General features: G+C 60.9%; 51 protein-coding genes (2 of these 51 cut by a window edge). 29 read left to right on the top strand and 22 right to left on the bottom strand.

Annotated features, from left to right (window positions below; all coding sequences use genetic code 11):
- The 3 genes in view from BMY36_RS03090 to BMY36_RS03080 are tightly spaced (at most 23 nt apart) and all read left to right on the top strand, a layout consistent with a single transcriptional unit that may run on beyond the window.
- Positions 1–1,083, top strand: the 3' portion of a protein-coding gene (locus BMY36_RS03090; protein WP_050517989.1) for a TolC family protein. 294 nt of this gene lie to the left of the window's left edge; only the last 1,083 of its 1,377 coding nucleotides appear in the window; the start codon falls outside the window, past its left edge; the stop codon is at positions 1,081–1,083.
- A gap of 23 nt (positions 1,084–1,106) precedes the next feature.
- Positions 1,107–3,296, top strand: a complete 2,190-nt coding sequence (locus BMY36_RS03085) for an ATP-binding cassette domain-containing protein (protein WP_050518080.1) — start codon at positions 1,107–1,109, stop codon at positions 3,294–3,296.
- Entirely contained in the window at positions 3,293–4,468 is a 1,176-nt protein-coding gene (locus BMY36_RS03080) for an HlyD family type I secretion periplasmic adaptor subunit (protein ID WP_050517990.1), read from the top strand. The genes BMY36_RS03085 and BMY36_RS03080 overlap by 4 nt, the downstream gene beginning before the upstream one ends.
- 45 nt (positions 4,469–4,513) lie before the next feature.
- On the opposite strand, the gene BMY36_RS03075 is transcribed toward BMY36_RS03080, so the two are convergent.
- From BMY36_RS03075 to BMY36_RS03060, 4 genes are all read right to left on the bottom strand, one after another.
- Positions 4,514–5,887: an MATE family efflux transporter gene (locus tag BMY36_RS03075; RefSeq protein ID WP_050517991.1), complete on the bottom strand. Its 1,374-nt coding sequence runs from the start codon at positions 5,885–5,887 to the stop codon at positions 4,514–4,516.
- A 76-nt stretch (positions 5,888–5,963) separates the two neighbouring features.
- Positions 5,964–6,719, bottom strand: a complete 756-nt coding sequence (locus BMY36_RS03070; protein ID WP_050517992.1) for a metallophosphoesterase — start codon at positions 6,717–6,719, stop codon at positions 5,964–5,966.
- Positions 6,720–6,844: 125 nt separating this feature from the next.
- Positions 6,845–8,440 carry a phosphoglycerate dehydrogenase gene (serA, locus tag BMY36_RS03065; protein ID WP_050517993.1) on the bottom strand — a complete coding sequence of 532 codons (1,596 nt, stop codon included), beginning with the start codon at positions 8,438–8,440 and terminating at the stop codon, positions 6,845–6,847.
- A gap of 99 nt (positions 8,441–8,539) precedes the next feature.
- Entirely contained in the window at positions 8,540–9,682 is a 1,143-nt protein-coding gene (locus tag BMY36_RS03060) for a phosphoserine transaminase (RefSeq protein ID WP_050517994.1), read from the bottom strand.
- Positions 9,683–9,833: 151 nt separating this feature from the next.
- Between BMY36_RS03060 and serB the strand changes: the two genes are divergently transcribed.
- Both serB and BMY36_RS03050 read left to right on the top strand, forming a co-directional pair.
- Entirely contained in the window at positions 9,834–10,712 is an 879-nt protein-coding gene (gene serB, locus BMY36_RS03055) for a phosphoserine phosphatase SerB (protein ID WP_050517995.1), read from the top strand.
- Complete coding sequence (locus tag BMY36_RS03050; protein WP_050517996.1) at positions 10,705–11,463, top strand: TSUP family transporter; 759 nt, start codon at positions 10,705–10,707, stop codon at positions 11,461–11,463. The genes serB and BMY36_RS03050 overlap by 8 nt, the downstream gene beginning before the upstream one ends.
- Here the strand turns inward: BMY36_RS03050 and zapE are convergent.
- The 4 genes from zapE to BMY36_RS03030 are packed head-to-tail and all read right to left on the bottom strand — an operon-like array spanning position 11,458 to position 15,003.
- Positions 11,458–12,537 (bottom strand): cell division protein ZapE, encoded by a 1,080-nt coding sequence (gene zapE / locus BMY36_RS03045; RefSeq protein ID WP_050517997.1) that lies wholly within the window; start codon positions 12,535–12,537, stop codon positions 11,458–11,460. The genes BMY36_RS03050 and zapE overlap by 6 nt on opposite strands.
- Positions 12,538–12,566: 29 nt before the next feature.
- Positions 12,567–13,811, bottom strand: coding sequence for a fumarylacetoacetase (gene fahA / locus BMY36_RS03040; RefSeq protein WP_050517998.1), 1,245 nt, complete (start codon positions 13,809–13,811; stop codon positions 12,567–12,569).
- Entirely contained in the window at positions 13,808–14,653 is an 846-nt protein-coding gene (locus tag BMY36_RS03035) for an MBL fold metallo-hydrolase (protein ID WP_050517999.1), read from the bottom strand. Before BMY36_RS03035 ends, fahA begins: the two co-directional genes overlap by 4 nt.
- A complete protein-coding gene (locus BMY36_RS03030; RefSeq protein WP_050518000.1) occupies positions 14,650–15,003 on the bottom strand; it encodes a DUF1428 domain-containing protein in 354 nt (117 codons plus the stop codon). The genes BMY36_RS03035 and BMY36_RS03030 overlap by 4 nt, the downstream gene beginning before the upstream one ends.
- Positions 15,004–15,162: 159 nt before the next feature.
- Here BMY36_RS03030 and BMY36_RS19800 point away from each other — a divergent pair, with 159 nt between their 5' ends.
- Both BMY36_RS19800 and BMY36_RS03025 read left to right on the top strand, forming a co-directional pair.
- On the top strand, positions 15,163–15,327 hold the full coding sequence (locus tag BMY36_RS19800) for a hypothetical protein (protein ID WP_156215033.1): 165 nt from the start codon (positions 15,163–15,165) through the stop codon (positions 15,325–15,327).
- A gap of 107 nt (positions 15,328–15,434) precedes the next feature.
- Entirely contained in the window at positions 15,435–16,610 is a 1,176-nt protein-coding gene (locus BMY36_RS03025; protein ID WP_050518001.1) for an acetyl-CoA C-acyltransferase family protein, read from the top strand.
- A 116-nt stretch (positions 16,611–16,726) separates the two neighbouring features.
- Here the strand turns inward: BMY36_RS03025 and pbpC are convergent, their stop codons facing one another.
- The gene (pbpC, locus tag BMY36_RS03020) at positions 16,727–18,703 is read right to left on the bottom strand and encodes a penicillin-binding protein 1C (RefSeq protein ID WP_231579630.1); all 1,977 of its coding nucleotides are present in this window, start codon (positions 18,701–18,703) and stop codon (positions 16,727–16,729) included.
- Positions 18,704–18,762: 59 nt separating this feature from the next.
- Positions 18,763–24,201, bottom strand: a complete 5,439-nt coding sequence (locus tag BMY36_RS03015; RefSeq protein WP_074818400.1) for an alpha-2-macroglobulin family protein — start codon at positions 24,199–24,201, stop codon at positions 18,763–18,765.
- A 157-nt stretch (positions 24,202–24,358) separates the two neighbouring features.
- Between BMY36_RS03015 and BMY36_RS03010 the strand changes: the two genes are divergently transcribed.
- Positions 24,359–26,911, top strand: a complete 2,553-nt coding sequence (locus BMY36_RS03010) for a response regulator (protein ID WP_050518003.1) — start codon at positions 24,359–24,361, stop codon at positions 26,909–26,911.
- Positions 26,912–26,983: 72 nt separating this feature from the next.
- On the opposite strand, the gene BMY36_RS03005 is transcribed toward BMY36_RS03010, so the two are convergent.
- Both BMY36_RS03005 and BMY36_RS20395 read right to left on the bottom strand, forming a co-directional pair.
- On the bottom strand, positions 26,984–29,437 hold the full coding sequence (locus BMY36_RS03005) for a DEAD/DEAH box helicase (RefSeq protein ID WP_050518004.1): 2,454 nt from the start codon (positions 29,435–29,437) through the stop codon (positions 26,984–26,986).
- Positions 29,438–29,797: 360 nt separating this feature from the next.
- Positions 29,798–30,232: a hypothetical protein gene (locus BMY36_RS20395; protein WP_244888652.1), complete on the bottom strand. Its 435-nt coding sequence runs from the start codon at positions 30,230–30,232 to the stop codon at positions 29,798–29,800.
- Between the two features lie 785 nt (positions 30,233–31,017).
- Here BMY36_RS20395 and BMY36_RS02990 point away from each other — a divergent pair.
- Genes BMY36_RS02990 through lpxK form a run of 3 tightly spaced genes read left to right on the top strand, consistent with a single transcriptional unit; the run spans position 31,018 to position 33,473 of the window.
- Entirely contained in the window at positions 31,018–31,272 is a 255-nt protein-coding gene (locus tag BMY36_RS02990) for a DUF4170 domain-containing protein (protein WP_050518006.1), read from the top strand.
- A 9-nt stretch (positions 31,273–31,281) separates the two neighbouring features.
- Positions 31,282–32,481, top strand: a complete 1,200-nt coding sequence (locus BMY36_RS02985; RefSeq protein ID WP_050518007.1) for a 3-deoxy-D-manno-octulosonic acid transferase — start codon at positions 31,282–31,284, stop codon at positions 32,479–32,481.
- Positions 32,481–33,473 (top strand): tetraacyldisaccharide 4'-kinase, encoded by a 993-nt coding sequence (gene lpxK / locus BMY36_RS02980; RefSeq protein WP_050518008.1) that lies wholly within the window; start codon positions 32,481–32,483, stop codon positions 33,471–33,473. Before BMY36_RS02985 ends, lpxK begins: the two co-directional genes overlap by 1 nt.
- Before the next feature lie 47 nt (positions 33,474–33,520).
- Here lpxK and BMY36_RS02975 read toward each other — a convergent pair whose 3' ends face one another.
- Entirely contained in the window at positions 33,521–34,024 is a 504-nt protein-coding gene (locus BMY36_RS02975) for a gluconokinase (protein ID WP_331458111.1), read from the bottom strand.
- Positions 34,021–34,770, bottom strand: coding sequence for an SDR family oxidoreductase (locus BMY36_RS02970; protein WP_217646615.1), 750 nt, complete (start codon positions 34,768–34,770; stop codon positions 34,021–34,023). The genes BMY36_RS02975 and BMY36_RS02970 overlap by 4 nt, the downstream gene beginning before the upstream one ends.
- A gap of 118 nt (positions 34,771–34,888) precedes the next feature.
- Between BMY36_RS02970 and BMY36_RS02965 the strand changes: the two genes are divergently transcribed.
- Entirely contained in the window at positions 34,889–35,959 is a 1,071-nt protein-coding gene (locus BMY36_RS02965; protein WP_050518084.1) for an L-idonate 5-dehydrogenase, read from the top strand.
- 8 nt (positions 35,960–35,967) lie between these two features.
- On the opposite strand, the gene BMY36_RS02960 is transcribed toward BMY36_RS02965, so the two are convergent.
- Complete coding sequence (locus BMY36_RS02960; RefSeq protein ID WP_050518009.1) at positions 35,968–36,387, bottom strand: GlcG/HbpS family heme-binding protein; 420 nt, start codon at positions 36,385–36,387, stop codon at positions 35,968–35,970.
- A 73-nt stretch (positions 36,388–36,460) separates the two neighbouring features.
- On the opposite strand from BMY36_RS02960, the gene BMY36_RS02955 reads away from it, so the two are divergent.
- A complete protein-coding gene (locus BMY36_RS02955) occupies positions 36,461–37,354 on the top strand; it encodes an SMP-30/gluconolactonase/LRE family protein (RefSeq protein ID WP_050518010.1) in 894 nt (297 codons plus the stop codon).
- Complete coding sequence (gene gndA / locus BMY36_RS02950) at positions 37,351–38,763, top strand: NADP-dependent phosphogluconate dehydrogenase (RefSeq protein WP_050518011.1); 1,413 nt, start codon at positions 37,351–37,353, stop codon at positions 38,761–38,763. The genes BMY36_RS02955 and gndA overlap by 4 nt, the downstream gene beginning before the upstream one ends.
- 24 nt (positions 38,764–38,787) lie before the next feature.
- Here gndA and BMY36_RS02945 read toward each other — a convergent pair whose 3' ends face one another.
- The 5 genes from BMY36_RS02945 to BMY36_RS02925 all read right to left on the bottom strand — a co-directional run bounded on the left by BMY36_RS02945 (position 38,788) and on the right by BMY36_RS02925 (position 42,306).
- Positions 38,788–39,702 (bottom strand): dihydrodipicolinate synthase family protein, encoded by a 915-nt coding sequence (locus BMY36_RS02945; RefSeq protein WP_050518012.1) that lies wholly within the window; start codon positions 39,700–39,702, stop codon positions 38,788–38,790.
- A 13-nt stretch (positions 39,703–39,715) separates the two neighbouring features.
- Positions 39,716–40,375 (bottom strand): aspartate/glutamate racemase family protein, encoded by a 660-nt coding sequence (locus BMY36_RS02940; RefSeq protein ID WP_050518013.1) that lies wholly within the window; start codon positions 40,373–40,375, stop codon positions 39,716–39,718.
- 27 nt (positions 40,376–40,402) lie between these two features.
- Complete coding sequence (locus BMY36_RS02935; protein ID WP_050518014.1) at positions 40,403–41,449, bottom strand: YeeE/YedE family protein; 1,047 nt, start codon at positions 41,447–41,449, stop codon at positions 40,403–40,405.
- Between the two features lie 11 nt (positions 41,450–41,460).
- Positions 41,461–41,796 carry an ArsR/SmtB family transcription factor gene (locus BMY36_RS02930; protein ID WP_050518015.1) on the bottom strand — a complete coding sequence of 112 codons (336 nt, stop codon included), beginning with the start codon at positions 41,794–41,796 and terminating at the stop codon, positions 41,461–41,463.
- Positions 41,797–41,916: 120 nt separating this feature from the next.
- Positions 41,917–42,306, bottom strand: a complete 390-nt coding sequence (locus BMY36_RS02925; protein WP_050518016.1) for a thioredoxin fold domain-containing protein — start codon at positions 42,304–42,306, stop codon at positions 41,917–41,919.
- Positions 42,307–42,486: 180 nt separating this feature from the next.
- Here BMY36_RS02925 and BMY36_RS02920 point away from each other — a divergent pair, with 180 nt between their 5' ends.
- The 14 genes from BMY36_RS02920 to BMY36_RS02855 all read left to right on the top strand — a co-directional run bounded on the left by BMY36_RS02920 (position 42,487) and on the right by BMY36_RS02855 (position 54,917).
- Positions 42,487–43,224, top strand: a complete 738-nt coding sequence (locus BMY36_RS02920; RefSeq protein ID WP_050518017.1) for a cytochrome c biogenesis CcdA family protein — start codon at positions 42,487–42,489, stop codon at positions 43,222–43,224.
- Positions 43,225–43,232: 8 nt separating this feature from the next.
- Positions 43,233–43,790: a thioredoxin family protein gene (locus tag BMY36_RS02915; protein WP_050518018.1), complete on the top strand. Its 558-nt coding sequence runs from the start codon at positions 43,233–43,235 to the stop codon at positions 43,788–43,790.
- A 127-nt stretch (positions 43,791–43,917) separates the two neighbouring features.
- Positions 43,918–44,391, top strand: coding sequence for a sulfur oxidation c-type cytochrome SoxX (gene soxX / locus BMY36_RS02910; RefSeq protein WP_414811664.1), 474 nt, complete (start codon positions 43,918–43,920; stop codon positions 44,389–44,391).
- 26 nt (positions 44,392–44,417) lie between these two features.
- Entirely contained in the window at positions 44,418–44,837 is a 420-nt protein-coding gene (gene soxY / locus BMY36_RS02905; protein WP_050518019.1) for a thiosulfate oxidation carrier protein SoxY, read from the top strand.
- Between the two features lie 17 nt (positions 44,838–44,854).
- Positions 44,855–45,184 (top strand): thiosulfate oxidation carrier complex protein SoxZ, encoded by a 330-nt coding sequence (gene soxZ / locus BMY36_RS02900; RefSeq protein WP_050518020.1) that lies wholly within the window; start codon positions 44,855–44,857, stop codon positions 45,182–45,184.
- 30 nt (positions 45,185–45,214) lie between these two features.
- The gene (gene soxA, locus BMY36_RS02895) at positions 45,215–46,069 is read left to right on the top strand and encodes a sulfur oxidation c-type cytochrome SoxA (RefSeq protein ID WP_050518021.1); all 855 of its coding nucleotides are present in this window, start codon (positions 45,215–45,217) and stop codon (positions 46,067–46,069) included.
- A 138-nt stretch (positions 46,070–46,207) separates the two neighbouring features.
- Entirely contained in the window at positions 46,208–47,899 is a 1,692-nt protein-coding gene (soxB, locus tag BMY36_RS02890; RefSeq protein ID WP_050518086.1) for a thiosulfohydrolase SoxB, read from the top strand.
- Positions 47,900–47,926: 27 nt separating this feature from the next.
- Positions 47,927–49,192 carry a sulfite dehydrogenase gene (gene soxC / locus BMY36_RS02885; RefSeq protein ID WP_050518022.1) on the top strand — a complete coding sequence of 422 codons (1,266 nt, stop codon included), beginning with the start codon at positions 47,927–47,929 and terminating at the stop codon, positions 49,190–49,192.
- Positions 49,176–50,225 (top strand): c-type cytochrome, encoded by a 1,050-nt coding sequence (locus tag BMY36_RS02880; RefSeq protein WP_050518023.1) that lies wholly within the window; start codon positions 49,176–49,178, stop codon positions 50,223–50,225. Before soxC ends, BMY36_RS02880 begins: the two co-directional genes overlap by 17 nt.
- Position 50,226: 1 nt before the next feature.
- The gene (locus BMY36_RS02875) at positions 50,227–50,946 is read left to right on the top strand and encodes a c-type cytochrome (RefSeq protein ID WP_050518024.1); all 720 of its coding nucleotides are present in this window, start codon (positions 50,227–50,229) and stop codon (positions 50,944–50,946) included.
- Between the two features lie 22 nt (positions 50,947–50,968).
- On the top strand, positions 50,969–52,225 hold the full coding sequence (locus BMY36_RS02870) for an FCSD flavin-binding domain-containing protein (RefSeq protein ID WP_050518025.1): 1,257 nt from the start codon (positions 50,969–50,971) through the stop codon (positions 52,223–52,225).
- 50 nt (positions 52,226–52,275) lie between these two features.
- Positions 52,276–53,166 carry an MBL fold metallo-hydrolase gene (locus tag BMY36_RS02865; protein WP_082224713.1) on the top strand — a complete coding sequence of 297 codons (891 nt, stop codon included), beginning with the start codon at positions 52,276–52,278 and terminating at the stop codon, positions 53,164–53,166.
- The gene (locus BMY36_RS02860) at positions 53,167–54,117 is read left to right on the top strand and encodes an MBL fold metallo-hydrolase (protein WP_050518027.1); all 951 of its coding nucleotides are present in this window, start codon (positions 53,167–53,169) and stop codon (positions 54,115–54,117) included. It begins immediately after the preceding gene.
- The gene (locus tag BMY36_RS02855; protein WP_050518028.1) at positions 54,114–54,917 is read left to right on the top strand and encodes an inositol monophosphatase family protein; all 804 of its coding nucleotides are present in this window, start codon (positions 54,114–54,116) and stop codon (positions 54,915–54,917) included. Before BMY36_RS02860 ends, BMY36_RS02855 begins: the two co-directional genes overlap by 4 nt.
- Here BMY36_RS02855 and BMY36_RS02850 read toward each other — a convergent pair.
- A complete protein-coding gene (locus tag BMY36_RS02850) occupies positions 54,896–55,231 on the bottom strand; it encodes a putative antibiotic biosynthesis monooxygenase (RefSeq protein WP_050518029.1) in 336 nt (111 codons plus the stop codon). The genes BMY36_RS02855 and BMY36_RS02850 overlap by 22 nt on opposite strands.
- Before the next feature lie 185 nt (positions 55,232–55,416).
- On the opposite strand from BMY36_RS02850, the gene BMY36_RS02845 reads away from it, so the two are divergent.
- Positions 55,417–57,444 (top strand): Hint domain-containing protein, encoded by a 2,028-nt coding sequence (locus BMY36_RS02845; RefSeq protein ID WP_139193916.1) that lies wholly within the window; start codon positions 55,417–55,419, stop codon positions 57,442–57,444.
- Positions 57,445–57,529: 85 nt separating this feature from the next.
- Here BMY36_RS02845 and BMY36_RS02840 read toward each other — a convergent pair whose 3' ends face one another.
- Positions 57,530–57,671 carry the final stretch of an ABC transporter ATP-binding protein gene (locus BMY36_RS02840; RefSeq protein ID WP_050518031.1) on the bottom strand. The gene runs 926 nt beyond the window's last position, so only the last 142 of its 1,068 coding nucleotides appear in the window; its start codon lies off the right edge, out of view — the gene reads right to left on this strand; it ends in the stop codon at positions 57,530–57,532.

Here is a 57,671-nt window from a genome sequence, read left to right as displayed (position 1 = left end):
GCAAGCGCGGTTTTGACCGCGAACAAAGGGCCAGCGGCGGCGGAACTGCGCGTCGCGCGGCTGAAGGCGGAAGCCAAATCCAAAAACTGGCTGCCCTCCATCGGGCCCTCCCTCAGCTTGACCTCGCTTGGCACGCTGGCGGCGTCGATGCTGGTTGAACAGGTCTTGTTCGACAATGGCAAACGCAAGGCAGAACGCGCCCATGCCGCCGCAGATGTGGAAATCGCCGCTGTGGGCCTGTCGGATGAAATGAACAGCCGCGTTTACGAAGGGCTGACCTATTACATCAACGCCGAACGCGCCAAGGCACAGGCAGGGGTGGCGACAAAAGGTTTGGCGCAGTTACAAGACTATGGTCGCATCATGGGTCTGCGCGTGTCGGGCGGGTTGTCGGACAGGTCCGAAGAACGGGTGATCCAAGCAAAAATCGCGGAAATGCAATCGGCCCTGATGGCAGATCGTGACGCCGCAACCACCGCCTTGGCCGAATTGAACGCGATGGTGCAAGTGCCCATCACGGGCCTGTCGGGTCTGGGCAATCTGTCCGCACCTACGGGCAACATGGATCCGCTATCGGTGCTGAAATCCAGCGCCGAAGGCAGGCGCACCGTGGCCGAAGCAAAGATGGCCCGCGCAGGCCTTTTGCCGGGTCTAACAGCCAGCGGAAACCTTGGATCTGGCGGGCTGACCGGGGGCCTTAGCATTGATACCGACAACGGTATCGGCTTTGGCATGGGGGCCAGCCTTGCCGCGCTGAAGGCCAGCGAACAGGTCGCGGCCCAACGCACAGATAGTGCCCGCGACGATGCCACCCGCAAGATCGTGGCACTGGACCGCGAAATCGCCACGTTAAAAGCGCGCGAGACGCAAGGCGCTAGCGTGCTGGAACAGACCGCAGGCAGCCTAAAGATGTTTACCGAACAATATAAATTTGGTAGACGTTCGTTGACGGAATTGGTCGATATGTTCGAAACCTTTACCCGTATGGAGCGGGAACAGGCTTCGCTGAAATATGACATAGCGATACTGGGCCTTCAGACCGCAAGAGTTCGCGGGGTATTGGTTGACGGGGTTAGAATGTGAACGACCGGGTGGTCGCCTTTGATATGAATGCCGACAGAAGCAACGCTTCTGCCGCGACATCTACACGGCCCACCCCATCACAACGTCCCCACCGCCCCCGCCACACCAACCGCGCCATGACCCGCGCACAACTCGCCTCGGTTTACGCCGGGCTGTTGGGGGCGGAAATTTCGGCACCCGACCTTTTGGAACATATCCAGATCGCCGCCGGCAGTGGCAAACTGGGGCTGGATGAACTGGCCGCCGCCCTGCGCGGTGTGGGCCTGTCTGCCAAGGTTGAAAAAGCGCCAAAATCAACCGAAGGTGTCTGGCCCGCGCTCGCCTTGATGAGTTCGGAACAAGTCGTGCTGGTTTTGGGCCAAACGGCGGATGTGGTGGAGGTGTATGACACCACCTGCCCCGACAACCGGGCCGAGGTGGCGCTGGATGATTTCACATCCGTGTTCACGGGCAAAATTCTGCGTGCCCGCACCACAATGGCCGATCTGGAAACCCGCCACAGTGACAAAGGGGCCGCCGCCCATTGGTTTTGGGGCGAATTTCCGCATTACCGCCGCCAATTGTTCGAAGTGGCCGCAGGATCGGCGGTGGCAAACCTTCTCGCCGTGGCCGTGGCGCTATTCTCGCTTCAGGTTTACGACCGCGTCATCCCGCATAAATCCGAACCGACCCTTTGGGTGCTGGCCCTTGGCGCACTGATCGCTGTTGTGCTGGAGGGGATTTTGAAAATGGCCCGTTCTGGCCTGATGGACGTGACGGGTCGGCGTATTGAATTGACCGTGCAGGCCCGCCTGATGCACCGTCTGCTCGGCATGAAACAATCGCCCGGCACCCGCAACCCCAGCCAAGTGTTCGGGGCCATGCGCGAATTTTCATCCGTGCGCGAATTTTTCACCGCATCGACCATTGGCACAATGGCCGATATTCCCTTTATCCTCATCTTCCTTTTGCTCGTCGCCTCCATCGGTGGCAATTTGGTCTGGATTTTGGTGGTCGGCGGCATCCTAATGGTCGCGCCGGGTTTCATGTTCCAAAAGAAAATGATCGCGCTGACGGAATCCACCCAAGGGGCCAGTATGCGCGCATCGCGGCTGCTGTATGAGGCGGTTTATGAACAAGAAACCGTCAGCACCCAGCGCGGTGAAGATCGGGTAAAGCGGCTTTGGCAGGAACTTGTCACGCTGTCGGCGGTCAAATCATCCGAACAACGGCACCTTTCATCGGCGCTCACCTATTGGGCGCAAGGTGTGCAGCAGGCCACCTATATTCTGGCCGTGGTCGCGGGCGCATACCTTGTGTTTTCCGGCGATTTCACCATGGGCACGATCATCGCGATCGGCATCCTGACAGGCCGCACGCTTGGCCCTCTGGCCCAACTGTCCGCCACCCTTGCGCGCTGGTCCAACACCAAAGCCGCCCTGACCGGCCTCGACGCCATCGCCGCCGCCCCCCAAGCAGAGGAGGATGGCCGCAAATACCTACGCCGCGAACGCTTGGGCGGCACCTATGAACTGCGCAACCTTGAATTCAAATATGATGAAACATCATCGGCCACCGTTGAAATTCAAGGCTGCAAAATCCCCGCAGGCCAACACGTCGCGGTCCTTGGCACCAACGGATCCGGCAAATCCACTTTGCTGCGCGTGCTGGCCGGGCTTTATGAACCCACTGCCGGGCGCATCCTGCTGGATAACGTCGATATGGGCCAGATTCACCCGCGCGATCTGCGCCGTGGCATCGGCTATCTGGGCCAAGAGGTGCGGCTGTTTTCCGGCACCATCCGCGACAACCTGAATATGAACCAGCTGGAACGCGACGATGACCGCCTGTTTGCCGCCCTCGACTTTGCAGGCATCGGCCAGTTCATCCGCAACCACCCCCGCGGCCTCGACATCGTGATCCGCGAGCTGGGCGAAGGGCTGTCTGTCGGCCAACGCCAATCCTTGGGCTGGGCGCGCCTGTGGCTGCAAGACCCGCAAATCGTGCTGCTGGATGAACCCACCGCCGCCCTTGACCAAACGCTGGAGGCGACGCTGGTCAGCCGCCTAACAACGTGGCTGGATGGGCGCACCGCCATCATCGCCACCCACCGCGTGCCCATTTTGCAACTGACCACCCGCACGCTGATCATGCAAAACGGCAAACTGGCCGTTGATGGCCCGCGTGATGCCGTGCTGGCCCATCTGAACAAGGCGCAAGGGGGGGCAAAATGACCACCTTTGACCACGGGCTAGAGGAAAAGGCAGAACGCCCCGGTCGCATGATCTGGATTATCTTTGGCGTGGTTGTGGTGTTCATCATCTGGGCTGCCTTTGCATGGGTCGATGAAATCGTGCGCGCCCAAGGGTTGGTCGTCTCCTCCTCTCGCCCGCAAATCATCCAAAACCTTGAAGGGGGCATCCTCGCCGAACTCGACGTGGCCGAAGGCGACACGGTCGAAAGCGGCCAAACCCTCGCCCGGCTTTACGGCACCCAATATCAGGCCCGCGTCGATGAGTTGCGCGACCAGATCGCCAGCTTTGAAATTCGCCGTGCGCGGCTAGAGGCGGAAATGGCCGGGATGCTGGAATTTGACCCCCCCGCCGATCTGGCCGCCCGCCTGCCCGATATCGTCGCCTCCGAAGGGGCGCTGCTGGCCGCCCGCCAATCCGATTTCATCGCGCGGCGCGATGGTGCCAAACAGGTCATGATCCAAGCGGAAAAGGAACTTGAACTGCTGGAAAACATGTACAACCAAGAAATCGCCCCGCTGATCGAGGTGACAAAGGCCCGCAAAAGTTTCCGTGACACCGAAAACCGCTATTCCGAAACCACCACGCAAATGGAATTGGACCGCGCAAAGGAATATTCGGACACGCTGAAAGAACTCACCTCATTGCGCCAAAACCTGCGCGGCGCTGCCGATCAATTGGACCGCACCATCCTAACCGCCCCCATGCGCGGCGTGGTCAACAAACTGTCGATCACCACCATCGGCGGCGTCGTCCGCCCGGGTGAGGAGATTTTGCAAATCGTACCGCTGGATGGCGAGATGTTTATCGAGGCCAAGGTCCTCCCCCGCAACATCGCGTCTGTCCGGCAGGGCCAAGCGGCCACAATCAAACTTTCTGCTTATGATTACACCATATACGGCTCTTTGCAGGGTGAGGTGGTTTTGGTATCTGCCGATACGTTCAAGGATGAACGGTCCCGCAACCCTGACGGCGACCCGCATTTTAGGGTCACCCTGCGTGTCGATCTTAAACACCTCACCGACCGTCAAGCGCGGATGGAGGTGCGCCCGGGTATGCAAGCCGAGGTGGAGCTGCAAACAGGCGGCAAAACCATCCTGACCTACCTCACCAAACCGCTTTACAAATCGCGTGAGGCGCTGCGCGAACGCTGAAAACCCCAGCAGCGCAGCTTGAGGTTACAGCAGCGCAGCCCTAAATTACCGCACCCACAACCCGCCAATCACGTCACGCGCCACCTTTTGCGCCACCCACATGGCCAGCACCCAGCCCGAAATCACGGCGACAGCAACACCAAACCATACGCCCCACACATCGAACTCCCACACCCGCACGAATAAAAACACGAACAGCGCCACCGCAATCCCTTGACGGTACACCCCAATCCACAACGTCCAAATCGGCTTTTGCAACGCTTGCAAGAATGAATTGATGGAAAACAGCATCATGTAAAACGGCAGCACAAACCCGTCGACATGCAGGTAACTTACCCCCACGCGGATCACCTCTGGGTCGCTTGTAAACAGCCCCATCGCCCATTCCGCGCCAAACCACAGCACCGGGCAGGCGACCAACATCATCAAAAACCCCAGTTTCCAGCAGTAAAACACCGCTTCGCGCACCCGCGCGTGGTCATTCGCGCCAAAATTTTGCGCCGCAATCGGCAACAGCGCCCCCGTCATCCCCAGCACGGGCAGCAGCATAATCTGCTCCACCCGCAGGGCGATGCCATAGGCTGCGACCGCCGACCCGCCAAATTCCTTCAGGTAATATTGAATGACAAACCCGGTCATAAACATCACTGCAATCGACAGGCTGGTTGGCAACATCTGCCGCAACACCACGCGATAAACCTCAACGTCGGGTACAAAATCCGCCAAACGCAGACCCTGCATAATCTTGCGCCCAAACAATTGGTACAAAATATACAGCATCACCCCGGTCTGGCTGACCACTGTGGAAAAGGCGATGCCGTTAAACCCCATCCCCGGAACCACGCCCGGTATCCCGAAAATGAACAAGGGGTTCAGGCCCACATTGGCAAAAAACGCGACCACCAACGCGCGCTGCAATGATTTGGTATCGCCTCGCGCCTGCAACACCCCGTTACCGCCGTAAGCCAGCAAAAACCCCGGCAGCGCCAAAATCAACCACATGAAATAGCTGATGCCCGCATCGCGGTATTCCCCCGGTTCGGACACCAAAGTGATCAACGCAGGCCCCAGCCAAACGGCGATCACCATCAGCGCAGCGGTCAACAACACACCCAAACCAATGCCTTGCACCGCCAGCAGCCGTGCGCGCCCCTCATCCCGGCCGCCCTTGGCCTTGCCCACCAAGGCACCCATCGCGGCCCCAAGGCCAAAGCCCACCGCCATATTGATGAAAAACGCCTGAAACCCCACCGCTAGCCCGGCCTGCGCCTGCGTGGAAATCATTCCCGCGAAATAGACATCAACCACATTATACAGCGTAGAAAACAACATCCCAATCGCGGCAGGCACTGCCAAAGCTTTGAAATGACTGCCAATCGTACCGGTTGTCAGATCCCGGTCCAGTGATGCGCCCGCCATATTCAACCCCTTTGCGGCCCCAAAACAGGGACAAGGCCGCAAGATAGCCGATCAAAAGGGGAAATCCAACGGCCCCTTAACGGATGGCCGCATCTGGTGTGACAGGCAGCAAAACGCGCCCCGTATCGGTCAAAACAAACACATCGGCGCCGTCAATCACCACCGCCGTCAATGGCCCGCCATACGCCGCCGAACTGTCAATATTCACGCGGTTGCCGTAATGCACCGCCGCAGACAGCGCCGTGTGCCCATGCACCAACAGCCAAGGATAGGGGCCGCGATAGTCCAAAAACCCGTCACGGATCCACAGCAAATCACCCTCGGCTTGATCGGCCATCGCGATACCGGGGCGCACGCCCGCATGAACGAACATGCGATCTTCATGCGCGAAATAGGCGGGGCGGCTGGTCAGAAAATCACGGTGGGCTTGGGGCACGGCCACCAACGCCTCGGCATGGACAGGGGCAATGGGGCGGTCGCCTGCGTTTTCAACACCATAGGATGCCAGCGTGGCCGCACCCCCGATCTTTGGGTGCAACCACGACAAATCACGGCGCAGGCCGTCGTCATGGGCCAGCGGATCGTCCAAAAACAGGGTGAACAGGTGATCATGGTTGCCTTTCAGCACCACCCAAGGCTGCCCCGCCTGCACGCCCTGCATCAGATAATCCACCACAGCCCGGCAATCCGGCCCCCGGTCCACCAAGTCACCGATATGCACGATGGGGGCACTTGGGGTGCCATGCGCCGCTTTATCGACTGCGATGCGGGCATGGGCAGCGCGCAAAAGGTCGATATGGCCGTGAATGTCGCCGATCGCATAGCTTTGCATCAAAGAGCTTTCTTAATGGAAAAAGGGTGGGGGCCAGCCCCCCGACCTTGCATTGCAAGGGCAATGCAGTTCCCCCCCCCGAGGTATTTTTGCCAAGATGAATAAGACTTTGTTAACCTGTGAGGTCAACCCACGTCGAATTCCAGCGGCTTGACCTGTTGGAACAGGCCCGTCCCTTCCAACAGCTCCACCACCTTTTGCGGCAAACGTTGATCGAGATAGAGGATCGCAATCGCCTCTTTGCCGATGCCCGTGCGGCCAAGGGTAAAGTTGGCGATGTTCACTTCGTTTTTCGCCATGGTCATGCCCAATAGACCGATCATGCCGGGCACATCCTCGTTGGTGGTATAGAGCATGTGATGCCCGATTTCGGCGTCGATGTTGATGCCTTTGATCTGGATAAAGCGCGGCTTGCCATCGCTGAAACAGGTGCCCGCGATGGAGCGTTCGCGTTTGTCCGTCACCACGGTCAGTTTGACAAACGCATCAAACGCGCCCGATTTTCCCTGGCTGGTCGTGGCAATCTGGATGCCGCGTTCCTTGGCAACCACCGGGGCCGACACCATATTCACATCGGGGTTCGTCGCCTTCATAATCCCTGCAATCGCGGCGCAGTTCAGCGCCGCCAGGTTCATATCGGCCACATGCCCATCATACAGCACATTGATCGCCTTGATCGGCTCATCGGTCATCTGGCCCACAAACGCGCCCAGATGTTCGGCCAGTTTAATCCACGGGCCCATCACACTGGCTTCCTCGGCCGTCACGGATGGCATGTTCAGCGCGTTTTGTACGGCCCCTGTCAGCAGAAAATCCGACATTTGTTCGGCCACTTGCAGGGCCACGTTTTCCTGCGCTTCGGATGTCGATGCGCCCAAATGCGGGGTCACAACGACATTGGGCAGGTTGAACAGCGGGCTTTCGGTCGCAGGTTCCACCACGAACACGTCAAACGCCGCCCCTGCCACATGGCCGGATTTCAGCGCATCAGCCAGCGCCGCCTCATCCACCAAACCGCCGCGCGCACAGTTTATGATGCGCACGCCGGGCTTGGTTTTGGCCAAACTGGCCGCGTCAAGGATGTTGCGGGTTTTGTCGGTCAACGGCACATGCAGGGTGATGAAATCGGCGCGGGCCAGCAGCTCGTTCAGCTCCACCTTGGTCACGCCCATTGATTTCGCGCGTTCCTCAGACAAAAAGGGGTCATAGGCGACGACTTTCATGTGCAGGCCCAGCGCGCGGTCGCAAACGATGCCGCCAATGTTGCCCGCACCAATCACGCCCAGCGTTTTGTTGAACAATTCCACACCCATAAAGCGGGATTTTTCCCATTTGCCCGCGTGGGTCGATGCGTTGGCTTCGGGCAATTGCCGCGCCACCGCAAACATCATCGCAATCGCATGTTCGGCCGTGGTGATGGAATTGCCAAACGGCGTGTTCATCACGATCACGCCTTTTTTCGACGCGGCGGGAATATCGACGTTATCAACGCCAATGCCAGCGCGCGCGATCACTTTCAAACGGTCAGTGTTTTCCAACAGCTTGGCCGTGACTTTGGTGGCAGACCGGATGGCAAGGCCATCATAATTGCCAATGATTTCCGCCAGCTTTTCCTTGTCTTTGCCAAGGGTTGGCATGAAATCCACATCAATCCCGCGGTCGCGGAAAATTTGCACGGCGGTTTCAGACAGTTCATCGGATACGAGGACTTTGGGGGCCATGTTGGCGCTCCTATATATAAATTGGATTTGCCGCGCGGTGGGTTTGCACCCACCCTACGGAGTATGGGTAGGGTGGGTGCAAACCCACCGCCCCTTAGATCAAAGGTTGGCAATCTCGGCGTTGAACGCCCAATCCAGCCACGGCATCAACGCGGCCACATCGGCGGTTTCCACCGTCGATCCGCACCAAATCCGCAAGCCCGCAGGCGCATCGCGGTAGGCGCCAATGTCAAAGGCGACGCCCGCCTTTTCCAATCGTTTCGCCACCGCCTTGGCAAACGCATCGCCATCGACAATCCGCGCATCAACAAACTTCAGGCACACCGATGTGGTCGATGCTGTCGCCGGATCAACCGCCAAATTCGCAATCCAATCGCGACTGGCCACAAAATCCGCAACCGCCTTGGCATTGGCATCGGCCCGCGCGACCAACCCCTTCAGGCCGCCAATCGACTGCGCCCATTTCAACGAGACCAGATAATCCTCCACCGCCAGCATCGACGGGGTATTGATCGTCTCGCCCTTGAAAATCCCTTCAATCAGCTTGCCTTTGGACGTCATGCGGAAAATTTTCGGCAGTGGCCACGCGGGGGTATAGGTTTCCAACCGTTCCACCGCGCGCGGCGACAACACGATCACGCCATGCGCCCCTTCACCGCCCAGCACTTTTTGCCAAGAAAACGTCACCACATCCAGCTTGTCCCACGGCAACTCCATCGCGAACGCGGCCGATGTCGCATCACAAATCGTCAACCCCGCGCGGTTTGCCGGGATAGCATTGCCATTGGCCATGCGCACACCCGATGTCGTGCCGTTCCATGTGAACACCACATCCTTGTCAAAATCGACCAGCGCAAAATCCACAATCTCGCCATAAGGGGCCACACGCACGGTGGCATCCAGCTTCAGCTGCTTGACCGCATCGGTCACCCAGCCTTCGCCAAAGCTTTCCCACGCCAGTATTTCCACGCCGCGCGCGCCCAGCAGCGACCACATTGCCATTTCAACAGCGCCCGTGTCGGACCCGGGCACAATGCCAACGCGGTATCCGTCTGGCAGGCCCAAAATCTCCGCCGTCAGCGCAATCGCCTGCGACAGTTTGGCCTTGCCAACGGCAGCACGATGCGAACGGCCCAAAGGCGCGTCAGCCAGCATATCAAGGGAATAATTGGGGATTTTCGCGCAGGGGCCGCTAGAAAAACGCGGATTTGCAGGCCGAACGGCCGGGGTCGTACCAGTCATGTGGTATCCTCACAGATAAATGCCCTTCGTTGGGGAAGGGTGTCCCACTTGCCGCACTACGCCCATCCAAGGGCTGGCGCAAGGGGGATTATTGGCGTAAAGCGCCGCATCATCTGCAAATTGCGACACCTCCCCACGCAGGAAAACACCCATGTTCACAGCCACGCTTTTGACCAACCCCACCACCCCAGTTCTGGACCGCACAAGCGTGGAATCCCTGCGCAACGCGTGGGGTGGCGGCGATGCGCATTGGTTGAACCCGGCGATTGCGGCGGAATTTACCATTCCCGCGATGCCCGCCAACCTGTGGGATGCGTGGGCGGGCCTGCAACCCATGGGCATTGATCTGGTCGTGCAACCCAGCGCGAACCGTCGCAAACGCGTGCTGTTGGCCGATATGGACAGCACGATGATCCAGCAAGAATGTATCGATGAATTGGCGGATGAGGCGGGCGTGGGCGCGCATGTGGCATCCATCACCGCCCGCACGATGAATGGCGAATTGGAGTTTGACGCCGCCCTGCGCGAACGGGTGGCGCTGTTGCGCGGCTTGCCTGCCAGCGTGATCGACAAAGTTCTGGCCAACCGCATCACCCTGATGCCCGGCGGCCCCGCGCTGCTGGCCACGATGAAGGCGAACGGCGCACATGCCGCGCTGGTGTCTGGGGGCTTCACCGCCTTTACACAGCATATCGCATCCGTTCTGGGGTTCGATGAAAACCGCGCCAACACGCTGCATATTGAAAACGGCCACCTGACAGGCACCGTGGCCGACCCCATTTTGGGCCGCCAAGCCAAGGTGGATGCGCTGCACGACATCACCGCCAAACTGGGCATCACCCCCGCCGATGTGATCGCGGTGGGGGACGGCGCCAATGACCTCGGCATGCTCGGCCTCGCAGGCGCAGGCGTGGCCTTGCATGCCAAACCCAGTGTCGCGGCCCAATGCAACATCCGCATCAACCATGGCGATCTGACGGCGCTTTTGTACCTCCAAGGCTACCGGATCGAAGATTTCGCAAGTGTTTGAAGTCACGACCGACATCGCCGCCCTCCTTATCGCCGCCGCTTTCCTTGCGGGGTTTGTGGATGCGATTGCGGGCGGCGGCGGCTTAATCACCCTGCCCGCCCTCCTCCTCGCCGGGGCCACCCCGGTGCAAGCGCTGTCCACCAACAAGCTGCAAGCGGTGTTTGGGGCCGCGACCGCCGCCATCTCCTATGCCCGCGCGGGCCATGTTAACCTGCGCGCGCAGGCCTTCGCCGCCCTAGTTGCCTTCGCCGCAGGCATGACCGGGGCCATGCTCGCCCACCTTATCCCTGCGCAAACATTCCGCCTTGGCCTGCCCATCATCCTGATCGGCATCGCCGCGTTTTTCGCCTTCAAACCCGGCCTCACGGACGCGGACCGCGCCCAGCGCATCACGCCCTTGCATTTCACCGCCTTTGTCGTGCCGCTGGTCGGCACTTATGACGGGTTAATCGGGCCGGGTGCTGGCGCATTTTACATGATCGGTTTTGTGCTGCTGGCAGGCTATGGCGTACTAAAGGCGACCGCGCACACCAAACTCCTCAACCTCGCGTCGAATTTTGGGGGCCTTCTGGTGTTCACCCTGTCCGGCGCGCCGTGGTGGATTACGGGGTTGGCGATGGGCGTGGCCCAAGCGGCTGGCGCTTACCTTGGTGCGAAGCTCGCCATGCGGATTGGCGCACGGCTCATCAAACCGCTGCTGGTCGTCACCTCAACCGCGCTCGCGCTCCGCCTCATCTGGCAAATGCTATAATTTGCCCCAACCTTCGGCTTGCATTTCGCGCAACCTGCTGGCAGTGCGTTCAAATTCAAAACTGCCCGCACCTTCGATATACAACCGTTCCGGCGCGTCGGCCGCCGATGCGACCAGCCGCACCCGCGCCTCATACAGCGCGTCAATCAAGGTCACAAACCGCTTTGCCTCGTTATAGTTGCTGGCGGAAAGCTGCGGAATATCCTCCAGCACCAAAACCCGCACCGCTTGCGCAATTGCCAGATAATCCGCTGGCCCCAGCGGGCGCGCGCACAGCTCCCAAAAGCTCGCGCGCCCCACGCCATTGGCGAAACGCGGCAATTCCACCTCGCGGCCATTCACGGGCAGGCGCAGCACCTCGCCGCCACCCCCGGTCAGGTCCGTCCAAATCGCGTTGATCTTGTCGCGCGCTTTGCCTGCGGGGTGGAAATACACCTGCGCGCCTTCCAATCGGTGCTGGCGGTAATCATTCGGGCTTTCCAAATGCACCACCTGCATTTGGTCGCGCAACTGGTCGATGAACGGCAAAAACAGCGCGCGGTTCAGCCCGTCTTTGTACAAATCCTCGGGCACGCGGTTGGATGTGGTCACCACCACCACACCCGCCGCAAACAGCTTTTCAAACAGCCGCCCCACGATCATCGCGTCCGTAATATCGGTGATCTGCATTTCGTCAAATGCCAGCAGCCGCACCTCGCGGATAATCGCCTCCGCCACGGGTTCCAGCGCATCATCGACGCCTTTTTTGCGGGCGGCGTGCATGCCTTTGTGGATGTCTTGCATGAACGCGTGGAAATGCACGCGGCGTTTGGCGGGGGTGTGGGTGCACGCGATGAACAAATCCATCACCATCGACTTGCCGCGCCCCACGCCACCCCACAGGTACAACCCCTTTGGCACAGGCTCTGCCTTGCGAAACAGCCCTTTCAGCAACCCCGTTTTGCGCGCACCGCGGCTTTCAGCCCACACCCGCAACTCTTCCAGCACGGGCAAAACCCCATGCTGCGCCGGGTCGGCCCGCAGGCTGCCTGCGGTCACTTTAGCATCATAAATCTCGGTCAATGTCTGGCGCATGGCGGCGCTTTACCCCAAGGCCGCGCCCATCACCAGCCCGGCATGTTCACCGCTGGCAAAATCCGCCCCGCACAAGGGCCAAACCCCACACGAAACCCATCGCCCTGCGCATGGCCGCGCAAGGTCATCGTATCGCCATCCTCCACAAAACAGCGCACTTCGCCCGTCTCCAACGTCAACGGTTCCGCCCCACCCCACGACAGCTCCATCAGCGACCCAAACTCGGCCTTTTCCGGCCCCGAAATCGTGCCAGACCCCAGCAAGTCGCCGGGGTTCATGTCACAGCCCCCAACCGCATGATGGGTCAGTTGTTGCGCTGCCGAATAATACAAATGCTTGTAATTGCTGCGCGCAATCGTGCTGGCCCGCGCCGCCCCCATGGGCTGCATCTGCACTTGCAACTGCACATCGTAAAACCCCGGCACAGCTTCTTGCAAATACGGCAACAGCGGCACCTCACGCACGGGCGGCCCACAGCGAAACGGCTCCAACGCGGCGGGGGTCACAATCCACGGGCTAATTGTGGTGCCAAACGCCTTGCCTTGGAATGGCCCCAGCGGTTGCGCCTCCCACGCTTGAATATCGCGCGCGGACCAGTCGTTCAGCAGCACATAGCCAAAGATCATCTCCGCCGCCTCAGCGGTCGTGATCGGCTGGCCAAGAGTGGACCCCGTGCCCACAATCGCGCCCATTTCCAGCTCAATATCCAACCGCTGGCAGGGGCCAAACGCCCCTTGCGGCACCTGCCCCAAGGGTCGGTGAATATCGGTGCCCGACACCACCACGCTTGATGCCCGCCCGTTATACCCAATCGGCATATGCAGCCAATTGGCGGGCAGGCCGGGCGTGCCGCGCAACAACGCCCCCATATTCCGGGCATGATGCGCGCTGGCGAAAAAGTCGGTGTATTCGCCCACCAAAATCGGCATATGCAGCCGCGCCCGCGCCATGGGCACCAGATACGGCTCCACAATGCCGCGCGTTTCCGCCCCTTCACCCAAGAACCCGAACAGCATCACACGCAACCGCGCCCACGCCTCTGGCCCCAGCTCCATCACCTCATTCCAAAACGGCACGTCAAACACCAAATCATCCGACAGGCGCAGCAGCCCCGCCGCCTCCATCGCGGCCAGATCAAGGATCATATCCCCAATCGCCACCCCACAGCGCGGGTCATCCCCGCCAACCGAAAACACCCCGTAAGGCAAGTTGTTCAACGGAAACTCGCCTTCGGCACTGTTCGCCCCTGCCACCCAAGACCGCATCAATGTCACAGTAAAATCTCCATTCCATCCGTACCAACAGCCGCATCCCCGGCAAAGGTCTGCGCCACCTCCGCCAACCAATCGGCAGCCGTAATCTCCGCATCATCCGCAGGCACCAGATGGTTCAAAACCAACCGCCCCACGCCCGCCGCTTGCGCAATCCGCCCCACATCCACCGCCTTGGTGTGCGAGGCAAACAGGTGGTTGCGCAGCTTGTCGCCAAGGCCGGTTTTGGCGATAATCGCCTCCACCCCCGCAGGCAACAACGCCTCATGCACCAGCACATCCGACCCGCGCGCAAACTCCGCCAAAGGCGGGAAATACGCCGTATCGCCGCTAAACGTCACCACACGGGCGCCTTCAAACCTTAACGCAAACGCATCGACAACGGGCGGGTGCGGCACGCGTAACGCGCTCACCCGCAGCGGCCCGTCCAGCACCACGCCCTCACCGTACACCACCACCTGCACCAAATCGCCCAACGGCACGCGGCCTTCATCCGCAACGCGAATGGCGTTGTCGTAGGCCATGGATGCCAAAAACCCCGCCCAATACGCGTCAATTCCCGGCGGGCCGTACACGGTCACAGGCGTCTTCAACCCTGTGGTCCACGCGGTATGAATCAGCGGCCCCAATTCCAAAACATGGTCCGAATGAAGATGCGTGATGAAAATCAAATCCAGCGCGCGCAGGTCCATCCCCGCCTCCACCAAACCCTTGGTCACCCCAATCGCGCAATCCACCACAACCCGCCGCCCGTCCATCTCCAACAGGCTGGCCGTGGGCATCGCACCACCCGCCCGCAACGCAGGCCCGCCCTTGGTGCCCAGCAAAACCACCCGGTCGCTCACCCCACCACCTCGCCACTAAACCCGCCAAAGATCATGCGCTTGCCGTCCATCGGCACCTTGCGCATCAACGCCCCCATCACCGGGTCGCCCATCGCCTGCTCCATCACCAAATCGCGGTGCGCGCGGTCGTGAAACGTCATAAACCCAAAAACCGGCACCTCGCCATCATCGCATTGCACCGCCTGCGGGAATGATGTGATCTTGCCTATCGGCACATTTTCCGGCCGCGCATCCAGCAGCGACAACACCCCATAAGATTTCCAGATCGGCGCCATCTTCGCCGCCAGCGTGAAATACTCCTCCAACTGATCCAACGGCACCGGGGCCACGAATGTCTCAAAATAGGTCATAGCGGTTCCTCCCTACCATCAGCTTACGCGCCACGCCGCCCACAGTCGAACCCCAAATTGAGGGATAAATCTTAACGATTGCCCCCGCGCGCCGTAACAAATTGTTAACCCCCAAGGGCCCATCCTGCCTCTGGGGGCGCTTTGCACAGGGTGCCAAAAATGACGGTTGAAATGATTGATGGGGTGCGTGTGATGCGGTTGAACGACCACGCCACGCGCACGGCGGCGGATGATGATATGATGACAATGGTGCATCTGTGGCGGCTTTTGTCCGGTGACAACGCCCTGCGCGATGCCACCATCGCCCCGCGCCGTTACCTTTGAAACCACGCGCCGTCCGGGGGTCCGGGCGGCGGTTGTACAGCACCGCTTGCAGTGATGCAGGGTTGCAGGCAAACTGCCCCAAACCCACCGCAAAAAGGCAGGCCCCCATGACCGATATCGTCATCCTTTCCGGCGCACGCACCCCCATCGGCAGCTTTGGTGGCAGCCTTGCGGCCATTGCCCCCATCGACCTCGCCACCCACGCCGCCCGCGCCGCAATCGACCGCGCAGGCATCGCGCCGGACCAAATCGGACAAGTCGTGTTCGGCCATGTCATCAACACCGAACCGCGCGATATGTACCTTGCCCGCGTCGCCGCGATCAACGCAGGCATCCCCGACACCACTCCCGCGATGAACGTCAACCGCCTCTGCGGTTCGGGTGCCCAAGCGATCGTGTCCGCCACCCAATCCCTGATGCTGGGTGATGCTGATTTCGCACTGGCAGGCGGGGCGGAATGTATGTCGCGCAGTCCCCACATCCTGCCCGCCGCCCGCTGGGGTCAGAAAATGGGCGACACATCGGCGCTGGACATGATGACAGGCGCGCTCACCTGCCCGTTTGGCACCGGGCACATGGGCGTGACCGCCGAAAACGTCGCGGCACAATCCAGCATCACCCGCGCCGACCAAGACGCCTTTGCGCTGCAAAGCCAAACCCGCGCCGCCCAGGCCATCGCCGCCGGGTATTTCACCAGCCAAATCGCGCCCATCGACATCAAAACCCGCAAAGGCGTCGCCAGTTTTGACACCGACGAACACCCAAAATCCACCACGCTCGATGCCCTCACCGCCCTGCGCCCCGCTTTTCAACAAAACGGCACCGTCACCGCAGGCAACGCCTCCGGCATCAATGATGGTGCCGCCGCGATCATCCTCGCGCGCGAATCCGCCGCCACCCGCGAAAACCTCACCCCGCGCGCCCGCATCCTCGGCTACGCCACCGCAGGCGTGGCCCCCCACGTCATGGGCCTCGGCCCCATCCCCGCCGTGCAGGCCCTCATGGCCAAAACCAACCTCAAAATCACCGATTTCGACGTGATCGAGTCGAATGAGGCGTTTGCCGCCCAAGCCCTCGCCGTCACAAACGCCCTCAACCTTGACCCCGCCCGCGTCAACCCCAACGGCGGCGCCATCGCCCTTGGCCACCCCGTGGGTGCCACAGGTGCCATCCTCATCCTCAAGGCGCTGCACGAACTCGAACGCACGCAAACCAAAACCGCCCTCATCACTATGTGCATCGGCGGCGGCCAAGGCATCGCAATCGCCATTGAACGCCTCTAGCCCCTTTTTCTGTTCATAAATATCCCGCTAGGGGGTCGTTCATTGTTGCGCCATTGGTTCAAGCCCAATGGACGACGGGGGATGTGAAATCCCCCCAGCGCCTGCCCCAAAACCACCTACCGCAGCCGCACCCGCACCCGCGCCGATTGCCCCGCCCCGTCAATCACCGACACCACCACAAACCCCAACCCCGGCGTGGCCACCATCGCCTCGCGCGCCCGCGCGGCCACCACCACGGGCCGCCCATCAACCAGCCAAGTGAACGGCCCCACGCCGCCCCGCACCCGCAACAACATCCCCTCCGCCATAACCTCCACCTCCGCCCCGTCAGGGGGAAACGCCACTTCCGGCCCCGCCGCCACAAAGGCCGCCCCCCGCGCGCGAAACACCCGCAACGGCTGCGGCAGGCCCGCATTGGCCACAATCAGCGCAGCCGCAGGCGGCAGGCCTAACGGCACCAAACCCCGCCCAATCCGCGCAAATGTTTGAAACAACACCGGGGCCGCCAAATCACCACCAAAGGCACCGGGCACAGGCGTCCCATCCGCCCGCCCCATCCAAACCCCCACCACATGCGCCCCGTCAAACCCCAGCGCCCAGGCATCGCGGTGCCCGTAACTCGTGCCCGTTTTATACGCCAAGCGGTTCACAGGCGCGCCCACGGGCGGGGCCATGCCCGACAAAATATCCCCCACTTGCCATGCCGCCACGCCCGACATCACGCGCGCGCCTTCCACTCCCGCGCCCTCCACATGCAACGGCCGGGCCACGCCCCCCCGCGCGATGGCCCCATAAAGCCCCACCATATCCTCCAACCGCACCCCAAGCCCGCCCAGCGCCACCGCCAGCCCCGGCGCGCCGCCCGGCACCTGCGCCTCCACCCCCGCGCTGCGCAGCCCCGCCATCAGCTTCGCCACCCCCATCGCATCGGTCAGCGCCACCACGGGCAAGTTCAGCGACAGTTGCAACGCCTCACGCACCCGCACCATGCCGCGAAAAACCCGGTCAAAGTTTTGCGGGGCATAGCCGCCAAAATCCATCGCGCGGTCGTCCATCAACGTCTCAGGGTGCGCCAAACCTTCGTCAAACGCCAAGCCATAGACCAACGGCTTTAACGTCGACCCCGGACTGCGCAGCGCCCGCGTCATATCAATAAACCCCTGCCGCGCATCCGCTTGATACGCCGCGGACCCCACGCTCGCCAAAATCGCGCCCGATGCATGGTCCGCCACCACAATCGCGACTTGCAAACGGTCGCCAAGTGCCGCAACCGATTGCGCCGCCAACGCCTCCACCTGTGCTTGCAACGCATAATCAATCGTGGTGCGGTGCAACAAAACGCCCGGTGCCGCCCGCACCACCCGGTCCGCCACATGCGGGGCAAGGGCGGGAAAATCCACCCGCCCGCGCGGCACCGCTTCACGCCCCGCCGCCTGCGCTTGATCGCCGGAAATCACCCCCGCCGCCACTGCGCGCTCCAGCACCACCCCCCGCGCCGCCTCTGCCGCCTCCGGCCTCACATCTGGCCTGCGCCGTTCGGGCGATTGCGGCAGCGCCACCAACAGCGCCGCTTGCGCAGGCGTCAACCGCCGCGGCTCCTTGCCAAAATACGCGATGGACGCCGCCCGCACCCCCTCCAAGTTCCCGCCATAAGGCGCAATCTGATAATACAGGTTCAAAATCTGGCCCTTGGTCAGCCGCCGCTCCAACGCCAGCGCCACCCGCATTTGGCGTAATTTCCCGACAATTTGCCCGGTTCCGCTGTCCTCCAACAACCGCGCCACCTGCATGGTCAGCGTCGATCCGCCCGACACGACGCGCCCGTTCCAAACCGCCTGCCCCACAGCGCGCAGCACCGCCCATGGGTCCACACCCACATGGCGATAAAACCGCTTATCTTCATACGCCACCAGCATCGCCGCAAAGGCAGGGTCAACCGCCCCTTCCGCAACCGCCATGCGCCAGCGCCCATCCGCCACGGTATAGGCGCGCAACAACCGCCCATCCCGCGCCAACACCTCGACCGAGGTTTCCACCCCCAACGCAGGCAACACCGTGGCATCCACCCACGCGTCCCCCGCATCCCGCGCCACGGCCCCACCCCACAGGGCAAAAACCAGGGCAAACAGCCAACGTGTCTTAGGCCCGATTGTCACGGCGCGATGACCACACGCCCCGCATCTGTTTGCGCCCGGTAATCAGGCCGGTACATATCCTCGACCGACGCCGCTGGATGGTGGAAACTGCCCGGCGACACCGCCCGCACAACATAGGCCAGCCGGAACGTGTCTCGCCCTTCCCAATCCACTGCCGAGATAAAGCGGTCCTGCCGGAACTCGCTATGCTCCGTACTGTCCAGCACATCCAACCAACCAAGGCCGCCCACCTCACCGCCGCGCAGCAGGTTGGGGTTATCAATCTCAAACCCCGCAGGCAGCGGGTCGGCCACTATCAACCGCGCTTGCGCTGTACCGAACGGTTGCACCTGCAGCATCACCACCATCCGGTCGCCCGCCTGCACGCCTTGGTCCAGCGAAATCGCATCCCCCTCCATGGTGAAATACTGCCGCGTGATGGCATAGCCATTCCCCGATGCAGGCCCCGCCACCTCCGGCACACCATACGCGGTCACCGTCAACACCGTTGCCGCCCCACCATTCGCTACCGCCACCGGGGCATCCGCCCCCGCCCGCAACACCCGCACCAATGGGCCATCCACAGGCTGGCCGTTCAAGGTAATCCCCTCCGCCCCCGCCCGATCAATCAACGCATTGGCCGCCAGCAACGTCCACACAGACTCCTGCGTTGACATGGCCCGCCCATCGGGCCGCAACGCCAAGGCCAGCGCATCGCGGTCCACCACCTCAGATCCCGCCTCCACCGCCAGCGTCAACACCGCCGCCGCATCGCGCCGCGCCGTGCCGTAATCCGCACGGTACACTTGCGCCTCCTCCAGCCCATCCGCCGCAATGCGCGCGCCTGCCCGCGCAAACATCGCATCCGCGCGCCGCTGGTCGCCATAACTCGCCAACGCCGCCCCCAACTGCGCCTGCGCAATCGGGGTGGCAAAGGCATCGCCCTTCACATCCGCATAGTACCGCAAATCGCCAATCGCCGCCGCCCCTTCACGCGCAAGCACCATCAACGCATAGGCCAGCGCCTCACCCCCCTCATCAAAATCCGCCGTGTAATTCACCTGATTGCGCAAGTTATCCAACGCAGACCGGAACGCCACATCCGGCACCGCATGCCCCTGCGCCCGCGCCCGGCTTAGGAAATCGGTGACATATGCATCCAGCCAGAAATCCCCCGCACTTGGCCCCCACAGCCCAAACCCGCCTTCCGATGTTTGGTTCGTCAAGACCGCGCCCACCGCCTCGGCAATCCGAACCCCGATATTCTCCGCGCCTTTCATCTGCATCGCCTGCGCCACTTGATCAAAATAAATCAACGGCAACGCCCGCGATGTCACCTGTTCCGTACAGCCATAAGGGTATCGGTCCAACGCGGCGAGCAACCCCGGCGCATCCAACCGCGCAATCGGCCCCACGGCCATTGTGGCCAGCCCCGACCCCGGCGCAAACCCGTCAAACACCGACTGGTCCAGCGTAAACACCGCCCCCGCCGCCAAATCCAACCGTGAGCTGCGCGCAATTTCTGGGTCGCCCCGCTGCACGGGGATGCGCAACACTTTGGTCAACTGCTTGCCGTCCGGCGTGGTCAGCGCGACAGAAACCTCCTGCACGCCCTCAACCCCCGCCGTGATCGGCACCTCAAACACCGCCTTACCGCCCACAGCCAGTTCAAACCCCGATGGCACCGCCCCCAGCGCCAACCGGGCAGCGGTCACATCCAACCCCATCCGCCCCGCTGGCCCCGTGGCATGCACCACCTCCAACAGCATCCGGCTCTCGTCGCCCGGCGATAAAAAGCGCGGCACCGATGCGGTCACCACAACCGGGTCACGCACCAACACATCCGCGCTCGCCTGCCCCACGCCCGCTTGCGACCACACCACCGCCATCACGCGGACCGTGCCATTGAACGATGGCAAATCAAACGAAGCCCGCGCCAACCCATCCGCACCCACCGTCACGGGTCCGATGAAATAGGCCACCAATTCCTCGGTCGGGGGTGGCGCCTCCAACCGTGCCTGCGCCGCCGCATCGCCACCCGACCGCACCACACCAACCGCACCATTCAGCCCGTCAATTAGCCGGCCATAGACATCGCGCAACCCCACGCCCAACTTGCGCTGGCCAAAGTAATGCGCCTTTGGGTCCGGCACGCCAAAAGATGTCAGGTTCAAAATCCCCACATCCACCGCCGCGATCGTGGCAAACGCCGTATCGCCCGCGCGCAACCCATCAACCCGCACCGCCACCTCCATCGGGCCACGCGGGGCAACCTCCGCCGCAACCTCAACCGTCGCCAAAAGCGCCCGATCGCCAGGGTCAATGGCCGCATGTGCCAATCCCATCGCCCGCGCGGGGTTGCGCCCCGCCGCCACATCCATCGGCCGCAAAACGGAGGCTGTCACATACACCCCCGCGCCCCAATCATCCGTCACATCCAGCGCAATGGTGTTTTCGCCCGCAACAACATCCACCATCTGCATCGACACCACGCGGTTCGACAAAACGGAAACCAGCGCCACGCCCGCGGCCCGCGGCACAATTCGCAACTGCGCCACATCGCCGGGCTTATACGCTGCCTTGTCCAACGACAGTTCCAGCGTATCGGGCGTGCTGGTCACATCGGCGGGCGCATACCAGCCCGCATAAAACCGCGTGCTGGTCGCCGCCGCACCCCCCGCTTGGGTCACAACCAACTCATACTCGCCCCAGCTTACGGCCGCACCAATCTCCACGGCAGCGCCCAGTTCCGAAACCCCCTCGGCCACCCGTTCGCGGCTGGTCACAGGTTCCCAATTCCAATTGCCAAATTCCTGATACCACTGATAACGCGTTTCAATCCGCGACAATTCCCACGCCACAGGCATCGCCACGGGGCCGTCCGCCCCCACAGCCAGCAGCGAAAACCGCGCTTCGGCACCTTCCGCCACCACACCGTCAAACAGCGGTTTCACCCCAATCATCGCCGCCGCAGGCGACAGGGGCGTCATCAACCTCCGTTCCACAGGCCGCCCGGATCCTTCGGCCACGCGCGCCACCACAACCACCTCCAACGGGCGGGCGGGGTCATCAACCTGCGGCATCGCCAGCGTCACCACCGCGCGCCCCTGCGCATCGGTCACAGCGCCGCCAAACCCTTCAACCCGCGTGCTGAACGGCTCATTCGCCAATCCAAAGGCATAGCCGGGATACGCCGCAAGCCCCTTGGCCGCGCGCAAAATCACATCGCCTTCAATTGCCAAATCCGCCCCAACCGCGCCAAACAGATACTTCGCCTCCACCGTCAACTCCGGCGCATCGCCAAGGCGCAACGGCGCATCCGGCAACGTCAGCGTAAAATCAATCCGTTCCGGCAGAAAATCCTCGACCAAAAACGTGCGGCTGGTCAAAGGTGCCGCCTCCAAATCCGCCAACACCTCCAACCGCCACGTCCCACGCGGCGCACTGCCCGCAATTGGCACGGCAAACACATGCCCGCCCGCGCCCGCATCACTCGCCACCGCCCGCGAATATTCCACCCCATCGGGGCGCTTCGCAATCGCGGTCAACGGCACGCCCGCAATCGCGCGCGCATCACCGTCACGGGTCAAGGCGGTGGCATAAACCACCTCCCCCGCGCGGTACGCACCCCGGTCGGTCGTCAAAAACACATCCATCGGCGGGGCCGCCTCACGCCCCTCCACGCCTCGGTCTGACAGATCAAATTCCGGGTCGGTCAGCGACATAAACGCCGTGTCATCCGCCCCATCGCGCACCACAACCATCGCCGGGCCCTGCGCGCCCACACCGCGCGTCAATCCCGCTGCAAAGGTCACAAACCCCTGCGCATCGGTTTGCGCGGTGCCCAACACCTCATTCCCCCGGCTTAACAATTCCACCGTCACACCCGGTTTCGCGCCCGCCGTACCCAAACTGCGCACCACCACATGCAACCCATCAATCCCCGACAGGGTGCTTATCCCCAGATCAGACACCACAAACCACTGCCACGCCGGGGCCACCTCATCCGCCGCCTTGCCCGGCAGCGCCGCGCGCAGCACAAATATCCCCGCACCTTGGCCCGCCAACGCCTCTGCCATGGGCAAGCGCGTGGTCATATCGCGGTTCACCTCCATCGCCAAATCGGCTTGGCCTGCCCAAATCTGCGCCCCAATCCCGTTGGCAAACCCATCTTCTTGCCAAAACCTAATCGGCTCGCTCAACATCCCCTCTTGCACCGCGCGCAGGATGTTGCGGTCGGTCACGCGGTACAGCGTCAAATCCGCCTGCGCCGCGTTCACCGATTCAATCGGCAGCGCCGCATCACCCGCGCGCGGCAACACATAAGCCCGCCCGCCAAAGCGCAGCACCGGACTGCGGTCGCGCACATATGCCGTGATCGTCACAGGCCGCGCGGTCACTTGCCCATCCGCCGCCGGGATGCCCGCGCGAAACGTCAACGCATACCGCGCGCCATGCGCCACCCCTTCCACGCACAACGAACGGTCGCCATTGCGTTCCACCGTCAGGCCCGCCGCGTCCATCTGCACAAAGGGGTTAAAGTCCACCCCCTTCGCCAAATCACCCGAAAACTGCGCGCAAATCCGGGGCCGCGCGCTGTCAGATTGCACATCGTTTTCCATCACCCGGAACCCGTATTTCCCCATGGCCACGCCCAGCGCGACCTCGGTATCAACGCGCGGCTGCACCGCCTGCGCCAGCCGTAACGCAGGCACCATATCGGCCCCGCGCCCTTGCGCCTCCAACACCTCAGCCATCTGCACCAAGATCGAATGGCGCAACCCCGCCCCATCCGCCCGCACATACCCGTTCACGCTGGCCGCCAGCGCCCGCGCCTGCAACGCCCCGCGATTGTCCGCATCGCCCAGCGCGGCCACGGCCAACAACCGCCCATATTCCGCCCAATCGCCCGCCGCATCGGTGATATTGATCGCCGCCCCCACCAACCCGGCGGCCCGCGCCACATCCCCCCCCGTATCCTGCGCCCCCGTATCCTGCGCCGCCGCCAACAAATCCGCCGCCGTCCAGCCTCCGGTCAAATGCTGCGCTGCCAATCCCACGGCCTGCGCCCGCGCCACGTCAAAATCCCCCGCGCCCAGAAAATCCAACTCTGCCGCCCGCACTTGGGCCAAATCCTGCGCCCCGCGCCCCGCCACCAGAACATCCCCTGAAATCGCCCCCGCATAAGGCACACCCGCCCCCGCCCCCGCCTTCAGAAAACACGACCCATTGCGCGCATTGAACGTGATCGCGGTGCAGGACGTATTCGCCAAACACGCCACCTGACAGGCCGCCAAATCCGTATCAAACAACGACGCAATATCGCCCCCTGGCAAATCCACATCCTGGCTCAACATAAACCGCTTGGCGGGCACCAAATCCTGCGCACTGGCACCGGTCATCGCCAACAGCCCCGCCAAAACCGCGCCACCTACAGATTTCAGGAAATAAGCCATGGGAAAACACCTCCGCCAAATACGCCAATCGGTCCCCCAACCTTGGCACGCCTCCCCCCAAAATCCCAGATGAATTAACACTCAATTCATCTTGTTGGGCGAGTGTGCAAAGGCACCGGGCAGGCCCATGGATTCGCAGACAAAGATTAGGACGACAATGGATATTGTGGACAGACTGGCCAAGGAACGGCGCGGGCGCTTGGCCGCAGAACGCTTGCTGGAACAAAAACAGCGCGAACTTTATGCCGCAAATGAAAAACTGGCCCTGCACGCCCGCGCGCTGTCCAACCAAATCGTCGAACAGCGTCACGTCACCCACGCCGCCGTGACCGAGGCGCAGATGCTAAAAGGCCAAAACTCCCGCTTTTTGTCCGATCTGGACGCCGCCCACACCACCGCCGTCATGGCAGAACGCCGCCTGCGCGACAGCGTCAACGCCCTGAACGATGGGTTCGCGGTGTTTGACGCCGAACAACGCTTGCTCGTCGCCAACCGCGCCTACCTTTCGCCCTATCTCGATTATGGCGTCGGCCCCGGCACGCCCTACGCCGAGATTTTGAAAATCACGGCAGAGGAGGGGATGGTCGACATCGGCGATGCCAATCCCGCCGATTGGGCCGCCCGCATGCGCGCCCGCTGGGATGGTGACCCCATTGAACCGGAGGTGGTTCATTTCACCTCTGGCCAATGGTTGCGCCTTGTGGACCGCCGCGCGCGCGATGGGGATATGGTCTGCCTTGCCCTTGATATCACAGAACAAATGCGCATCTGGGCCGCGATTGAGGCGATACCTGACGGCTTTGTCCTCTTTGATCGCAACGAACAGCTCCTCACCTGCAACCAACGCTTTCGCGAAATTTACCCCGAAAGCGCGCATTTGATGCAGCCCGGCGCCACTTACGAATCCATCCTGCGCGCGGGGCTTGATGCGGGCAGTTTCATCGACGCCATTGGTTGCGAAAACGAATGGCTCGACGCCCGAATCGGCAACCCCCTTGATGGCCCAGAGGAGCGCGAACAGGAATTGGCGGGCGGTCGCTGGCTGCGCGTGCTGGAACAGCCCACCCCCGATGGTGGCCGCGTTGGCCTGCGCGTCGACATCACCCATCAAAAAGAACAACAGGCCGCGCTGGAAACCGCGCGCAAAGCCGCCGAGGCGGCAAACCGCGCCAAATCCGCGTTCCTTGCGAACATGAGCCATGAAATCCGCACGCCCATGAACGGTGTGGTCGGTATGGCCGAACTCCTCTGCGATACCAATTTGAATGAGGAACAACGTCTGTTCGCCGACACCATCAGGTCATCGGGTGAGGCGCTTTTGGTCATCATCAACGACATTCTGGACTACTCGAAAATTGAGGCGGAGCGGTTGACCCTGCACCCAGAACTTTTTGATTTAGAACGCATCATTCATGAAGTCGCGATGCTGCTGCAGCCCCGCGCGCGCGAACGTGGCCTTGATCTGATGATTGATTTCGATCTGTTCTTGCCCACCCGTTTTGTCGGTGACGCGGGCCGTTTGCGCCAAGTTCTCACCAACCTTATTGGCAATGCGGTGAAATTTACGGAAAAAGGGCATGTGCTGGTCCGCATCGTCGGCTTGGAAACCGACCCCGGCCAACAAGCCCTCCACATTTCGGTCGAAGATACGGGCATCGGCATCCCCGCCGACCAACTCGACCATGTGTTTGGCGAATTCAACCAAGTGGAATCCGAGGCGGACCGAAAATTCGAAGGGACGGGCCTTGGCCTCGCCATTTCAAAAAGCTTGATTGAACGGATGGGCGGCAGCGTCTGGGTCGACAGTGAATTTGGCAAAGGCTCGTGTTTCGGCTTCCGCATCACCCTTCCCGTAGCCGAAGATCAAACCGTGATGCTCGCCCCCGTCACCTTGCGCCGCGCATTGGTTGTTGATGATAAATTCATCAACCGCACCATTCTGGAACGGCAGTTAACCACCTATGGCATCACCGTCACGCTGTGCCGGTCTGGGGCCGATGTGCTGGCCGAACTCGCCCGCGATGCCAATTATGATGTGCTGATCACCGATCATGAAATGCCGGAAATGACCGGGCTGCAACTGGCCAGTGCCGTGCGCGAACAGGGTCACAGCCTGCCCATCGTCCTCTTTTCCTCCAACCCCGGCACGGTGCGCGATGCCCCCGGCGCGCAGCATCTTGCCACCGTTTTGCAAAAACCGCTGCTGCGTTCCGAACTTTACCGCCGCCTGCGCGACCTGCACGCCCCCACGGTCACAGCGCCCGCGCCGGCCCCACCGCCCCCCGCAGGCAGCCGCTTGATGCACGTGCTGGCCGCCGAAGATAACCGCACAAACCAGCTCGTTTTCCGCAAAATGGTCAAGGATTTGGCCATCGACCTCACCTTCGCCAACAATGGCCGCGAGGCGGTGGAGCTGTTTGACAGCTTCCACCCCGATATGATTTTCATGGACATCTCAATGCCCGAAATGGATGGAAAAGACGCCGCCCGCGCCATTCGCGCGCTGGAATCCACGCGCGGCACCCATGTGCCCATCGTGGCATTAACCGCCCATGCGATGGACGGCGATGACACCTCCATCCTTGCCGCAGGCATTGATGAATACCTCACCAAACCCTTGCGCAAAACCGCAATAACCGATGCGCTGGTCAGCCATTGCCCCAAAGATGCGCTGCCCGTGGTCCAACCCCAAGCGGCTGAAGTGGCCTAACCCAAAAGCCCAAATAAAGCCTCCAAATGAAAAAGGCCCGGCGCATCGCTGCCCGGGCCCTTTCCTTAAAATTTACCCTTTTTTCGGCGGCACAAAGCGTTTGCTGGTGTCGTTCGGGTTCGCTTTCGGCTTTGCAGGTTTGGCAAATGGCTTGCCCGCACTCGGCTTGCCAAAACTCTTGCCTTCCGCCCCGTGCGATTTGAACCCGGCAGACCGCGCAGGTTTCCCCTCCGCCCCGCCGTGTGATTTCATCCCTGCCGACCGTGGCTTGGCCGCAGCGCCTTCCTCGGGCTTCCAGCGTGGCTTACGCTCGCCTCCCGCATCCGGACTGGCCCCGCGCGGCGCATAGGGTTTCGCCCCATCGGCCCGCTTTGCATAAGGTTTTGGCGCATCGCCCTCGGCCTTGCGGGCATAGGGTTTTGCCCCCTCCCCCTCCGCACGCTTTGCATAAGGCTTGTCGCCCCGTGGCGCATAGGGCTTGTCGCCCGCTGGCTTGCCGTACGGCTTGTCGCCCGCTGGCTTGGCATAAGGTTTCGCACCGTCCTCGCGCTTGGCATAGGGTTTGCGCGCAGGCGCATCGCCGCGATCTTCCCACGGCTTGCCATCGCCCGGCTCGCGCTTGACCCATGCCTTCTTCTCGCCATCGGCAGGCCTCGCAGCGGGCTTGCCATAAGGCTTATCCCCCGCAGGCTTGGCATAGGGTTTCGCGCCCTCAGGCTTGGCATATGGCTTCGCCGCCCGTTTCGACCCTTCCGCCTTGCCTTCAAACCCAGCAGGCGTTCCGCTGTCAGAACTCCACGCATCGCCCGCAGGCTCCCGCTTGGTATAGGGTTTGCGCTCCGGCAATGGCGCATCATCTTCAATAAACCGCGACGGTTTCGCCTTATACGCAGGCTTTTCCGCGCGCGCAGGCCGGGCCGGGCGTTCGGGGCGGTCCAGTGACGGCTCCCCCTCCATCCGCACCATTTCCACGCCCTCTTCAATTGCCAAACCCGCGCCAAACTTATCGGCCACAGCCTTGCCAATCTGCACATAGGTCAGGTCGTGCTGCACGCGGATCGCGCCAATACCATCCTTGGTAATCCCGCCCGCCTCACAAATTTTCGGCAACAACCAACGCGCTTCGGCCCGGCCCGTATGACCCACCGAAATCGTGTACCACACCGATGCACCAAATTCGCCGCGCGGCGCAGGGGCCGCCCGTTCACCCGCATTTGCCACCTCAGACAGCACTTCGGGCGATGATCGCCCCTGCCGCCAAATGCTCACAAACGCCGCTGCAACTTGCTCGGCACCAAAGCGGTCCAACAGGGTCGCGGCCAAAACAGCATTTTCTCCGTCATTGGGCCCAAGGGCTGGATGCTCCAAAATCCTCTGGTCGTCGCGCTCTTGCACCTCGTCTGCCGATGGGGCCGCCCCCCATTCCGCCACCACTTTGGCACCCTGCAACAACCGCTGCGCCTTGCGAAACTCGCTTGGCGCCACGATCAGCGCCGAAACCCCTTTGGACCCCGCGCGCCCGGTCCGCCCCGAACGGTGCAACAAAATCTCGGAATTGCTGGGCAAATCGGCGTGGATAACCAATTCCAGCCCCGGCAAATCGATGCCCCGCGCCGCCACATCCGTCGCAATACACACTTGCGCGCGCCCGCTGCGCAGCGATGTCAGCGCGTTGGTCCGCTCTTGCTGGCTCAACTCGCCCGACAGCGCCACAACCTTGAACCCGCGGTTGCCCATCCGCGCCATCAAGCTGTTGACGTTCACCCGCGTCTTGCAAAACACAATCGCTGTCGGCGCTTCATAAAACCGCAGCAGATTGAATATCGCGTTTTCCCGGTCGCGCACTTGCACCGACAACGCGCGATATTCGATATCGACGTGCTGCTTGGCCTCACCCGCCGTCTGCAACCGCAGCGCGTCGTTTTGGAAAACCTTGGCCAGTTCCGCAATCGCTTTTGGCACGGTCGCCGAAAACATCAACGTCCGGCGATCTTCCGGCGCTTGGGCCAGAATATACTCCAAATCGTCGCGAAACCCCAAATCGAGCATTTCGTCCGCTTCGTCCAAAACCGCCGCCTTCAGGCCGGACAAATCAAGCGAGCGCCGATCAATATGGTCGCGCAACCGCCCCGGCGTGCCCACAACAATATGCGCGCCTTGGTCCAAACGCCGCTTTTCGGTCCGGTAATCCATGCCGCCCACGCAGGTCGCAATCTTTGCGCCCGCCTCGGCATACAGCCATTCCAATTCGCGCGCGACCTGCAGCGCCAATTCCCGCGTCGGCGCAATAATCAACGCTTGCGGCACGTCGGCAAACAAAAACCGCTCCGCCCCCGCCAGCAAATCGGGCGCAATCGCCAAACCAAATGCCACAGTTTTGCCAGATCCGGTCTGCGCCGAAACCAGCAGGTCACGCCCCGCCGCTTCCTCCACCAAAACTGCCTCTTGCACAGGCGTCAAACTGGCATAGCCCTTGGCTTCCAGCGCCGCGGCCAATGGCCCGGCGATATTCACGTTCTCAATCATGTATTCTGCCTAAATCAGGGGGGCACATCGGCCCGGTAAACGGCCACCACACCCCTGACTGGTAAGGGCCTCCGCGCCCACCAGCACCGGAACATCTTCGGGCCAAGGGCGCCTCATACGCCAATTCCCCCCCCGAGTCCACGCCAACTTGGGGAAAACTTGCGCGCACCCTTAACGCCCCGCCGCGTAGGGTGGGTTTCCAACCCACCGCCCCGTCCAACCCCGCGCCAACTGCATGATGCACCACCACACAACCGCCAAAATATCCCAGCGGGGTGGGCGTGCGTGAAAGCAAAAAATACGAGAGCGGCGATGGGGATGTTGAGTGTGCCAAAAACGATCGTTTTTGGGAACTTAGCTTCAAGGCTTTTGCCGTACCACCGTCATCACCCGCGAATACGTCTTGATCCAAGTTGCTTTGTCAGGGCTAAACCATTTGATCAGCTCCATGATCTGACTGTACTCGGCGGTTATGTTTCTGTGTAAGATAGGCTCATGGTGAAAAATGCGATTGCGAAACTCACGAACATCATCACACCGCTTGTATAATCTTTCGTATGATACCGCTGCTGGTAAATGAGAAAAATTGGCGTGAAAGTTCGGCCAAAAGACTGCCTCATGACGAGGTAGCAACATTTTTACCCAGAAGCCAAAGTTAAGTTCGGCAGTCATCCTGCCTGAAGTTACGGCTCCTGTATTTGCAAGCTTGTCACCAGCCGTCTTTACAATTCTCTTACCTCCACTCCTGATTTGTAAAAGAAATGCGGGATCTTCCCACCAATTTTGACCATACATTTCGGTTAGGCGGGTTACCAAGGTGTTGCGCAGGCACACCTCAGCAGCGCTCAGCACTGGAAAAAATGACTCGCTGAGCTAGATATTCCAACCATAGAGCGCTAGTGCTCTATCCGAGTCATGTCCGGCCTCAGCCAGGTACTTAGTTAATCTTTCCTGAGATATTATGATAGATAACAATGTATTAATGCTCCACTCGGTGTCATTCTCGGCCTCAATGCTGGGCTTGACAAGTCCGCATGTGAAACCATATAAGAGGCTAATCGAAGGCAAATTCAGGCCTTCAAATTCTTAGATGCCCGCGACAGCCGTAACTGGTCCTCGCGGGTTTTCGCTTTTTAGCCATATACTTACAAAAATCCAATGTTATCCCGTGCAACGAAGGTTCAAGGTGCAGAGACTGTGCCCACACAGCGGCCCCTTTAACAGAGAAACAAACGCTCCTTTTTGGCACGGCTTCAAATTTTTGGCACGGCTTCAAAAACACCCATTTTCCGCCGCCAAAAACCCCGTTCAAAACTCAACCAGTTGTTAAAGGATTTTGGCACATCAGAAATCGCCAATCAACATTCCCCTGCGCTCTGGGCACTGGCGGCGGTGCAATGCACCAAACCCACCCCCAAAACCGCGATCCAAACCTTACCAAAGTCTTAACAAAAATCCCATAACCAAACAAAACCAACGCCTTACCCGCCGCATCGCGCGCGATTTCGCACCCCCTTTCGCGCGCGCCCCAAACCCACTACCCTGCGCTCAACCTTTTTTCCCTGAAACGGAGCAGCCCGATGACCACCCCCCAACAGCGCCTTCACCTCGTCTTTGGCGGCGAACTTATCAGCACCGACAGCACCGTTTTCAAAAACCCCGATGCCATCCATATCGTCGGCATGTTCCCCAATTACGCCACCGCCTATCAAGCTTGGAAGGCCGAGGCGCACAGGACAGTGGATGAGGCGCAGACCCGCTATTTCATTGCCCATATCCACCGTTTGAATGACGAAGGTCAGCCCACATCCCCCACCGCCGAACTCGGCGCGTAACGCCCCCAAATGGCCTATTCTCTCGGCCTCACCCTCTATAATCTGGCGAACCGGGCCACCCCCGCCAGCGCTGCGAACAGGCCCACCCGCCCGCACGGCCCGCTGGTCTGGCTTCACGCCCCCAGCCCCAACAGTCAGCCGCAAATCACCGGCCTCGCCCGCCGGCTGGAGGAGGATCACGGCCTCAACATCCTGATCACCAGCGACACCAACCCCGATCTGCGCCACGGCGGTATCCTGTGGCAACCCACCCCCAACGATACCCCGGCCGAAGCGCGGGCCATGCTGGACCACTGGCAACCCAATATCCTCATCCTCGCGGAGGGGGAGCTGCGTCCCGCCTTGCTGGCCGAGGCGCACACCCGCCGCATCCCCGCCCTGCTGGTCGATGCCCGCGCGCCCACCCTGATGCGGGGCCGCGACGGCTGGTGGCCGGGGCTGATCCGCGGCCTTTTGGGCACCTTCAGCGCGATCCTTGCGATTGATGGCCCCGCCGTCCGCGCTTTTCGGGCCGCCGGGGCCAGCGATCCCGCCTTGCAAATCACAGGCCGCATGGAAAGCCCCAGCGCGGTCCTCCCCTGCCGAGAGGCGGAGCGCACGGCCCTCGCCGCCCTCCTCGCGACCCGCCCTGTTTGGTTCGCCGCCGGATTGCCCGAGGCAGAGGAGGCGGCCGTGATCACCGCCCACCGCAGCGCCATGCGACTGGCCCACCGCCTGCTGTTGATCCTGTCCCCCCAAGATCCCGCGCGCATCCCGGCGCTGGTCCAGATGATGGAAGACACCGAAGGCTGGACCATCGCCCGCCGCGCCGCCGAGGAGGAGCCGGAGTCCGACGTGCAGGTCTATATCACTGACCCCGCGCAGGATTTTGGCCTGTGGTATCGCCTCGCCCCGGTCACCTATTTGGGCGGCGGCATGACAGACGCAGGCACCAACCGCGACCCGATGGAGGCAGCAGCGCTGGGCTCCGCCATCCTGCATGGCCCCCGCGCCGGGCCATTCGGGGCCACGCTGGGCCGCCTCGCGTCGGCGCAAGCGACCAGTTTGGTGCGCAACGCGGGCGAACTTTCCACCGCCTTGGGTGAACTTTTGGCCCCCGACAGGTCCGCCAAACTGGCGCAGGCCGCCTGGGCCGTGGAATCCGATGGGGCAGAGGCGACGGACCGCGTGATCAAAGTGATCTGCGATTTGCTGGAGGCAACGCCTTGATGCAAGCCCCCGGTTTTTGGAATACCCCCCCCAGCGCCCCCGATTGGCGCGCGCGGGTCCTCGCCCCGCTGGGCTGGATTTACGGGGCCGCCACGGCCCGGCGACTGCGCAAAGGGGTGGGCGTGACGGCGGGTGTGCCCGTGATTTGCATCGGCAACCTGAACGCAGGCGGCACGGGCAAAACGCCCACGGCAATCGCCTTGATCGAACGCCTGACCGCCCGCGGGCGCGCCGTGCATGTCGTTTCACGCGGCTATGGCGGGCGGCTGGCGGGGCCTGTTTTGGTGGACGCACGGCAACACAGCGCGGCAGATACCGGGGATGAACCGCTGCTGTTGTCGGCCTTTGCCCCCACTTGGGTCGTGCGCGATCGGGCTGCGGGGGTGGCAGCGGCGCAGACCGCCGGGGCGCAAGTGGTGCTGCTGGATGATGGGTTTCAAGACCCTAACATCGCCAAATCACTATCGTTGGTTGTGGTCGACGCCCAGCGCGGGTTTGGCAATGGGCGCTGCCTGCCTGCGGGGCCGCTGCGCGAACCTGTGGCGGTAGGCCTTGCGCGGGCGGATGTGGTGCTGTCGATTGGCGACCCGGCAGCGCAGGCGCAATTTTCCACAACTTGGGGCACGCAATTGCACTTGCCACACCTTACCGGGCGGTTGGACGTGCTGCAAATGGGGATGGATTGGGCGGGCGAACCCGTGCTGGCCTTTGCAGGCATTGGCCACCCTGACAAATTCTTTGCCACGCTGCGCGCAACCGGGGCCAATGTGCTGCGCGGCGAGGCATTGAGCGATCATCAGCCGTTCACCGACACGATTTTGCGGCGGTTGGAGCATGAGGCGACCAGCCTTGGGGCGCAATTGGTGACCACGGAAAAAGACGCGGTGCGCCTGCCGCCCGCCTTTCGCCCCAAAGTGTTGACCCTGCCTGTGCGGCTGCGATTGGACGATTGGGCAGTGTTAGAGACGCATTTTGACCGCTTGGGCCTGTGACACCGGGCGGAATTTAGGTATTTAAGCCAAGACGAATTTAGCGCGGGTTAAGAATGTGCTTTCAACCCAAGCTTTGCCACAATCTCCTCCAGCAGGGTGGTCATGGGTTGGTCAATATCGACGGTTATGGCGGATTCGTCTGGCAAAACAGGCTCTAATACAGCGAATTGACTGTCGAGCAAGCTAGCGGGCATGAAATGCCCAGACCGGGCGGCCATGCGGGCAGCAATAACTGCCTTGCTGCCCAACAGATGCACAAACCAAACCGGGCCGCCTGCATGGTCCGCAATCCGCGCGCGGTAGCTGCGTTTCAAAGCCGAACACCCCACAATACGCCCCGGCAGATGCAGCGCAGACCCAACAGCCGCCAACCAAGGCCAGCGATCTGCATCCGTCAGCGCCTGCCCCCCGCGCATTTTGGCGATGTTGGCGGCGGGGTGCAAATCATCGCCATCGACATAAACCGCCCCCAACATCGGGGCCAACGCCGCCCCAACCGAGGATTTACCGCACCCCGCCACCCCCATCAAAACCAGCCGAAGCGCCGTCACAGAGACGCCGTTATGCCGCCATCCACATATAGGATATGGCCATTCACAAAGCTGGACGCAGGCGACGACAGGAATATGCACGCCCCCACCAATTCATCGACATTGCCCCAGCGGCCCGCGGGGGTCCGTTTTTCCAACCACGCGCTGAAATCCGGATCCGCCACCAAGGCCGCGTTCAATGGCGTGTCGAAATACCCCGGTGCAATGGCATTGCATTGCAACCCGTGTTTCGCCCAATCGGTCGCCATGCCTTTGGTCAGGTTGCCCACCGCCCCTTTGGTCGCCGTATAAGGTGCAATGCCCGGACGGGCGAGCGCGGTTTGAACCGATGCGATGTTGATAATCTTGCCCGCTTTTCGCGCGATCATATGGCGCGCAACCGCTTGGCCCACATGGAAAACGCTGGCGATATTGGTTTGCAACAGGCGTTCAAACGCATCGGCGGGAAAATCCTCCAACGGGCTGCGGTGCTGCATGCCGGCGTTGTTCACCAAAATGTCGATCGGGCCCACGGCCCCTTCAAACCCATCCACCGCCGCGCGCACGCCCATGTGGTCCGTCGCATCAAAGGCCAGCGTTTTGGCCCCCGCAATCTGCGCCGCCGCCGCCGCCAGTTTGCCCGTATCGCGCCCGTTCAGAACCACCTGCGCCCCCGCAGCGGCCAACCCCTTTGCCAGCGCAAAGCCAATCCCTTGGGATGACCCGGTGATCAAAGCGCGCTTTCCGGCCAAGTTAAACAAATCCATCCGCAGTCCCTTCCTGTCATTTCGGCGGGGCGCGGCAATACAGTTGCCATTCCGCCATTGTGGATTATGGTATACCAAAATAATCAAATGCCAAGAAGTCATGATTGGGGAAACCGCCATGCCCGCCAAAACCAAGACTGGGAAAACCGAAACTGGGAAAACCAAAGCCATCGTAATCCACGCCGCCCATGATTTGCGGGTGGAGGAGGTGGCAGCATCCGCCCCCGGCGCGGGTGAAGTGCGCTTGGCACTGGCCACAGGCGGGGTGTGCGGGTCGGATTTGCATTATTACAACCACGGCGGGTTTGGCGCGATCCGGCTGCGTGAACCGATGATTTTGGGGCATGAGGTGTCGGCGCATGTCACCGAAATTGGCGTGGGCGTGGAGGGGTTGCGCGTGGGGCAATTGGTCGCCGTGTCGCCCTCGCGCCCTTGCGGTCACTGTCGGTATTGCGCCGAAGGGTTGCCCAATCATTGCCTGAACATGCGGTTTTACGGATCTGCGATGCCCTTTCCGCATATCCAAGGCGCGTTTCGCCAAGATTTGGTCGCCGATGCCCGCCAATGCGTGCCCGCCGATGGGTTAACGGCGGGCGAGGCGGCGATGGCCGAACCGCTGGCCGTGACCTTGCACGCCACCAAACGCGCGGGCGAGATGTTGGGAAAGCGGGTTTTGGTGACAGGTTGCGGGCCAATTGGGGTTTTGTCGATACTCGCCGCACGCCGCGCAGGGGCTGCGGAAATTGTGGCAACCGATTTGTCTGATTTCACGTTGGGTCTGGCGCGCCAATGTGGGGCGGACCGGGTGATCAATATGGGCAGCGACCCCGACGCGCTGGCCGAATACAGTGCCAACAAAGGCACTTTTGACGTTTTGTACGAATGTTCGGGGGCCGCGCAAGCGCTGGCGGCGGGCATCATGGCGATGCGCCCGCGTGGAGTCATTTTGCAGCTGGGCCTTGGGGGTGACATGACCCTGCCGATGATGGCGATCACATCAAAGGAGCTGGATTTGCGCGGCTCCTTCCGGTTTCATGCGGAATTTGCGGTGGGTGTGGGCCTGATGCAAAAGGGGTTGATCGACGTGAAACCCTTGATCACCCACACCCTGCCGCTGCATCGGGCCGAGGATGCGTTCAAAATCGCATCAGACCGCACACAAGCGATGAAGGCGCAAATCGCGTTTTGACGAAACCCTTAGGCCAGATCGGCGCCGATTGTGGCCAGCATCGCTTGCCCCACCTCAATATCCTGCGCGCCGCTGCCGGAACCAACGCCGATACCGCCCACCAACACGCCGCCCATCCGAATGGGCAAACCGCCCGACAACCCGGTAACCGCACCGCCCGTGGCCTGCCCCAGCGGGATGCGCATCGCTTCGGGGATATTCGCGGTTTGCCCGCCGGTGCTGGCGGCGGTTTGCGCCTTGGCCCGCGCCGATTTCAGCGACAAAAACTTGGCCCCGCGCATCCGCAACACGCCCAAATCAACGCCGGATGCGTCCACAATCACCAAACATTGCGGCTGGCCCATCGCATCCGCCTTGGCGCAGCCCGCGCCCAGCATCGCAATGACAGCGGCGTTTGTCAGCACCTTTGCGTCCTCGGTAAATCCCATGGTATCCCCCCTTGTTTGACCCCGGCCAAATGGCCTGCTGCGCCCACACAACCAGCCCCAAAGGAAAACCGCAATGTCCTTTTATGATGCCATCGACCCGCGCTTTGGCAAATACGTCCTGTTCAACGCGCCGTTAAAGCAGGTGGCGACCGGGTTTGATTGGGTCGAAGGGCCGGTTTGGTTTGGCGATGCGGGGTGCTTGCTGTTTTCCGATATCCCGAACAACCGCATCCTGCGCTACACCCCCGGCGCGGGGGTAACGACATATCGCGCGCCGTCCAACTATGCGAACGGCCACACCCGCGACCGGATGGGGCGGTTGGTGTCATGCGAACATGGCACGCGGCGGGTGACGCGCACCGAATGGGATGGGTCCATCACCATCATCGCGGACCGCTTTGACGGTAAGCGGTTAAATTCGCCCAATGATGTGGTGGTCCATTCCGATGGGTCCATCTGGTTTACCGACCCGCATTACGGCATTATGACGAATTACGAAGGGTTCGCAGGGACCCAAGACCTGCCCTGCAACGTCTACCGCGTGGACCCGGATGGCACGATTGCCGCCGTTGCGACCGATTTCAACTGCCCCAACGGGCTTGCGTTTTCCCCCGATGAAACCCGCCTTTATATCGCCGACACCGGGCGTATGTTTTCGCAAGATGCGCAGCATATTCGCGCGTTTGGCGTGACCGGGGCCACGCTGTCGGGCGGCGCGGTGTTTCACAGCGTTACCCCGGGTGCAGCAGACGGGCTGCGCTGCGACACGGATGGCAATATCTGGACATCGGCGGGCGACGGCGTGCATTGCATCAGCGCGCAGGGCGATATGCTTGGTAAAATCCTAGTGCCCGAAATCGTCTCTAACATCTGCTTTGGCGGGCGGGCCAAGCATCAATTGTACATCACCGCCACCACCAGCCTTTACACCATTACCCTGAACAGAAGCGGAGCGCAGACCCCATGACCCAATCCGATATCGGCCTGATCGGCCTTGGCACGATGGGGGCAATGCTGGCCCTGAATATCGCGGAACAGGGGTTTGCCATCGCTGTTTGGAACCGCACAACCGATGTGACCCACCGTTTTGCCAAAACCGCAGGCGATCTGGCCCCGCGCATCACGCCCACCGACAGCCTGAAAGGTTTGGTCGCAGCCCTGAAAACTCCGCGCGCGATCATCCTGATGGTGCCAGCGGGCCAAGCGGTGGATGATCAAATCGCAGCCCTCACACCGCTGTTGGACGATGGTGATCTGATCATCGACGCGGGCAACGCCAATTTTCGTGACACCAACCGCAGGTCTGCCGCAGCCGCACAGGGCGGGCCGCAGTTTATGGGCATCGGTGTGTCGGGCGGTGAACAAGGCGCGCGGCACGGCCCGTCCATCATGGGGGGTGGCCGCGCCCAAGATTGGGCAAGGTTAGAGCCTGTTTTGCACGCCATCGCCGCAAAATATCAAGGCACCCCCTGCGCCACTTGGATGGGTGAGGCGGGCGCAGGCCACTTTGTCAAAGCCGTTCACAACGGCATCGAATACGCCGACATGCAGATGATCGCCGAGGTATACGGCGTGATGCGCGACGGTATGGCAATGCCCGCCCCCGCCATTTCCGCGGTGCTTGATGGGTGGAACGCGGGCCCACTGCAATCTTATCTGATCGAAATTTCAGCAGCCGTCACGGCTGTCACCGATGCCAAAACCAACGCGCCCCTGATCGACATCATCCTTGACCGTGCGGGCCAAAAGGGCACAGGCCGCTGGACGGTGATTGAGGCGCAGCACCTGTCCGCGCCCATCCCGGTGATTGAGGCAGCGGTCATGGCGCGCAACACATCCGCCCGGCTGGATGAACGGTTGCGCGGGCAGGCGGCGTTTGGCGCGGCCCCGCAACCCTTGCCCCCCAGCACGCTGGAGGTGGCGGATCTGGAGGCGGCGATGATCGCAGGTAAAATCCTGTGCTATGCCCAAGGTTTCGCGCTAATCACGGCCGCGTCAACCGAATTTGGCTGGGCGCTGCCGCTGCCCGACATCGCAAAAGTGTGGCGCGAAGGGTGCATCATCCGGTCGTCCATGTTGAACGATATGGCAACCGCATTGGCAGATGATCCGGCGCGCAACTTGATGCTGGCGCCATTCTTTGCCGACCATCTGAAAAACACCCACCACGCCCTGCGCAAAGTGGTTGCCACGGCGGCGCTGCATGGGTTGCCCGTGCCTGCACTGGCATCGGGGCTGGCGTGGTTTGATATGATGCGCACGGGGCGATCCACCGCCAACATGATTCAAGCCCAGCGCGATTTCTTTGGCGCGCATGGGTTTGAACGGCTAGACGGTGGCGCAGACCACCACGGGCCATGGGCGATGAATGGCTGAAAGGGGCGGTGGGTTACACCCACCCTACCCCAATTCGGCCAAACGGCGGGTCAGGCGGGCCATCAGCGCCTCCACCTCCGCCACGCCAGCGGGCGACAGGGCGGCCCCCGGCCGGCGCTGGGTCGCATGGGCAATAACACCGCGTTTGGCGAGAACATGTTTGCGAATGGCCAAACCAAGGCCCGGTTGCTGTTCAAACCGCGCCAGCGGCAAGTAAGCATCGAACAAATCGCGGCCACGTTCCGGGTCGCTGGCATGGTGTTTTACCACCGACACCATCATTTCAGGATATGCAAATCCAGTCATCGCCCCATCCGCCCCGCGCGCCATTTCTTCGGGCAAAAACACCCCACCATTGCCGCACAGAATGGAAATGCGCCGGTCCAAAACCCCCGGCTTGCGCAGGGTGCTGATCTTTTCCAGCCCCGGCCAATCTTCGTGCTTTAAGCACACGCAGGTCGGCAAATCGCGCACAATCCGCGCGATCACAGGCACCGACATTTGCACCCCGGTGACCAAAGGGAAATCTTGCACCACCATTGGTGCGTCGCCGATAAAATCAACGGCTTGGTGGTAGTACCCGACAATCTGATCATCGGTGCGCAAATGGTTGGGCGGGGCGACCATAACGCCCGCCGCACCACTCTCCATCACCGATTTGGTCAACCCTTCCATTTGCGCAAAACCGGGGGCTGATACGCCCACAATCACGGGCACCCGGCCCGCCACCCGCGCCACGATGCGTTTCACAAAGGCCGCACTTTCCGCCCCAGTCAATTTCGGTGCTTCGCCCATAATGCCCAGCACGGTCAGGCCCGTTGCCCCGGCATCCAGATAAAAATCCACCATGCGGTCGGTGCTGTCCATATCCACCGACCCATCCGGCAAAAATGGCGTTACGGCAATCACATAAACGCCTGCTGCTGTTTCATCAAACATCGAAATCTCCCCCTTATTGCGCCCGTGCCAACGCCACGCGCCCCACGGCCATTGCAGCGGCGGCTTGGCATGGCTCCACCACACGCAGCCCCAAATCAGTCTCTAACCTTGCGCGAAAGGCGGCCATTCCAGCACAGCCAAGGATCAACACCTCGGCCCCGTGGCCATCACGCAAGGTGCGCCCCACCTCTTGCAAGCGTGCAAAGGTCCGCGCCTCATCTGCCAAATCTTGCACGCCCAATTCAAGCGGTAAATCGGCGGCCAAACGGTCCATCACCCCCATCGCCCCCAAATAGCGCATGTGGCGGGGGATGGATTTTGACAGGATGGAAATAATGCCAAACCGCTGGCCCATGGTCATCGCAGTCAGCACCGCGGCCTCGGCAATACCAATCACGGGCACTTTGCTTTGTTCGCGCAGCGCGGCCAGACCGGGATCGGAAAAACACGCCACGACAAAGGCGCTGGCATCCGTTTCCAGCCCCCTGGCAAAATGCAACATGGGGGCCACAACCCCGTCCACATGCGCTTGGGTTTCAATGCCGGGCGGGCCATCGGCCAGCGTGTGGCAGGTGATGGGCACGGGGGATGCGGCCGCGATCGGGGCCACGGCGCGCGCGATGCCATCCGTCACATGGCTCAGGCTGTTTGGGTTGATGATATGGATGGTCAAAACGCGTTCCCCTGCACAAAATAGGCTCTAATCAGGCTGAAATCCACCGATCAGCTGGCGGAGGCCCACCACCGCCCCGAGTGCAATCGCCGCTAATGTCACCGGACCAGACCACGCCAGCGTGGCAAAGGCAGACACCCCTTGCCCCATCGAACAGCCCAGCGCGATCACGCCACCCACGCCCATCATGGCCGCGCCCGACACTTGGCGGCCCAATTCGCGCGGGTCCTCACACGCCTCCCACCTAAACATGCCGCGCCACAACGATCCCGCCAATGCGCCCAGCATCACGCCGCAAACCGTGCCCACGGAAAATGAAATCCCGCCCGCGGTTGATGTCATAAGCCATATTAGCGTGCGGCCAAGGGGGGCGGTGAACGACAACCCCTCCACCCCGACCGCGCCGAAACTTTGGTCCGCCAGCCAGCTTGTGGCCACAAAGGACCAGACCACGGCCAGCCCCGCCGCCACGCCCCAAACCAGCTTTCGGGGCGATGCGCGCAAGCCCGAATGGGCCAGCGCCCAGATCAGCAACCCCAGCGACACCGCCCCCGCCGTGACAAAAGGGGCAATGCCCAAAAGCCGGTTCACATCTTGGGCAATGCCTTGCGGGCCGGTCGCATCACTTTGGGCAAACAGCGCGTTGCGCAGGGGTGCCAGCGGCCCCGACAGCGCCACAAAGGCGAAAATTCCCATGACCACAACGACAACCAGCGACCGCAAATCCCCGCCGCCAAACCGCACCAGCGCGCCAAACCCACAATTGCCCGCCATCGCCATGCCATAGCCAAACAGCAACCCGCCCGCGATCGACGCCACAGGGCTCCACGCGATCTGATGGTAAAACGTCGCCGAGATCTGCACCCAGCCGAAATATGCGCCCAGATGCGTGCCAAAAATCGCCACGGCCAGCACGACGCCCCACAGCCGCAACCGCCGCTGATCGTCGCCATAAAGCGCGGATTCCAGCGCACCCAATGTGCAAAAATCGCCCAACCGCGCGGCAAGACCCAAAACCACCCCTGCCAGCAAGCCCGCCATTGCTGCCATCACGCCAAAGGGAAGGTTTTCCATGGTTCAGACCCTTATTCTGGCGTGCAAAACATATCGTAGACCAGTGCAACGGCCCGAATAACCTTTGGGTCCTGCAAGGAATAGAAAATCGCCTTGCCATCGCGGCGCGCCGAAACCAGCCCCTCCAACCGCAAACGGGCGAGTTGCTGGCTGACCGCCGCTTGGCGCGACGACAACAGCGTTTCCAGCTCTGTCACGCTTTTTGGGCCAGACGACAGGTGGCATAAAATCATCAGCCGCCCTTCATGCGCCAGCGCCTTTAGGAAATTCGCCGCCTCATAGGCGTTTTGCACCATCTGTTCGGGGGGAATCGCCGTGTCGTTCGCACTGCTGTGCCCGCTGGTCATTCGTTTTGCTGTGTCAGGTGCCACGCCCCGCATTCCTTTGATGTCGTTCGGCCCATGATGGGCCAACCGAATTTGCGGCTGTTATGGCATGAAAACGGGCGATGCGGCAAAAACAATGCGTTACCCGCCCGGTTCCAGCACCGCGCCCGCATCGGTCAGCATTTCGGCAAGCAAGGGCCAAAAGAAATCTTCGCCCGGATACCCCTCGAGGCGGGCAATTTCGGCACCATCGCGCACCAGAATAAAGGTGGGGGTGAAAACCGCACGGCGCGCAAAGGTGACGCCTTCGGGCGGGTCCGCGCGCAAATCAATTGGGCGCAGCGGGGCCGCCCGCCCTTCAGAGGTTTTGGGATAGGCGTCGCCCACCTCTGCGTGCCAGCGTTCGCAGTAAATGCAGCCTTTTTGTTCGACCATAAAAAGCGTCAGTTCTTGGGCAGACGCAAGCCCGGCGGAACCCGCCAAGGCGATGGCCGCGATATGCGAAATAAGGGTGCGGCGGCTGCGGAGCATGATTGACGTTCCCGTTAAATATATTCACATTGTAATATGAATTGGTGTTGGTGCAAGTCCTTATGGCCCGGTCCCTGTGGCACGGTTCCTATCGGTTGGTTGCGGGCACGCGCCGGGGGCTTCACACCCCCGGACCCCCGTGAGGTATTTTTGCCAAGATGAATGAGGTCAGGACAGTTTATGTTTGATATCAGCTATGGCGGGGCGGCGCTGGCGGGATTGCTTAGCTTTCTGTCGCCCTGCATTTTGCCGATGGTGCCGTTTTATTTGTCTTATATGGCCGGGATTTCCATGCAGGAATTGCGCGGTGACAACCAGATTGCGCCGGGGGCGCAACGGCGGTTGGTAGGGTCTGCGGTGGCATTTGCGCTGGGGGTGACCACCATTTTTGTGCTGTTGGGGCTGGGGGCGACGGCGCTGGGGTCCGCGTTTATTCAGTGGAAAGATCAGTTGTCTTATGTGGCAGCCGCCGTATTGCTGGTGTTCGGGTTGCATTTTTTGGGTATCATCAAAGTGCCGTTTTTGTACCGGGAGGCGCGGCTGGAAACGCGCGCGAAGCCCACGGGTTTCATTGGTGCTTATGTCATGGGGTTGGCATTCGGGTTTGGTTGGACGCCTTGTGTTGGGCCCGCGCTGGCCGCGATTTTATTCATGGCGTCGGCATCGGGGGATTTGTGGACGGGCGGGTCGTTGCTGCTGGTGTACGGCTTGGCGATGACCTTGCCCTTTGTCATTGCCGCGCTGTTTGCCAAACCGTTTCTGGCTTGGGTCGGGCGCAACCGCAAATATCTGGGCCATGTGGAAAAGGTGATGGGCGCGATGCTGGTCATTTTTGCCATTCTGATCGCCACCAATTCCGTCAACTACATCGCCGACTACATGATCCGCAATTTCGACTGGTCCAGCACGTTAAGATAGGAGCCATTATGACACGTCTGTTCGCCACCCTTGCCACCATCATCGCCCTTGCCCTGCCCGTTCACGCCGCCGCATTGGGGGATGACGGGCTGCACAAGCCCACATGGTTGCGCGACACCTTCAAGGATTTGACCGAGGATTTGGCCGAGGCGAACGCGGAGGGCAAGCGCCTGCTGGTGATCTGGGAACAGCGCGGCTGCATTTATTGCACCAAAATGCATGAGGTTATTTTTCCCGACCCCGCCATCGACGCGCTGATCCGTGAGACGTATTTCGTGGTGCAGATGAACCTGTTTGGCGATGTGGAGGTGACGGATTTCGACGGCACAACCCTTGCCGAAAAGGACATGGCACGGCGTTGGGGCGTGGTGTTCACCCCCACAATGATGTTTTTCCCCGAGGAGGTGGAGGCGGGCCAAACCGCGCAGCAAGCCGCCGTGGTCACCATGCCCGGCGCGTTTGAGGCGGGCACGACCAAGGCGCTTTTGACTTGGGTTAAGGACAAAGAATATCTGACGGGCGAGCATTTCCAGAAATACGTCGCCCGCACTATGGGAACGCCGTGATTGGGGGAAACCCACGACTGGGGGAAACCCGCGAACTTTTATATATGCAATTATTGAAATATCATTGTTGCATACAAAGGCATGCATGGTCTAACGTTGGATTCGGAGGAAACAGGGAGGAGTTCGAATGATGCGCCAAATTCTTATTGGCATGACCGTTTCTGCGTTTTGCGCGGGAGCGGCTGTTGCACAAGTGGCACCTGAGGCCGTGGCATTCACGGAAGGGGCAGTTGAGCAATCGCTTTCGGGGGCCGCTGGCAATCCGGAAGAAGGTAAAAAAGTATTCGCAACCGCAGGTCTGGGGAATTGCGTGGCCTGCCATGCGGCAGAGATCACCAAGGATATCCCATTCCCCGGCACCGTTGGCCCCACACTTGATGGCGCGGCAGATCGCTGGAGCGAGGCGCAGTTGCGCGGGCTTGTGGCCAATGCAAAGATGACGTTTGACGGCACCATCATGCCCTCATTTTACAAAACATCCGGCTATATCCGCCCCGGCGACGCCTATACGGGCAAGGCTGGCACAGAGCCCCTGCCCCCCGTGCTCAGCGCGCAGCAGGTCGAAGATGTCGTCGCCTATCTTATGACATTCAAAGAATAATCCATCGCCACCAGAGGAGTGACAAGATGATCCTTACCAGAAGAAATGCCCTTGTGCTGGCCTTGGGCAGCGTAGCTGCCGCCGCGATCCCGGTGTCTGCATTTGCCGCCGTGGATGAGGCGGTCGCCGCCTTTACCGGTGGTGCCGAAGTGGTTGTAGGCCCCGGCGTTACACTGACCGCGCCAGAAATCGCGGAAAACGGCAACACTGTGCCTGTGGGCGTTGATGCCCCCGGTGCCGTATCCATCATGATTTTGGCCGCAGGCAACCCGACACCTGCCGTGGCCACTTTCATCTTTGGCGAATTGGCGGGGGCGCATATGGCCTCCACCCGGATTCGCCTGTCAAAAACCCAAGACGTGATCGCAATCGCCAAAATGCCTGATGGCAGCTTTGTGCGCGCCTCGTCCGAGGTAAAGGTCACCATCGGCGGCTGCGGCGGCTGAATTAGGGAGAATAGAACATGGCAAATGATGTAAAACCCCGCGTAAAAGTGCCGAAATCAGCCAAGGCTGGTGAAGCGATTGTGCTTAAAACCCTGATCAGCCACCAGATGGAATCCGGGCAGCGCAAAGACAAAGATGGCGCTGTCATTCCGCGTTCGATCATAAACCGTTTTACCTGCGATTTTAACGGCAAGAACGTGATCGACGTGACAATGGAACCGGCAATTTCCACCAATCCCTATTTCGAATTTGAGGCGGTTGTGAATGAGGCGGGCGAGTTCAAATTCACGTGGTATGATGATGATGGCTCTGTTTACGAAGACAGCAAACCCATCGAAATCACCTGATTTCCGCAGCACCAATAGGGAGGAAACACTATGACGCAGCGGACAATCACAGCGGCCTTGGCCGCGACCGCATTTCTTGGCTTTGCCTTTGCAGGCCACGCCGAACCCGCCAATGACACGTTGATCATTGACGGTAGCGAAATTATCACACGCGCCGCACCCGCCGCCCATCTTGATGGCGCGCTGACGGAGCTTATCTCGGGCTGGCAGTTTCGTGATACGGAAACCCGCGCCATCCAAATGGATGACTTCGACAATCCGGGCATGATCTTTGTGGATCGTGGGATCGACAGCTGGAATACCGCAGACGGCACCGATGGCAAGTCCTGCGCGTCCTGCCATGAAGGCCCCGAAAGCATGAAGGGCCTGCGCGCCGTGACGCCGCGGGTTGATGCGAAATCCGGCAAGGTGATGAACATCGAATCCTATATCAACGATTGCCGCACCACCCGCATGGGCGCTGAGGCGTGGGGCGACAAGGCCGAAGCGATGACGGATATGCTGGCCCTGATCTCGCTCCAATCGCGGGGCGAGTTGGTGAACGTTGCCGTTGATGGGGCCGCTGCCCCAATTTACGCGCAGGGCAAGGAAATCTATTACACCCGCTACGGCCAGTTGGAGCTGTCTTGCGCCAATTGCCATGAAGACAACAACGGCAATTACATCCGGTCCGACCATTTGTCCCAAGGTCAGACCAATGGCTTTCCGGTGTATCGCCTGAAAGATGCCAAACTTACCTCGGCACAGGGCCGTTTCGTGGGCTGCGTTCGCGACACCCGCGCCGAAACTTTCAAGATCGGCTCGGACGAATTTAACGCGTTGGAACTTTATGTCGCGTCACGCGGCAATGGTCTGGCCGTCGAAGGCGTGTCTGTCCGCAACTGACCTTTTCGGGCGCCCCTGAACCGGGACGCCCGCATTTGCCGTGAACCTGCATCTGGCTCTAACTTTGTGAAATTCCTGAACCGCTTTTCTCGCCTTTGGGCGCTTTGAAAACGCATGCCTGCTTTGAAAGGGTCCCCCATGATCTCGCGCCGCGAATTCCTCCAAGCCTCGGTGGCCGCATCGGCCCTTTACGGCGCGTCTGGCGTTGGCAACTGGTCGCGCCTTGCCGCACAACAAGTGTTGACCCAAGATCAGTTGTTGCAGTTCGATGCGTTTGGCAATGTCACCCTTATCCACATCACCGACATTCACGCCCAGTTGAAACCCATCTGGTTTCGCGAACCGGACACCAACATCGGCGTGGGCGATGTACGGGGCATCCCGCCGCATATCACCGGCAAGGATTTCATCAAAGAGTTCAACCTGACCCCCGGCTCCCCCGAGGCTTACGCGCTGACCTATGAAGATTTCACCGCCCTTGGCAAAACCTATGGCAAAATGGGCGGCATGGACCGGGTGGCCACGGTGGTCAAATCCATCCGCGCGGATCGGCCAGAGGCGATTATTCTGGACGGCGGCGACACGTGGCACGGCTCCATGACCTCACTCCTTACCAAAGGTCAGGACGTGGTCAATGTGATGAATAAACTGGGCGTGGAGGCTATGACCTCCCACTGGGAATGGACCCTTGGCACCGAACGCGTCAAGGAAATCGTGGAATCGCTGCCCTTTCCCTTCCTTGGCCAAAACATCTTTGACAAGGAATGGGACGAACCCGCATTCGACCCCTACACATGGTTCGAACGCGGCGGCGCTAAAATCGCCGTGATCGGCCAAGCGTTCCCTTACATGCCCATCGCCAACCCCGGCTGGATGTTCCCCGAATACTCGTTCGGCATCCGCGATGAACGGATGCAGGAAATGGTGGATGAAGTGCGCGCGGCGGGCGCCGATCTGGTTGTTGTCCTCTCGCACAACGGCTTTGATGTGGACCGCAAAATGGCAGGCCGCGTGCAGGGTATAGACGTTATCCTGACCGGCCACACCCATGACGCCATCCCCGAACCTGTGCTGGTCGGCCAAACCATCCTCATCGCGTCGGGCAGCCACGGCAAATACGTCTCTCGCGTTGATCTCGATGTGCGGGATGGCAAAATGATGGGGTTCCGCCACAAACTCATCCCCATCTTCTCCGATGTTATCACGCCCGACCCTGAAATGGCCCAACTGATCGACGCCGAACGCGCACCGTTCAAGGACCAGCTGGAGGAGGTGATCGGCAAAACCGAAAGCCTGCTCTACCGTCGTGGCAATTTTAACGGCACATGGGATGATCTGATCTGTGACGCCATGCTGTCCGAACGGGACGCCGAAATCGCCATGTCCCCCGGCGTGCGCTGGGGTGCATCCGTGATGCCGGGTGACAATATCACCCGCGAAGATATCCACAACGCCACCTCTATGACTTATCCCGCCTGCTATCGCACGGAAATGACGGGCGAATTCCTGAATGTGATACTGGAGGATGTGGCCGACAACCTGTTCAACGTTGATCCCTATTACCAGCAAGGCGGCGATATGGTGCGGGTTGGCGGGCTTGGATACTCCATCGACGTGTCCAAACCCATCGGCAGCCGCATCTCCAACATGACCCACCTGAAAACGGGCGCGGCGATTGACCCCGCGCGCAATTACGTCGTCGCAGGCTGGGCAAGCGTGAATGAAACTGCCGAAGGCCCACCCATCTGGGATGTGGTCGAAGCGCATATTCGCAAAATCGGCACCGTGAAACTTGAACCCAACACCTCGGTCACCGTCACCGGGGCCTAACCGCAACGCTTTCAGAAAGGTTTGATCATGTCAGACAAGCCCAATACAGGCACCACCCGGCGCGGCTTTCTGGCCGCCAGTGCCGCCACGGGCAGCGCCCTTGTGGCCAACGCCGCCCATGCCCAAACGCCCGACCCGATGATCACCGAAGTTCAAGAATGGGCATCCGGCCTTGGGGTTGGCGTCGATGATGCCCCCTACGGCCTGCCCATTAGGTTCGAGTCCGATGTCATCCGCCGCAACGTGGAATGGCTGACCGCCGATGTGATATCGTCGATCAACTTCACGCCCATTCACGCGCTTGATGGCACCATCACGCCCCAAGGGTGCGCCTTTGAACGTCACCATTCCGGCGCAATTGAATTGTCCAAGGATGATTACCGCTTGATGATCAATGGCTTGGTCGACACGCCTTTGGTGTTCACCTACGCCGATCTAGAACGCTTTCCCCGCGTCACCCGCACCTGTTTTCTGGAATGTGCGGCAAATTCGGGCATGGAGTGGGCCGGCGCGCAGCTGAACGGCTCGCAGTTCACCCATGGCATGATCCACAACATGGAATACACCGGCGTCACCCTGCGCACACTGTTGGAGGAGGCTGGCGTGCAACCAATCGCCAACTGGCTGTTTGTCGAAGGGGCTGATGCGTCGTCCAACGGGCGCTCCATCCCAATGGAAAAGGCGCTGGATGATTGCATGATCGCGTTCAAGGCCAATGGTGAGGCGCTGCGCATGGAACACGGTTACCCCGTGCGCCTGATCGTGCCGGGCTGGGAAGGGAACCTGTGGGTCAAATGGCTCCGCCGGATGGAGGCGACAGATGCCCCGGTCGAAAGCCGTGAAGAAACGTCGAAATACACCGACACCATGGCAAACGGCACCTCGCGCAAATTCACATGGGTCATGGATGCCAAATCGGTTGTCACCGCCCCCAGCCCGCAAATGCCCATCACGCACGGGCACGGCCCCTTGGTGATCACGGGCCTTGCATGGTCCGGGCGCGGCGCTGTGACAGGCGTGGACGTGTCCACCGATGGCGGCAAAACTTGGATGCCCGCGCGCCTTGCCGCACCGGGCCAGGATATGGCGCTGACCCGCTTTTATTACGATCACAACTGGCAGGGCGAAGAAATGCTGCTGCAATCGCGCGCCACTGACAGCACGGGCTACGTCCAACCTACCAAATCGCAACTGCGTGCGGTGCGTGGCCTGAACTCCGTCTATCACAACAACGCAATTCAAACCTGGTGGATCAAATCCAATGGGGAGGCTGAAAATGTCGAAGTTTCTTAATATCACTCTCGCCGCAACCGTGTTGCTCTCCACCCCGATCTATGCCCAAACTTTCGGCCTTGGCCGCGCGGCCCTGCCCGAAGAAATCGCGGCATGGAACCGTGACGTGCGCCCCGATGGTGTGGGCCTGCCCGCAGGCTCCGGCGATGCGCTGACGGGCGAAGGCGTGTTTGAGGCGAAATGCGCCGCCTGCCATGGCGACTTTGCCGAAGGGATTGGCAATTGGCCCAAACTCGCTGGTGGCATGGGCACGCTGAACCGCCAGGATCCGCTGAAAACCGTGGGCAGCTATTGGCCGCACCTGTCCACCGCGTGGGATTACATCAACCGTTCCATGCCATTCGGTGCCGCCCAAACCCTGGAACCGGATGAGGTATATGCAACCCTCGCCTACATCCTTTATTCCAACAACTTGATCGAGGATGATTTCGTGCTGTCCAACGAAAACCTCGCCAGTTTCGAGCTGCCAAACGCGGGCGGCTTTTTCATGGATGACCGCGACACCACCGAACTTGCCGCATTTTCACAGCCCGCATGTATGGAAAACTGCAAGGATAGTGTCGAAATCACCATGCACGCCACCATTTTGGACGTGACCCCAAACGACACCACCGATGACGGCCCGGTTGAAGCCGTTGTGACCGAGGCCGCAGCAGAAGTTGTTGCCGAACCAGCAGCCGCCGAACCCGCAGTTGAGGCCGCCGCCGCAGACCCCGCCTTGATCGCGGAAGGGGAGAAGGTGTTCAAAAAATGCTCCGCTTGCCACCAAGTTGGGGACACAGCCAAAAACCGCGTTGGCCCCGTGTTGAACGGTATGATCAACCGCACCGCAGGCACGGTTGACGGCTTCAAATATTCTGCTGATATGGTTGCAGCAGGAACGGGGGGTATGATTTGGGATGACGCAACGCTACACGCTTTCCTTGAAAAACCACGCGCCGTGGTGGCGAAAACCAAAATGGCCTTTGCCGGTTTGCGCAAGGTCGAAGACCGCGATGCCGTCATCGCCTATCTCGCCACGTTCGCCGAATAGCATGGGCAGGGGGGTCAAATTCCTCCTCCCCCTCCTCGCGGCGCTGTCCACCAGCGCCGCGGCAGAAACCTTGGGCGACACGGAAAGCGGCGCAAAAATATTTGCCCGCGATTGCGCCCAATGCCACATGGTGGGGCCGGATGCCCAAAACCGCATCGGCCCCAACCTCAACTCCGTGTACGGTCGCCGCGCGGGTGGCATCGACGGCTTTCAATATTCCAAATCCATGATCCGCATGGGCGCGGATGGGATGGATTGGACGCTGGAACGCCTTGATGCCTATATCGAAAATCCCCGCGCCTTGGTGTCCGACACCCGCATGTCCTATCGCGGGTTAAAAGACCCCACCCAACGCCACGACCTGATGGCCTACCTGCGCAACTACTCCGACAGCCCGCAAAATATCCCTGAGGCGGAACCCACCGCCCTGCGCACCGCGCCGGATCTGGGGCCAGCCCTTTCCCCCGAAATTCTGGCGCTGCAAGGCGACCCCGAATATGGCGCATACCTGTCGGCGGAATGTACCACCTGCCACCTGCGCGATGGGTCGGCCGCTGGCATCCCCTCCATCACCAACTGGCCCGCCGATGATTTTGTCGCCGCCATGCACGCCTATAAATCCAAATTGCGGCCCCATGCCGTCATGCAAATGATGGCAGGCCGCCTGTCGAACGAAGAAATCGCCGCCCTCGCGGCCTATTACGCTATAATCCAAAATTGAAACATAACGGGAGGACGACCAGATGGCCCTAAGCAGACGCATTTTTCTCAGCACGCTCACCGCAACCCTTGCCGCCCCCATGGTGATGGCCCAAACCGGCAAACCCCGCGTGGTCGTGGTCGGCGGCGGCGCAGGCGGTGCCACCATCGCGCGCTATCTGGCCAAGGACAGCAAAGGCGCGCTGGACGTGGTCCTTATCGAACCCGCCCGCACCTATTACACCTGCTTTTTCTCCAACCTCTACCTCGGCGGTTTTCAAACCTATGAAAGCCTTGGCCATTCTTACGGCAAACTGGCCACCGAATACGGCATCAACGTGGTCCAAGATTACGCGGTCGGCGTGGACCGGGATGCAAAATCCGTCACGCTCGCCTCTGGCACCACCTTGTCTTACGACCGTTTGGTCCTGTCGCCCGGCATTGATTTCGTGGAAAATGCGGTCCCCGGCTGGTCCACCGCCGCGCAACACATCATGCCCCACGCGTACAAAGGCGGCAGCCAAACCCAGTTGTTGCAGGCGCAAATGGCTGCGATGCCCCAAGGCGGCACTTTTGCGATGGTCGCCCCGCCCAACCCCTACCGCTGCCCTCCGGGTCCTTATGAACGTATCTCCATGGTCGCGCATCACTTCAAAACCAACAACCCCACCGCCAAAATCCTGCTGATCGACCCCAAAGAAACCTACTCCAAACAAGCGTTGTTTGAGGAAGGCTGGAACATCCATTACCCCGGCATGATCACCCGCATCGGCCCCGATATGGGCGGCGGCGTGATCGAGGTGCGCCCAGACACCATGGAAATCGTGGTGGATGGTGAGGCGGAAAAGGTCGATGTCTGCAACGTCATCCCCGCCCAGCGCGCCGGCAATATCGCGGCCATCGCGGGCGTGACCGATGGCAATTGGGCCCCCGTGCATCCCGACAGCATGCTGTCCAAGGCCGACGAAAACATCTACGTCCTCGGCGATGCGACGAACCAAGGCGACATGCCAAAATCCGGCTTTTCCGCCAATTCTCAGGCCAAAGTCGCCGCCAACCACATTCGCGGCGCGCTGACAGGCTCCACCGTGTTCCCGGCGAAGTATTCCAACACTTGCTGGTCGCTGATCGCGCCGGATGATGGGGTGAAAGTGGGCGCCAGCTATGAACCCACGGCTGAGAAAATCGCGAGCGTGGAAAGTTTCGTTTCCCAAACGGGCGAAGACGCGGCGCTGCGCAAAGCGACGTATGAGGAAAGCCTTGGCTGGTACGCAGGCATCACCACCGACATGTTCGGCTAAACCCTTTGGCTGGCCGCACCCACGGCCAGCCCACCCCAAAAGGCAATCCAATGAAAAGACGTGACTTTCTGGCACTAACCGCCGCCGCAATGGCCATGCCCCATGCAGGGTTCACCGCCACCGAACTGGCCTTGCCCGATGCCAAACTTATCACCCTGTCCGATGGGTTTCTCACCCTGCCCGGCGATTTCGTCCTCGGCGGCATGGACCCCACGCAGGCCGAGGCGATCCGCCAGAAATTCAACCTTGATCCCAACAGCTACACCCCGCCCTGCAACCTCACCCTTTACCAAGATGCCACGCGCAACATCCTGTTTGATGTCGGTTCCGGCCCCGATTTCATGCCCTCCGCGGGTAAAATCGACGATGCCCTCACCGCCGTCGGCCTCACCCATGATGACATCACCCATGTCGTCTTCACCCACGCCCACCCCGACCATCTGTGGGGCCTCTTGGATGATTTCGACGAGGTACAATTTGCCAACGCGCAATACCTGATCGGCCGCGCCGAATTTGACTATTGGACCAACCCCGAAACGGTGAACTCGATTGGCGAGGCGCGCACCACCTTTGCCGTGGGTGCCGCCCGCCGCCTTGATGTGATCGCCGAACAGCTCACGTTTATCGAGGGTGGTGATGAACCCCTGCCCGGCGTGTTCGCCCGCCTTACCCCCGGCCACACACCCGGCCACATGGCCTTTATCCTTGGCGGCAAGGCGCTGGTCACGGGCGATGCCATTTCCAACAACCACATCGCGTTTGAAATGCCCGGCTATGCCTCTCCGTCTGACCAAGACCCAGAACTGGCCGCGCAAACCCGCGTGGCCCTGCTCGACCAAATCACCGTCGATGATCTGGCGATCGTGGGCTTCCATCTGCCCGGCGGCGGTGTCGGTTCGGTCACCCGCCAAGGCGACAGCTACACTTACGTCGAAGGATAAATGATGCGCTTTCTCGCCCTCCCCGCCGCACTCCTCCTCGCCACCCCGCTTTTCGCGTCTGAAGATATTGCAGACCAATACCCCCAATCCCTCCTCTATTCCAAACCGGTGGAGGTGATCCCCCATGTGTTCACCGCCATCGGGGCCACGGCCCCGCCCACCTATGACAACGCTGGCCACAACAACAACCTGTCCTTCATCATCACAGGGGATGGCGTGATCGTGGTCAACTCCGGCGCGTCCTATCTGCTGGCCCGCGCCCTGCATGATGAAATTAAAATCCAAACCGACCAGCCCGTGAAACTGGTGATCAATGAAAACGGCCAAGGCCACGCGATGCTGGGCAATAATTACTGGATTGAACAAGGCGTACCCGTGCTGGCCCACGCCGATGCCGCAACCGAATTTGCCGACAGCGCGGGCCAGTCCCTGACCGCGCTCAAATCCTATGCCCGCGAAAATGCGACAGGTACGGAGCCGATGGGCCCTACGGATACCTTCACCGACCCCCGCGACATCACGATGGGCGATTTTCGCGTTGAAATCCTGCACCTCGGCCCCGCCCATAGCCCCGGCGACACCCAAGTCTGGCTGCCCGACCAAGGCCTGATGATCGCAGGCGACATCGCCTTTCACGAACGCATGCCCCCGATTTTTGAAGGGACTTGCACCCTGTGCTGGATTGAAACATGGGAAGGGCCGCTAACCGACCTTTCCCCCACCTACATCATCCCCGGCCACGGCCACCCCACCAACTTTGCCCAAGTCACCCGCTATACCCGCGATTACCTTGTGCATCTGCGCGGTGAAATCGCCAAACACCTTGATGTAGGCGGCGACCTTGCCGGGGCCTATTACGTCGATCAATCCGCCTATACCTTGCTGGATACGTTTGAAGAACTCGCCACCAAAAACGCAGGCGTGGTGTTTACAGAAATGGAATTTGAATGACCGACATCGCCACCCGCTACACCGCCGCCCAAACCATCGCGCGGGACGCGGGCGCGCTCGCCCTGCGCTATTTCCAGTCGTTTGACACCCTCAACATCACCTCAAAATCCCACCAAGATTTCGTGAGTGAGGCGGACCGCAACGTCGAAACCCTTGTCCGCGCCGCCATCAAAACCCAATTCCCCGATGATGCCGTGGTGGGAGAGGAGGACGACCCCACCCCCGGCACCTCCGGTTTCACTTGGGTCATCGACCCGATTGATGGCACCACCAATTTCATCCACGGCATCCCGCAGTGGTGCGTGGCCATCGCCATTGTCCACAACGCGCAAACCGTCGCGGGCGTTATCCACGACCCCGTGCATGATGAATGTACCCACGCCATGCGCGGCCACCCCGCCTTTTGCAACGAAAACCCCATCCGCACCCTGACAGGTCGCACGCTGACAAACGGCTCCCTCGGTGTCGGCTTTTCAGGTCGCACCCGTGACAGTGGCGCAGTGATCACCTTGATCGACGATCTCACCAAACAAGGCGGCGTGTTTTGGCGCAACGGCTCGGGTGCTTTGTCGCTGGCCTATGTCGCCCAAGGCAAATTGCTCGGCTATGTCGAAGAACACATGAACGCCTGGGACTGCCTTGCGGGCCAGTTGATCATCCAATGCGCAGGCGGCATCATCGAAGACCAAGACGCCGACCACATGATCACCCATGGCGGCCGCGTCGTTACGGCCACCACAGAAACCTTTGCCCAAGTCGCAGCGCTCGCCAACGCCGCCTATGGCAACGGGTCAAACTGATCGGCCGCAAACACGGTGTGGATGACATAACCATCCAGCATATCAATCAACGGCTTTGACGCCGCTTTGCTCGCCCAGCGCGTGTCCGATGCCAGCGCCTCGGCAATATGCCCGCGCTCGGCAAACCGCATCGCCATAACCAGCGGAAAGCGGCTTTCCTCATCATCGCTTTCCACGTCGCGCATCACCCGCAGCTCCAGCAAATGCGGGAACGCACGCCAATGGGGCAACACATGCTCCTGCCAATGGGCATGAAACGCTGCCTCCATCCCCGGCTTGATTCGCCCTTTGAAAAACGCACAGCGTACAAACATCTAGAAACTCCCCTAAAAACCCTACCATACCGCCACCCCGCCAAAAGAAAAGCTGCCGTAGCGGAAATCGAAGCAATGCCAAGGATTTGACATAATTACCCCTCAAATCGTTCGCTTTTCCAAGGTACTTCGTCGTCAACGGCTTCCCTTTGGGCGGCAATCCTTTTCAAGAACTGGCGCAAACCATGGCGACAAACAGCTTCGACAATCCCGGCGCACAGACCAACCAAACTATTAATGGCACGGCGACCGCAGATACGCTGACGGGCGGCTTGGGCAATGACACCATCTACGGCGGCGCAGGCAACGACTTTTTACGCGGTGATACGGGCGTGCCGGGGTCATGGCACTATGAAACTTTTAACTTTGATTTCACCTCGGCCAACGGTCAGGCGTTCAACCCCGCTGCCTTCAACACAACCACGCGCACCGGCTCCGGCTATGTCACCGACTTCAACGAAGGCGGCATCACCAACACCATGCGCGGCGTACCCGCATCCACCAACGCCGAGGATTTCGGGGTCATCTATACCTCCACCCTCAACACAACACTGGGCGGCACCTTCCGGCTTACCACATCGTCCGATGATGGCTCCACCGTGCAAATCTTCAACTCAGCGGGCGTGGCGCTGAACTTCAACAACCAGACCGGCGGTGTTCGCAACTATCTGAACAACGACTTCCACCAAGGCACGACCACGCGCTGGGGCGATGTGGTGCTTAATCCGAATGAAACCTATACCATTCAGATCCGTTATTGGGAAAATCGAGGCGCCGACACGCTGTCCGCGACCATTTCCGGGCCTGCCACGGGCGGGGTGCAAAACCTGCTGACTTCGCCAATGCTGGGCTTGCCACCGCCACCGGAATATTCGGTCACAGGCACCCCAATGGGCGTGCAGGGCAATGACCAGCTGTTTGGCGGCGATGGCAATGACACGCTGTATGGCGATGGCGGCAACGACACGCTGTTCGGCGGAAACAACAATGACCTGCTGTATGGCGGCACCGGCAACGATGTGCTGAATGGCGATGCGGGGGCCGACACGCTGTACGGCGATGATGGCAATGACACCCTGAACGGCGGCAATGACAATGACCTGTTGTTTGGCGGTGCTGGCGCTGACAGCCTAAACGGTGATGTCGGCAACGATACGTTGTACGGTGACGCGGGCAACGACACCCTGAACGGTGGCGATGGCAACGACCTGCTGTTTGGCGGTGCGGACAATGACTTGCTGTACGGGGGCATTAACAATGACACGCTGTACGGCGATGCTGGGGCTGATGCACTGTTTGGCGGCGCTGGCAACGATCTGCTGTTTGGGGGCACTGGCAATGACACGCTGAACGGTGGTGCTGGCAACAACACGATGACGGGCGGCGCGGGCGATGATACATTCATCTATACCCCCGGCAGCACTCTGACGATCACCGATTTTAACTTCGGCAACTCGGGCTCGATCACCGATAGCAACCCGTCTAACAATGACTTTCTGGACCTTAGCGCCTATTATGCCAGCCTGCGCGATCTGCGAAATGACTTTGTGGATGATGGTATCCTGAACCAATCGGTGGGCAATTATACCACCACCACGGCACTGGGCGGCACCATCACCCTAACAGGGATTTCGGCCACCGATCTGACGCGGGATAACATCAATGTCGCGTGCTTCACCCTTGGCACGCTGATCGACACCGCCACAGGCCCGCGCGCCATTGAAACGCTGGCCCCCGGCACCTTGGTTTGCACTGCCGATCATGGCCTGCAACCCCTGCGCGCCGTTCTCAGCCGCGATGTGCCCGGCGATGGCCGCCATGCGCCGGTGATGTTTCGCGCAGGCGCATTGGGCAACACCCGCGACATGCTTACCTCGCCCGCGCATCGCATGATGATCACCGATTGGCGCGCCGAGTTGCTGTTTGGCGAAGGCGAAGTGCTGGTGACCGCCCGCGCCCTGCTCAACGACCACTCCATCACCCGCGCGCCTTGCGCCCGCGTGACCTATTATCACCTGCTGCTGGACAGCCATGAAATTGTCTATGCCGAAGGCATCGCCACCGAAAGCTATCACCACAGCGCCGCGGTCGCGGATGCCGAGGTGGCGGCCGAACTTCACGCCCTGTTCCCCGATCTGGCGCAGTCCAAAACCCCCAGCGCCCGCCTGTCCCTGCGCGGGTATGAGGCGGCCACCCTGCTGGCCGCCGCGTGAACAGCAGGTTAAAATTTGGTTAACAGAATTCGGAGTGTTTTTTCTTTTCAATGCCTTACGCCACGCATCGCGCGCGATACCGCACCTATTCCGGCACCAAAACCGGACCAGACTCCGCAAATGAAATCATGACCTCCGCCCCCGGTTCCAAAGGGCTGGCCACATCATCCAGCACGGCAAATAGCTGGCCAAATTCGGCCTCAACCGTATATTCCATCCGGCTGCCC

This window comes from Pseudorhodobacter antarcticus, assembly GCF_900110135.1.
Lineage (GTDB): Bacteria > Pseudomonadota > Alphaproteobacteria > Rhodobacterales > Rhodobacteraceae > Pseudorhodobacter > Pseudorhodobacter antarcticus.
Note: the sequence above shows the minus strand (reverse complement) of the source record. Positions and strands in the feature narration are given on the sequence as shown.

What these genes read in the sequence shown, in the direction of transcription:
- BMY36_RS03060 (WP_050517994.1), bottom strand. Translation starts at nt 9,682, where the DNA reads ATGACTGGTACGACCCCGGCCGTTCGGCCTGCAAATCCGCGTTTTTCT.
- BMY36_RS03070 (WP_050517992.1), bottom strand. Translation starts at nt 6,719, where the DNA reads ATGCAAAGCTATGCGATCGGCGACATTCACGGCCATATCGACCTTTTG.
- lpxK (WP_050518008.1), top strand. Translation starts at nt 32,481, where the DNA reads ATGCAAGCCCCCGGTTTTTGGAATACCCCCCCCAGCGCCCCCGATTGG.
- BMY36_RS02870 (WP_050518025.1), top strand. Translation starts at nt 50,969, where the DNA reads ATGGCCCTAAGCAGACGCATTTTTCTCAGCACGCTCACCGCAACCCTT.
- zapE (WP_050517997.1), bottom strand. Translation starts at nt 12,537, where the DNA reads ATGCGCCAGACATTGACCGAGATTTATGATGCTAAAGTGACCGCAGGC.
- soxZ (WP_050518020.1), top strand. Translation starts at nt 44,855, where the DNA reads ATGGCAAATGATGTAAAACCCCGCGTAAAAGTGCCGAAATCAGCCAAG.
- soxC (WP_050518022.1), top strand. Translation starts at nt 47,927, where the DNA reads ATGTCAGACAAGCCCAATACAGGCACCACCCGGCGCGGCTTTCTGGCC.
- BMY36_RS02990 (WP_050518006.1), top strand. Translation starts at nt 31,018, where the DNA reads ATGACCACCCCCCAACAGCGCCTTCACCTCGTCTTTGGCGGCGAACTT.
- BMY36_RS02860 (WP_050518027.1), top strand. Translation starts at nt 53,167, where the DNA reads ATGATGCGCTTTCTCGCCCTCCCCGCCGCACTCCTCCTCGCCACCCCG.
- BMY36_RS03080 (WP_050517990.1), top strand. Translation starts at nt 3,293, where the DNA reads ATGACCACCTTTGACCACGGGCTAGAGGAAAAGGCAGAACGCCCCGGT.
- BMY36_RS02985 (WP_050518007.1), top strand. Translation starts at nt 31,282, where the DNA reads ATGGCCTATTCTCTCGGCCTCACCCTCTATAATCTGGCGAACCGGGCC.
- serB (WP_050517995.1), top strand. Translation starts at nt 9,834, where the DNA reads ATGTTCACAGCCACGCTTTTGACCAACCCCACCACCCCAGTTCTGGAC.
- BMY36_RS02845 (WP_139193916.1), top strand. Translation starts at nt 55,417, where the DNA reads ATGGCGACAAACAGCTTCGACAATCCCGGCGCACAGACCAACCAAACT.
- soxB (WP_050518086.1), top strand. Translation starts at nt 46,208, where the DNA reads ATGATCTCGCGCCGCGAATTCCTCCAAGCCTCGGTGGCCGCATCGGCC.
- BMY36_RS03030 (WP_050518000.1), bottom strand. Translation starts at nt 15,003, where the DNA reads ATGACCTATTTTGAGACATTCGTGGCCCCGGTGCCGTTGGATCAGTTG.
- BMY36_RS02945 (WP_050518012.1), bottom strand. Translation starts at nt 39,702, where the DNA reads ATGTTTGATGAAACAGCAGCAGGCGTTTATGTGATTGCCGTAACGCCA.
- BMY36_RS20395 (WP_244888652.1), bottom strand. Translation starts at nt 30,232, where the DNA reads ATGTATGGTCAAAATTGGTGGGAAGATCCCGCATTTCTTTTACAAATC.
- gndA (WP_050518011.1), top strand. Translation starts at nt 37,351, where the DNA reads ATGACCCAATCCGATATCGGCCTGATCGGCCTTGGCACGATGGGGGCA.
- BMY36_RS02935 (WP_050518014.1), bottom strand. Translation starts at nt 41,449, where the DNA reads ATGGAAAACCTTCCCTTTGGCGTGATGGCAGCAATGGCGGGCTTGCTG.
- BMY36_RS03085 (WP_050518080.1), top strand. Translation starts at nt 1,107, where the DNA reads ATGAATGCCGACAGAAGCAACGCTTCTGCCGCGACATCTACACGGCCC.
- BMY36_RS03025 (WP_050518001.1), top strand. Translation starts at nt 15,435, where the DNA reads ATGACCGATATCGTCATCCTTTCCGGCGCACGCACCCCCATCGGCAGC.
- BMY36_RS03005 (WP_050518004.1), bottom strand. Translation starts at nt 29,437, where the DNA reads ATGATTGAGAACGTGAATATCGCCGGGCCATTGGCCGCGGCGCTGGAA.
- BMY36_RS02920 (WP_050518017.1), top strand. Translation starts at nt 42,487, where the DNA reads ATGTTTGATATCAGCTATGGCGGGGCGGCGCTGGCGGGATTGCTTAGC.
- serA (WP_050517993.1), bottom strand. Translation starts at nt 8,440, where the DNA reads ATGGCCCCCAAAGTCCTCGTATCCGATGAACTGTCTGAAACCGCCGTG.
- BMY36_RS02925 (WP_050518016.1), bottom strand. Translation starts at nt 42,306, where the DNA reads ATGCTCCGCAGCCGCCGCACCCTTATTTCGCATATCGCGGCCATCGCC.
- BMY36_RS03010 (WP_050518003.1), top strand. Translation starts at nt 24,359, where the DNA reads ATGGATATTGTGGACAGACTGGCCAAGGAACGGCGCGGGCGCTTGGCC.
- BMY36_RS02960 (WP_050518009.1), bottom strand. Translation starts at nt 36,387, where the DNA reads ATGGGATTTACCGAGGACGCAAAGGTGCTGACAAACGCCGCTGTCATT.
- soxX (WP_414811664.1), top strand. Translation starts at nt 43,918, where the DNA reads ATGATGCGCCAAATTCTTATTGGCATGACCGTTTCTGCGTTTTGCGCG.
- BMY36_RS03015 (WP_074818400.1), bottom strand. Translation starts at nt 24,201, where the DNA reads ATGGCTTATTTCCTGAAATCTGTAGGTGGCGCGGTTTTGGCGGGGCTG.
- BMY36_RS02865 (WP_082224713.1), top strand. Translation starts at nt 52,276, where the DNA reads ATGAAAAGACGTGACTTTCTGGCACTAACCGCCGCCGCAATGGCCATG.
- soxY (WP_050518019.1), top strand. Translation starts at nt 44,418, where the DNA reads ATGATCCTTACCAGAAGAAATGCCCTTGTGCTGGCCTTGGGCAGCGTA.
- BMY36_RS02875 (WP_050518024.1), top strand. Translation starts at nt 50,227, where the DNA reads ATGGGCAGGGGGGTCAAATTCCTCCTCCCCCTCCTCGCGGCGCTGTCC.
- BMY36_RS02965 (WP_050518084.1), top strand. Translation starts at nt 34,889, where the DNA reads ATGCCCGCCAAAACCAAGACTGGGAAAACCGAAACTGGGAAAACCAAA.
- BMY36_RS03075 (WP_050517991.1), bottom strand. Translation starts at nt 5,887, where the DNA reads ATGGCGGGCGCATCACTGGACCGGGATCTGACAACCGGTACGATTGGC.
- BMY36_RS02930 (WP_050518015.1), bottom strand. Translation starts at nt 41,796, where the DNA reads ATGACCAGCGGGCACAGCAGTGCGAACGACACGGCGATTCCCCCCGAA.
- BMY36_RS02955 (WP_050518010.1), top strand. Translation starts at nt 36,461, where the DNA reads ATGTCCTTTTATGATGCCATCGACCCGCGCTTTGGCAAATACGTCCTG.
- BMY36_RS02915 (WP_050518018.1), top strand. Translation starts at nt 43,233, where the DNA reads ATGACACGTCTGTTCGCCACCCTTGCCACCATCATCGCCCTTGCCCTG.
- BMY36_RS02880 (WP_050518023.1), top strand. Translation starts at nt 49,176, where the DNA reads ATGTCGAAGTTTCTTAATATCACTCTCGCCGCAACCGTGTTGCTCTCC.
- soxA (WP_050518021.1), top strand. Translation starts at nt 45,215, where the DNA reads ATGACGCAGCGGACAATCACAGCGGCCTTGGCCGCGACCGCATTTCTT.
- BMY36_RS02855 (WP_050518028.1), top strand. Translation starts at nt 54,114, where the DNA reads ATGACCGACATCGCCACCCGCTACACCGCCGCCCAAACCATCGCGCGG.
- BMY36_RS02850 (WP_050518029.1), bottom strand. Translation starts at nt 55,231, where the DNA reads ATGTTTGTACGCTGTGCGTTTTTCAAAGGGCGAATCAAGCCGGGGATG.
- BMY36_RS02970 (WP_217646615.1), bottom strand. Translation starts at nt 34,770, where the DNA reads ATGGATTTGTTTAACTTGGCCGGAAAGCGCGCTTTGATCACCGGGTCA.
- BMY36_RS19800 (WP_156215033.1), top strand. Translation starts at nt 15,163, where the DNA reads ATGACGGTTGAAATGATTGATGGGGTGCGTGTGATGCGGTTGAACGAC.